This window comes from Mesorhizobium abyssinicae, assembly GCF_049887195.1.
GTDB lineage: Bacteria > Pseudomonadota > Alphaproteobacteria > Rhizobiales > Rhizobiaceae > Mesorhizobium > Mesorhizobium abyssinicae.
Window position 1 is genome coordinate 1 of sequence record NZ_JARAKC010000026.1, and the last position, 53833, is coordinate 53833.

63 protein-coding genes are annotated in these 53833 nt (G+C 64.7%); 38 read left to right on the top strand and 25 right to left on the bottom strand.

Annotation, left to right across the window (positions count from 1 at the left end; genetic code table 11):
* The first annotated feature begins 385 nt into the window (after positions 1 to 385).
* Positions 386 to 637: an excalibur calcium-binding domain-containing protein gene (locus tag PU724_RS29620; RefSeq protein WP_245478311.1), complete on the top strand. Its 252-nt coding sequence runs from the start codon at positions 386 to 388 to the stop codon at positions 635 to 637.
* A 16-nt stretch (positions 638 to 653) separates the two neighbouring features.
* On the opposite strand, the gene dinB is transcribed toward PU724_RS29620, so the two are convergent.
* A complete protein-coding gene (gene dinB, locus PU724_RS29625) occupies positions 654 to 1913 on the bottom strand; it encodes a DNA polymerase IV (protein ID WP_354425306.1) in 1260 nt (419 codons plus the stop codon).
* Between the two features lie 303 nt (positions 1914 to 2216).
* Between dinB and PU724_RS29630 the strand changes: the two genes are divergently transcribed.
* The 6 genes from PU724_RS29630 (at position 2217) to PU724_RS29655 (ending at position 6495) form a co-directional block, all read left to right on the top strand.
* Positions 2217 to 2453 (top strand): hypothetical protein, encoded by a 237-nt coding sequence (locus tag PU724_RS29630; RefSeq protein WP_127284190.1) that lies wholly within the window; start codon positions 2217 to 2219, stop codon positions 2451 to 2453.
* Positions 2454 to 2600: 147 nt separating this feature from the next.
* Complete coding sequence (locus PU724_RS29635) at positions 2601 to 3857, top strand: pilus assembly protein TadG-related protein (protein ID WP_354425303.1); 1257 nt, start codon at positions 2601 to 2603, stop codon at positions 3855 to 3857.
* 5 nt (positions 3858 to 3862) lie between these two features.
* Positions 3863 to 4303, top strand: coding sequence for a TadE/TadG family type IV pilus assembly protein (locus tag PU724_RS29640; RefSeq protein ID WP_354425301.1), 441 nt, complete (start codon positions 3863 to 3865; stop codon positions 4301 to 4303).
* Positions 4293 to 4700, top strand: a complete 408-nt coding sequence (locus tag PU724_RS29645) for a TadE/TadG family type IV pilus assembly protein (protein WP_127284192.1) — start codon at positions 4293 to 4295, stop codon at positions 4698 to 4700. The genes PU724_RS29640 and PU724_RS29645 overlap by 11 nt, the downstream gene beginning before the upstream one ends.
* Positions 4701 to 4997: 297 nt before the next feature.
* Entirely contained in the window at positions 4998 to 5870 is an 873-nt protein-coding gene (locus PU724_RS29650) for a hypothetical protein (RefSeq protein ID WP_354425299.1), read from the top strand.
* Between the two features lie 217 nt (positions 5871 to 6087).
* Positions 6088 to 6495, top strand: a complete 408-nt coding sequence (locus PU724_RS29655) for a hypothetical protein (protein WP_128275472.1) — start codon at positions 6088 to 6090, stop codon at positions 6493 to 6495.
* 211 nt (positions 6496 to 6706) lie between these two features.
* Here PU724_RS29655 and PU724_RS29660 read toward each other — a convergent pair whose 3' ends face one another.
* The 4 genes from PU724_RS29660 to PU724_RS29675 form a co-directional block, all read right to left on the bottom strand.
* Positions 6707 to 6955, bottom strand: a complete 249-nt coding sequence (locus PU724_RS29660) for an exopolysaccharide production repressor protein (RefSeq protein WP_320254380.1) — start codon at positions 6953 to 6955, stop codon at positions 6707 to 6709.
* Positions 6956 to 7253: 298 nt separating this feature from the next.
* Entirely contained in the window at positions 7254 to 7550 is a 297-nt protein-coding gene (locus PU724_RS29665; RefSeq protein ID WP_127284195.1) for a GYD domain-containing protein, read from the bottom strand.
* 229 nt (positions 7551 to 7779) lie between these two features.
* Complete coding sequence (locus tag PU724_RS29670; RefSeq protein WP_426213726.1) at positions 7780 to 8775, bottom strand: diguanylate cyclase domain-containing protein; 996 nt, start codon at positions 8773 to 8775, stop codon at positions 7780 to 7782.
* Between the two features lie 180 nt (positions 8776 to 8955).
* On the bottom strand, positions 8956 to 9639 hold the full coding sequence (locus PU724_RS29675; protein ID WP_354425293.1) for a DUF1236 domain-containing protein: 684 nt from the start codon (positions 9637 to 9639) through the stop codon (positions 8956 to 8958).
* 224 nt (positions 9640 to 9863) lie between these two features.
* Between PU724_RS29675 and PU724_RS29680 the strand changes: the two genes are divergently transcribed.
* Positions 9864 to 10163 carry a DUF1236 domain-containing protein gene (locus PU724_RS29680; protein WP_127284198.1) on the top strand — a complete coding sequence of 100 codons (300 nt, stop codon included), beginning with the start codon at positions 9864 to 9866 and terminating at the stop codon, positions 10161 to 10163.
* A 219-nt stretch (positions 10164 to 10382) separates the two neighbouring features.
* A complete protein-coding gene (locus tag PU724_RS29685) occupies positions 10383 to 10604 on the top strand; it encodes a hypothetical protein (protein WP_127284199.1) in 222 nt (73 codons plus the stop codon).
* Positions 10605 to 10708: 104 nt separating this feature from the next.
* Here the strand turns inward: PU724_RS29685 and PU724_RS29690 are convergent, their stop codons facing one another.
* Positions 10709 to 11026: a hypothetical protein gene (locus tag PU724_RS29690; RefSeq protein WP_127284200.1), complete on the bottom strand. Its 318-nt coding sequence runs from the start codon at positions 11024 to 11026 to the stop codon at positions 10709 to 10711.
* A gap of 163 nt (positions 11027 to 11189) precedes the next feature.
* Between PU724_RS29690 and PU724_RS29695 the strand changes: the two genes are divergently transcribed.
* Positions 11190 to 11510 (top strand): hypothetical protein, encoded by a 321-nt coding sequence (locus tag PU724_RS29695; protein WP_127284201.1) that lies wholly within the window; start codon positions 11190 to 11192, stop codon positions 11508 to 11510.
* Between the two features lie 17 nt (positions 11511 to 11527).
* Here the strand turns inward: PU724_RS29695 and PU724_RS29700 are convergent, their stop codons facing one another.
* Entirely contained in the window at positions 11528 to 11857 is a 330-nt protein-coding gene (locus PU724_RS29700) for a DUF982 domain-containing protein (RefSeq protein ID WP_245494515.1), read from the bottom strand.
* A gap of 203 nt (positions 11858 to 12060) precedes the next feature.
* Between PU724_RS29700 and PU724_RS29705 the strand changes: the two genes are divergently transcribed.
* The 5 genes from PU724_RS29705 to PU724_RS29725 all read left to right on the top strand — a co-directional run bounded on the left by PU724_RS29705 (position 12061) and on the right by PU724_RS29725 (position 13816).
* Positions 12061 to 12360, top strand: coding sequence for a DUF1236 domain-containing protein (locus PU724_RS29705; protein WP_127284202.1), 300 nt, complete (start codon positions 12061 to 12063; stop codon positions 12358 to 12360).
* Positions 12361 to 12449: 89 nt separating this feature from the next.
* Positions 12450 to 12659: a hypothetical protein gene (locus tag PU724_RS29710; RefSeq protein WP_127284203.1), complete on the top strand. Its 210-nt coding sequence runs from the start codon at positions 12450 to 12452 to the stop codon at positions 12657 to 12659.
* A gap of 168 nt (positions 12660 to 12827) precedes the next feature.
* Positions 12828 to 13094, top strand: coding sequence for a DUF2934 domain-containing protein (locus PU724_RS29715; protein WP_127284204.1), 267 nt, complete (start codon positions 12828 to 12830; stop codon positions 13092 to 13094).
* 57 nt (positions 13095 to 13151) lie between these two features.
* Positions 13152 to 13619 carry a hypothetical protein gene (locus tag PU724_RS29720; protein ID WP_127284205.1) on the top strand — a complete coding sequence of 156 codons (468 nt, stop codon included), beginning with the start codon at positions 13152 to 13154 and terminating at the stop codon, positions 13617 to 13619.
* A complete protein-coding gene (locus tag PU724_RS29725) occupies positions 13616 to 13816 on the top strand; it encodes a CsbD family protein (RefSeq protein ID WP_127284206.1) in 201 nt (66 codons plus the stop codon). Before PU724_RS29720 ends, PU724_RS29725 begins: the two co-directional genes overlap by 4 nt.
* 956 nt (positions 13817 to 14772) lie before the next feature.
* On the opposite strand, the gene PU724_RS29730 is transcribed toward PU724_RS29725, so the two are convergent.
* Both PU724_RS29730 and PU724_RS29735 read right to left on the bottom strand, forming a co-directional pair.
* Positions 14773 to 14976, bottom strand: coding sequence for a hypothetical protein (locus PU724_RS29730; protein ID WP_292169924.1), 204 nt, complete (start codon positions 14974 to 14976; stop codon positions 14773 to 14775).
* Positions 14977 to 15405: 429 nt separating this feature from the next.
* Entirely contained in the window at positions 15406 to 15615 is a 210-nt protein-coding gene (locus PU724_RS29735; RefSeq protein ID WP_127284209.1) for a hypothetical protein, read from the bottom strand.
* A 634-nt stretch (positions 15616 to 16249) separates the two neighbouring features.
* On the opposite strand from PU724_RS29735, the gene PU724_RS29740 reads away from it, so the two are divergent.
* Together PU724_RS29740 and PU724_RS29745 are read left to right on the top strand one after the other, a co-directional pair.
* Complete coding sequence (locus PU724_RS29740; RefSeq protein ID WP_354425288.1) at positions 16250 to 16546, top strand: hypothetical protein; 297 nt, start codon at positions 16250 to 16252, stop codon at positions 16544 to 16546.
* Positions 16547 to 16870: 324 nt separating this feature from the next.
* A complete protein-coding gene (locus PU724_RS29745) occupies positions 16871 to 17440 on the top strand; it encodes an acetylglutamate kinase (RefSeq protein ID WP_354425286.1) in 570 nt (189 codons plus the stop codon).
* A gap of 156 nt (positions 17441 to 17596) precedes the next feature.
* On the opposite strand, the gene PU724_RS29750 is transcribed toward PU724_RS29745, so the two are convergent.
* The 3 genes from PU724_RS29750 to PU724_RS29760 are packed head-to-tail and all read right to left on the bottom strand — an operon-like array spanning position 17597 to position 19857.
* A complete protein-coding gene (locus PU724_RS29750) occupies positions 17597 to 17947 on the bottom strand; it encodes a hypothetical protein (RefSeq protein WP_354425284.1) in 351 nt (116 codons plus the stop codon).
* Positions 17948 to 17981: 34 nt separating this feature from the next.
* Entirely contained in the window at positions 17982 to 19166 is a 1185-nt protein-coding gene (locus PU724_RS29755; protein WP_354425282.1) for a tetratricopeptide repeat protein, read from the bottom strand.
* Between the two features lie 58 nt (positions 19167 to 19224).
* A complete protein-coding gene (locus tag PU724_RS29760) occupies positions 19225 to 19857 on the bottom strand; it encodes a LexA family transcriptional regulator (RefSeq protein WP_127311141.1) in 633 nt (210 codons plus the stop codon).
* 80 nt (positions 19858 to 19937) lie between these two features.
* Between PU724_RS29760 and PU724_RS29765 the strand changes: the two genes are divergently transcribed.
* From PU724_RS29765 to PU724_RS29795, 7 genes are all read left to right on the top strand, one after another.
* The gene (locus PU724_RS29765; RefSeq protein ID WP_354425280.1) at positions 19938 to 20066 is read left to right on the top strand and encodes a hypothetical protein; all 129 of its coding nucleotides are present in this window, start codon (positions 19938 to 19940) and stop codon (positions 20064 to 20066) included.
* Between the two features lie 185 nt (positions 20067 to 20251).
* The gene (locus PU724_RS29770) at positions 20252 to 20377 is read left to right on the top strand and encodes a hypothetical protein (RefSeq protein WP_354425278.1); all 126 of its coding nucleotides are present in this window, start codon (positions 20252 to 20254) and stop codon (positions 20375 to 20377) included.
* Between the two features lie 84 nt (positions 20378 to 20461).
* Positions 20462 to 21253 carry a GcrA cell cycle regulator gene (locus PU724_RS29775; protein WP_354425276.1) on the top strand — a complete coding sequence of 264 codons (792 nt, stop codon included), beginning with the start codon at positions 20462 to 20464 and terminating at the stop codon, positions 21251 to 21253.
* Between the two features lie 104 nt (positions 21254 to 21357).
* Entirely contained in the window at positions 21358 to 21954 is a 597-nt protein-coding gene (locus PU724_RS29780) for a DUF6456 domain-containing protein (RefSeq protein WP_354425274.1), read from the top strand.
* Positions 21955 to 22064: 110 nt separating this feature from the next.
* Positions 22065 to 22412, top strand: coding sequence for a hypothetical protein (locus PU724_RS29785; RefSeq protein WP_354425272.1), 348 nt, complete (start codon positions 22065 to 22067; stop codon positions 22410 to 22412).
* Positions 22413 to 22563: 151 nt separating this feature from the next.
* Positions 22564 to 22854 (top strand): hypothetical protein, encoded by a 291-nt coding sequence (locus tag PU724_RS29790; protein ID WP_354425270.1) that lies wholly within the window; start codon positions 22564 to 22566, stop codon positions 22852 to 22854.
* Positions 22855 to 22976: 122 nt separating this feature from the next.
* Positions 22977 to 23267 carry a hypothetical protein gene (locus tag PU724_RS29795; protein WP_354425268.1) on the top strand — a complete coding sequence of 97 codons (291 nt, stop codon included), beginning with the start codon at positions 22977 to 22979 and terminating at the stop codon, positions 23265 to 23267.
* 149 nt (positions 23268 to 23416) lie between these two features.
* Here PU724_RS29795 and PU724_RS29800 read toward each other — a convergent pair whose 3' ends face one another.
* Positions 23417 to 23773 carry a hypothetical protein gene (locus PU724_RS29800; protein ID WP_127285041.1) on the bottom strand — a complete coding sequence of 119 codons (357 nt, stop codon included), beginning with the start codon at positions 23771 to 23773 and terminating at the stop codon, positions 23417 to 23419.
* A gap of 385 nt (positions 23774 to 24158) precedes the next feature.
* Positions 24159 to 24467 (bottom strand): hypothetical protein, encoded by a 309-nt coding sequence (locus tag PU724_RS29805; protein ID WP_354425266.1) that lies wholly within the window; start codon positions 24465 to 24467, stop codon positions 24159 to 24161.
* A gap of 331 nt (positions 24468 to 24798) precedes the next feature.
* On the opposite strand from PU724_RS29805, the gene PU724_RS29810 reads away from it, so the two are divergent.
* The 4 genes from PU724_RS29810 to PU724_RS29825 all read left to right on the top strand — a co-directional run bounded on the left by PU724_RS29810 (position 24799) and on the right by PU724_RS29825 (position 29651).
* On the top strand, positions 24799 to 25896 hold the full coding sequence (locus tag PU724_RS29810; RefSeq protein ID WP_354425264.1) for a flavodoxin family protein: 1098 nt from the start codon (positions 24799 to 24801) through the stop codon (positions 25894 to 25896).
* Positions 25897 to 26030: 134 nt separating this feature from the next.
* Positions 26031 to 26921 (top strand): transglutaminase family protein, encoded by an 891-nt coding sequence (locus PU724_RS29815; RefSeq protein WP_127285044.1) that lies wholly within the window; start codon positions 26031 to 26033, stop codon positions 26919 to 26921.
* Between the two features lie 290 nt (positions 26922 to 27211).
* The gene (locus PU724_RS29820; RefSeq protein WP_354425261.1) at positions 27212 to 27886 is read left to right on the top strand and encodes a protein-L-isoaspartate(D-aspartate) O-methyltransferase; all 675 of its coding nucleotides are present in this window, start codon (positions 27212 to 27214) and stop codon (positions 27884 to 27886) included.
* Between the two features lie 475 nt (positions 27887 to 28361).
* Entirely contained in the window at positions 28362 to 29651 is a 1290-nt protein-coding gene (locus tag PU724_RS29825) for a polysaccharide biosynthesis/export family protein (RefSeq protein ID WP_354425259.1), read from the top strand.
* 868 nt (positions 29652 to 30519) lie between these two features.
* On the opposite strand, the gene PU724_RS29830 is transcribed toward PU724_RS29825, so the two are convergent.
* Positions 30520 to 32496 carry an acyltransferase family protein gene (locus PU724_RS29830; RefSeq protein WP_354425257.1) on the bottom strand — a complete coding sequence of 659 codons (1977 nt, stop codon included), beginning with the start codon at positions 32494 to 32496 and terminating at the stop codon, positions 30520 to 30522.
* A 254-nt stretch (positions 32497 to 32750) separates the two neighbouring features.
* Here PU724_RS29830 and PU724_RS29835 point away from each other — a divergent pair, with 254 nt between their 5' ends.
* The 3 genes from PU724_RS29835 to PU724_RS29845 all read left to right on the top strand — a co-directional run bounded on the left by PU724_RS29835 (position 32751) and on the right by PU724_RS29845 (position 36152).
* Positions 32751 to 33104 carry a cupin domain-containing protein gene (locus PU724_RS29835; protein WP_354425255.1) on the top strand — a complete coding sequence of 118 codons (354 nt, stop codon included), beginning with the start codon at positions 32751 to 32753 and terminating at the stop codon, positions 33102 to 33104.
* A gap of 204 nt (positions 33105 to 33308) precedes the next feature.
* Complete coding sequence (locus PU724_RS29840; protein WP_127285050.1) at positions 33309 to 33851, top strand: hypothetical protein; 543 nt, start codon at positions 33309 to 33311, stop codon at positions 33849 to 33851.
* Positions 33852 to 34127: 276 nt separating this feature from the next.
* On the top strand, positions 34128 to 36152 hold the full coding sequence (locus tag PU724_RS29845) for an AI-2E family transporter (protein WP_354425253.1): 2025 nt from the start codon (positions 34128 to 34130) through the stop codon (positions 36150 to 36152).
* 102 nt (positions 36153 to 36254) lie between these two features.
* Here the strand turns inward: PU724_RS29845 and PU724_RS29850 are convergent, their stop codons facing one another.
* A complete protein-coding gene (locus PU724_RS29850) occupies positions 36255 to 36482 on the bottom strand; it encodes a hypothetical protein (protein WP_127284436.1) in 228 nt (75 codons plus the stop codon).
* Between the two features lie 318 nt (positions 36483 to 36800).
* Here PU724_RS29850 and PU724_RS29855 point away from each other — a divergent pair, with 318 nt between their 5' ends.
* The gene (locus PU724_RS29855) at positions 36801 to 37730 is read left to right on the top strand and encodes a hypothetical protein (protein ID WP_127284435.1); all 930 of its coding nucleotides are present in this window, start codon (positions 36801 to 36803) and stop codon (positions 37728 to 37730) included.
* A 253-nt stretch (positions 37731 to 37983) separates the two neighbouring features.
* Here the strand turns inward: PU724_RS29855 and PU724_RS29860 are convergent, their stop codons facing one another.
* The 6 genes from PU724_RS29860 to PU724_RS29885 form a co-directional block, all read right to left on the bottom strand.
* Positions 37984 to 38931, bottom strand: a complete 948-nt coding sequence (locus PU724_RS29860) for a phosphatidate cytidylyltransferase (RefSeq protein ID WP_127284434.1) — start codon at positions 38929 to 38931, stop codon at positions 37984 to 37986.
* Positions 38932 to 39011: 80 nt separating this feature from the next.
* Positions 39012 to 39680 carry a lysophospholipid acyltransferase family protein gene (locus PU724_RS29865; protein ID WP_127284433.1) on the bottom strand — a complete coding sequence of 223 codons (669 nt, stop codon included), beginning with the start codon at positions 39678 to 39680 and terminating at the stop codon, positions 39012 to 39014.
* Positions 39681 to 39687: 7 nt separating this feature from the next.
* Entirely contained in the window at positions 39688 to 40122 is a 435-nt protein-coding gene (locus PU724_RS29870; protein ID WP_127284432.1) for a hypothetical protein, read from the bottom strand.
* A complete protein-coding gene (locus tag PU724_RS29875) occupies positions 40119 to 41453 on the bottom strand; it encodes a phosphatase PAP2/dual specificity phosphatase family protein (RefSeq protein WP_426213727.1) in 1335 nt (444 codons plus the stop codon). The genes PU724_RS29870 and PU724_RS29875 overlap by 4 nt, the downstream gene beginning before the upstream one ends.
* 7 nt (positions 41454 to 41460) lie before the next feature.
* Entirely contained in the window at positions 41461 to 43248 is a 1788-nt protein-coding gene (locus PU724_RS29880) for a bifunctional alpha/beta hydrolase/class I SAM-dependent methyltransferase (RefSeq protein ID WP_354425308.1), read from the bottom strand.
* A 20-nt stretch (positions 43249 to 43268) separates the two neighbouring features.
* Positions 43269 to 43874, bottom strand: a complete 606-nt coding sequence (locus PU724_RS29885) for a CDP-alcohol phosphatidyltransferase family protein (RefSeq protein WP_354425250.1) — start codon at positions 43872 to 43874, stop codon at positions 43269 to 43271.
* A gap of 825 nt (positions 43875 to 44699) precedes the next feature.
* Here PU724_RS29885 and PU724_RS29890 point away from each other — a divergent pair.
* Together PU724_RS29890 and PU724_RS29895 are read left to right on the top strand one after the other, a co-directional pair.
* Complete coding sequence (locus PU724_RS29890; protein ID WP_354425248.1) at positions 44700 to 45437, top strand: class I SAM-dependent methyltransferase; 738 nt, start codon at positions 44700 to 44702, stop codon at positions 45435 to 45437.
* Between the two features lie 100 nt (positions 45438 to 45537).
* On the top strand, positions 45538 to 47076 hold the full coding sequence (locus PU724_RS29895; RefSeq protein ID WP_354425246.1) for a winged helix-turn-helix domain-containing tetratricopeptide repeat protein: 1539 nt from the start codon (positions 45538 to 45540) through the stop codon (positions 47074 to 47076).
* Positions 47077 to 47111: 35 nt separating this feature from the next.
* On the opposite strand, the gene PU724_RS29900 is transcribed toward PU724_RS29895, so the two are convergent.
* Both PU724_RS29900 and PU724_RS29905 read right to left on the bottom strand, forming a co-directional pair.
* A complete protein-coding gene (locus PU724_RS29900; RefSeq protein ID WP_127310322.1) occupies positions 47112 to 47420 on the bottom strand; it encodes a hypothetical protein in 309 nt (102 codons plus the stop codon).
* Positions 47421 to 47673: 253 nt separating this feature from the next.
* Positions 47674 to 48132: a hypothetical protein gene (locus tag PU724_RS29905; RefSeq protein ID WP_426213728.1), complete on the bottom strand. Its 459-nt coding sequence runs from the start codon at positions 48130 to 48132 to the stop codon at positions 47674 to 47676.
* 196 nt (positions 48133 to 48328) lie between these two features.
* Here PU724_RS29905 and PU724_RS29910 point away from each other — a divergent pair, with 196 nt between their 5' ends.
* Both PU724_RS29910 and PU724_RS29915 read left to right on the top strand, forming a co-directional pair.
* Positions 48329 to 49699: an NfeD family protein gene (locus PU724_RS29910; protein WP_354425242.1), complete on the top strand. Its 1371-nt coding sequence runs from the start codon at positions 48329 to 48331 to the stop codon at positions 49697 to 49699.
* Positions 49696 to 50454, top strand: a complete 759-nt coding sequence (locus PU724_RS29915; RefSeq protein WP_127284425.1) for a slipin family protein — start codon at positions 49696 to 49698, stop codon at positions 50452 to 50454. The genes PU724_RS29910 and PU724_RS29915 overlap by 4 nt, the downstream gene beginning before the upstream one ends.
* A gap of 29 nt (positions 50455 to 50483) precedes the next feature.
* Here PU724_RS29915 and PU724_RS29920 read toward each other — a convergent pair whose 3' ends face one another.
* Positions 50484 to 51509, bottom strand: coding sequence for an AraC family transcriptional regulator (locus PU724_RS29920; RefSeq protein WP_354425240.1), 1026 nt, complete (start codon positions 51507 to 51509; stop codon positions 50484 to 50486).
* A 270-nt stretch (positions 51510 to 51779) separates the two neighbouring features.
* Between PU724_RS29920 and PU724_RS29925 the strand changes: the two genes are divergently transcribed.
* Complete coding sequence (locus PU724_RS29925; protein ID WP_354425238.1) at positions 51780 to 52928, top strand: helix-turn-helix transcriptional regulator; 1149 nt, start codon at positions 51780 to 51782, stop codon at positions 52926 to 52928.
* A 187-nt stretch (positions 52929 to 53115) separates the two neighbouring features.
* Complete coding sequence (locus PU724_RS29930; protein WP_292350235.1) at positions 53116 to 53811, top strand: outer membrane protein; 696 nt, start codon at positions 53116 to 53118, stop codon at positions 53809 to 53811.
* Positions 53812 to 53833 lie beyond the last annotated feature (22 nt).

Sequence of the window (53833 nt, forward strand, 5' to 3'; positions counted from 1 at the left end):
AGGCACGGCGCCGAAATAGCTTTCAAGGCTCGAAATGGCAGTCTCTCCCTCGTTAAGACTGCCTGCTCACAGAATCCCTTCTCAGCCCAACTTCAAGTCCCAAAAAGCCATATGCGATTCCCCTGCCTTTGTGGGGGAGATGGTCGGTAGACCAGGGGGCGCTGTCCCGCCAGCATAGAAGGGATCGCTGCCTCCGCACACCTCGCATGGGTGGCGCCTGATTTGACATCATTGTCGCTGCGGGCGGCTTAGGTTAGGCTTTTCTGGGGCACTAACCAGGGGCGTGCCAAGAATGCTTTTGCCATTCTTGCGTTGGCCTATAACTCGTCACCATCACGGTCTGGGCAGGCTGAGATGGATAGCTCTCTTTGCACCCGTCATCCTGTTGTCCGGCTACGTCGTCTACGGCTTTGTCGGCATCCGGATCGACTCGCCGGTGACAGCCCTCAGGCACCTTGCCGCTTTCCCGAACTGTACCGCCGCTCGCTTCGTTGGTCTGGCTCCGGCGCGCCGCGGACAACCCGGCTATTGGTCGACGCACGACGCCGACCGCGACGGGATCGCCTGCGAGCCATGGCGCGGCGGAAGCGCCGGCGGTGTCAGGGTCCACCGCTACTGGAGCACCGGTCGCCGGTAGGGTGGGAATTGGCCAACTACAGCTCCTTCTCCGCCAGTTCGCGGAACTCATCCGGCACCGAGCGCGCCGCCTCCAGCGCCGCCGCGCCGTAGCCGACCGCCTCCTTGCCGAAACGCTGGCGGATCCTGTCTATCGCGCGGTCGGCGCCGAAGCGGGCGAGGCCCTTGCGGCTGCCGGGCTTCAGTCTCTCGTCGGCAAGCCCGAGCGGCAGTTCGAGCTGCAGCTCCGCACTTTCCTCCAGATGCGAGACGGAGATCGCGAGCAGGGAGATTTCCCGCTCATGCCGGTTGGCGGCGAGCACGCCGCGCACCAGCTCTTCGGCGATCTCGGCCAGCATCGCTGTTGCCTGGATCGGCTGCTCCAGCGTCACGGAGCGGGTAACGGCGCGCATGTCGGCGAAGCGCACGCGCACCGTAACCGTGCGGCCGGGCCGCGCCTTAGCGCGCAGGCGGCTCGCCACACGATCGGCGAGATGCAGCAGCGTCGGCACGAACACCCGCGCCTCCGCCGGCTTGCGGCCAAGCGCCGACTGCGCGCCGGCCGAGTGTGCCCGCCGGTGCGTCTCCAGCCGGCGCGGGTCGCGGTTCCAGGCGAGGGCGGCGAGCTTCTCGCCGGCGGCCGGGCCAAGCAGGCGTTTCAGCGCGCCGCCATGGCTGCGCGCCAATTGCCCGATGGTCTCGACGCCGATCTCGGCGAGCCGCGCCCGGGTCGCCGGGCCGACGCCCCACATCAGCGATACCGGCAGGTCGTGCAGGAAGGCGATCTCCGTGCCGGGCTCGACCACCACCAGCCCGTCGGGTTTTGCAACCTGCGAGGCGATCTTGGCCAGGTGCTTGGTGCGCGCGACGCCGATAGAGATCGGCAGGCCGAGCTCGGCCTTCACCCGCCGCCGGATGGCGCGGGCGATCTCGTCGGGCGGTCCGAACAGATGCGTGCAGCCGGCGACGTCGGCGAAGGCCTCGTCGATCGAGATGCGCTCGACCAGCGGCGTGAAATCGTCGAGCACCTTGATCGCCGCGTCGCCGAGCCGCTGGTACTCGCTGAAGCGGCCGCCGACGAAGATCAGGTGCGGGCAGAGTTCGCGCGCCTTGCGGCCGGGCATGCCGCCGCGAACGCCAAAAACCTTGGCCTCATAGGAAGCCGCAAGCACCACGCCGCCGCCGACGGCGATCGGCTTGCCCCTGAGCGACGGGTCGAGCAGCTGCTCGACCGAGGCATAGAAGGCGTCGAGATCGGCATGCAGGATGGTGGCCGATGTCGCCTGACTTTGCGTCATCCGTGGCGCCAATTCACCTTGCGGCGTTGCAGCATTAGCAACATCTGTTCGAAGGAATTGTTCTCGAACAAAAAGAGAACAAACGAGGTCTCTTGTCAAGCGGCATCGGACCGCCGACGACGGTGGGATCTGCGACCTGTCACGAGGATGCGGGATCCAGCCGGAATCTCGTTTTTTTGCCACGTCGAGCGAGCGTCGGGAGCGCACGTGCAGCATCGACCAAGGTCGATGCCGAGAGGCAGGAACATCGTCCGGCCGACGGCGTTACTGCGTGGTAGGGACGCCGTTTGCGGGAGGCCTGACATGGGCCAGTTCGAGATCACGGACCTCGTCTATATCGTCGATGCTTGCGCCACCGGAAGGGCCGCCGGGCGGCTAGTGTCGATGGCACGGGCGGTGGAGGAACTGCGTGTGCTGACCGGCGATTTCATCTCGCCGGACGAGGTGGCGGCGAACGAACTGTCGGCCGTGGCGCTCGAGCGCGGTTGCGCTGTGCTGTTCGACGAGCAGCCTGGCGCCGACATCCTCAGGGCGCCGTAAGTCCGATATACGCTGCTATATGTTGGGCGCCGCTCGGGGGTGGCGTCCATCACAACTTATTGAAAAATTGGGCTTTCAGGCCCGGCAAGCGACAAGTCGAGCGAAAATCTTAGCCATTCGTTTATGCATGCTTGCTCATATGGAAGCATGGCATCGCGCACCCGTTTTTTCGTGGGGAACTTTCGCCGCCTGCTGGGAGCCAGCGGCGCGGGCGGCAACGTCGCCGTCATCTTCGCATTCGCCTTGCCGGTCGTCGTCGGTGGCGCCGGCCTCGGTGTCGAGACCTCGCTCTGGTACTACAGCAGCCTGAAGCTGCAGGCGGTGGCCGATGCCGCGGCCTATGCCGGCGCGCTCGAGAAGATCGCGGGTTCCGACAACCCGACCATCGTCGCCGCCGCCACGCAGTCGGCGACCTCGAACAACTTTGTCGCGCCGGGCACGATAGAGGTCAACACGCCGCCATTGTCCGGCCCGAACACCGCCAAGAAGGCGGTTGAGGTCATCGTCAAGCACAACCTCGATCGCTACTTCACGGCCATTTTCAACAGCACCCCGGTTCCGCAACAGGCGAGGGCGGTGGCGCGCATCACCGACGCCTCGAAGGCCTGCGTGCTGGCGCTCAGTCCTTCGGCCGTCCAGGCTGCGCTCTTTTCCGGCAACACCAGCGTCAACCTCACCGGCTGCTCCGTCATGTCGGACTCGGTTGCTGCGGACGCCATCAGGACGCAGGGATCGGCGACGCTCAAGGCCGACTGCCTGATCACGGTCGGCGGCATGGTGCTGAACAATCCGGTGACCACGACCTGCAGTTCCAACCTCACCCAGGCCCTGCCCGCATCCGATCCTTACGCCAGCCTGCCGACGCCGGCGGCCACGAACCCGTGCAGGAATGTCAACGGCAACAAAACCTCGCAAACGCTGCAGGCCGGCACCTACTGCAGCGGCATGGACCTCAAGGGCAATGTCGCGCTTTCTTCCGGTGTCTATGTCGTGCAGGGCGGTTTCAAGATCAACGCCAACGCGGTCATCACCTGCGCCGCACCCTGCACCGGCGTGACCATTTTCATGTCCGGCAGCAACACCGTCAGCATGAATGGCAACGCCACGGTGAACCTGAGCGCGCCGACTTCCGGTACCTATTCCGGCGTGCTGTTCTACGGCGACAGGACGGGGACCGCGGCGCAGAGCACCTTCAACGGCACGGCGAACTCGCTTTTGACCGGCGCCATCTATTTCCCCAAGCAGCAGGTCAACTACCTCGGCAACTTCTCCGGCAGCGGCGGCTGCACCCAGGTCGTCGCCGACACCATCCAATGGTCAGGCAGCACGACCATCAAGCAGGACTGCACCAGTCTCGGGATGAAGGACATTCCGGCGACGCAGTCCGTTCAGCTCGTCGAGTAGCGCGCATGGTTGGGCGGACCCTGCGCATTTTCCGGGACAAGGCCGGGATAGCCGCCGTGGAATTTGCCATGGTGCTGCCCATTCTGTGCTTCGTCTGCCTCGGCATCGCCGACGGCTGGTCCTACGTGTCGAGCTACCTGCAGATGCGCGCTGGCGTCAAAACCGCGGCCAATCTGGTGATGGCCGGCGCGACCAACGACACGGGAACGCAGGCGGTCGCGCTGTCGAGCTGGAACAACAAGCCTGAAGATGCGGCGGTCGTGCTGGCTCGATCCTACATGTGCGGCGCCACGGTCGTGACCTCGACGACGATCTGCGGCGGAACCAAGCTGCCTACCGTCTTCGTCCAGATTTCGGCGACCGGCACCTGGGTGCCGCCGTTCAATTTCGGCGTCTTTCCGGATCCGCGCGTGATGACCCATCAGGAGGTCATCCGTGTCCGCTGAACGGATCGCCAGATGGCGCCGCGACCGGTCCGGCGGCGCCGGGCTGGAATTTGCGCTGATCGCGCCGTTCCTGGTGATGCTGCTGTTCGGGATCTTCGCGTTCGGCTGGTCGTTCAATGCCACTTCGACCGTCCGCTACACGCTGGAAACCTCGGCCCGTGCCTTGCAGCTCAACAACACGCTTACGCAGAGCCAGATACAAGCGATCGCCACGCAGAAACTGCTGGCGCTGGGCCTGAAGAACGTCGTCGTGACGATAGCGACCGATCCTGCCAGCGGGGGCTTCAAGATGGCGCATCTGACCGCCAGCTACGCCTTCGTCATCGAGTTCCCGTATTTCGACCAGTATCCGATCAGTTACGCAACGACAGTCACTGTACCCTTGGTTGCAAGCTGAGCATCTTGCCGCCAAAAGGTTTCACTTGATGTTCTGCAAGATGTTGCTGGCGTAACTGCGTCTCCCGATCAGTTAGGACTAAGGTCTGATCAGTATAGGGCTTCTGCGGCCCAAAGGGCTCAGCCGGCATCTGTCCGCGATAATCGTCTTTGATTTCAGTATCTTATCTGTGTCACCCGGCGCGTCGGTCGCGCATCGCTACTATATTTGTCTAAAGTTTACTTCTTCGAATTAGCAAATTTGCATACGACGGCGTTATAGCGGGTAGGCGAGGTGGCGAATCCCCGAGGAGGTACTATGACAACCCGAAAAACCCTGTTGGCGGCGGTGGCCGCGTTCGCTCTCCTGGCCACTCCCGCGTTGGCCGGCAACGGCAATGGCGGCGGCAACGGCAATGGCGGCAGCCATGGCAATAGCGGCGGCAGCCATGGCAATAGTGGCGGCGGCAATTCCGGCAAGAGCGGCACGCACGGCAATTCCGGCCAGAGCAAATCCGGCAAGAGCACGCATGGCAAGTCGGCGTCGGCGAAGTCGGGCAAGAAGTCAGCGACGGTCACCGTCGATGACGTCGAAGTCGCGGCCACGCCCAAGGAGAAGAACCTCCACGCCAAGCTCGGCCGGCTCAACTCACTGCAGCGCAACATCAACGCTTACATGAACTCCAAGAGCAAGAACTTCGCCGCAGTGCAGGCCTATGTGATGGCCTCCGCGAATGCCCAGAACGCCAAGGCCGCGGTCGAAGCCGCCAATCAGGCGGTCATCGACGCCCAGGCCGCACTCGACGACCTCAACGAGCAGCTCGCCGAGGCGAATGCGCTGACGCCGGCAACGCCCGAGGACGAGGCGGCCAAGGCCGCGCAGATCGCCGATCTGGAAGGGCAGATCGCCGATCAGGAGACTGCCGTCTCTGAGGCCGAAGCGGCAGCCGCCGCGGCCCAGACCGCGGCCGACGAAGCCGCTGCCGACGTCCCATCGCTCGACGATGCGCTTGCCGAGATGGCCAACAAGCCGGTCGACGACGAGGTCACAGAATGGGCCACGGGCGTGCTTGACGACAAGATCGACCAGGTAGCTGCCAAGCTGGCGGAGCAGGATGCCGCCGCGGCGACGACCGACGACACGACCACCGATCCCGCCGAAGAGGAAACGGAAACCGAGACGGCGGAATGAGTGAGTAGGGACTAGTGAGTAGCCAATAGGAGGGGCTGGCGGCGTGCCGCCAGCCCCGTCCTTGCACCACTTGCTACCCAATTCCCTATTCACTACCCGCTTCCGTTCATCCCGACGGGGAAAACCACCGCTAACCCCATGTTCGGCATGGCAAATCTTCGCTTCCCAATGTAATCTCCTGCGTCTAGGGGTTCAAAGGCATTGGGAGGACAAGAACATGCCACGGGTTTCGGAGCTCTTCTTCAAGACAGCCATCGTGTTTCTCATTCTGGGCGTCGCCGCCGGCCTGGAAATGGCCATATCGGGTGACCATGGCGCGTTCCCCGCGCACGCCCACATCAACCTGCTGGGCTGGGTCACCTCGGCGATATTCGGCGGCTACTACGCGCTCAATCCAGCCAAGGCGGCGCGGCGCATCGCGATGATCCACTACGGTCTCTATACGCTCGGCGTGGTGATCATGCTGCCTGCGCTCTACCTGCTGCTGCACGGCAACCCGGCACTGGAGCCGATCGTCGCCGGCGGCTCGTTGATCGTCGCCGCCGCCATCCTGCTCTTCGCCGTTGTGGTGTTCTCGCCCGAGCCGGTGCCGTCGGCCTCCGGCCTGCAGTCGGCGCCTCGCTGAGGGCGAAACTGCCGATCTCCCCCCTTGTGGGGGAGATGTTCGGCAGGAGAGAGGGGCGAACGATCACCAGCTTCGGCGTGATCCGCTCCCTGCACAATCAGCTTCAATGATCTGGACAGTTGCTGACAGGCCGGCGGGACAGCGCCCCTCTGGTCTGCCGACCATCTCCCCACGGGAGAAGAGCCTGTCTCAGGCTTTCGCCAATCGCCGGTTACAGCAGTCGCGACAGGAAGGTGTGGATGATGCCGTCGCGCTCGAACGGTCCGGGCACCTTGGCCGGCAGCGAACTGTCGGTGGTCTTGGCCGCCGACGAGGCGCGGCCGTAGATGATGAGCAGCACGGCGATGAAGTAGCCCACCTGCAGCACCAGGGCGGCGACAAATGTCCAGCCCAGCGCTTGCCACAACGATCCCGTGTCCGCGTAGGTCCAGCCAAGGACCACGAGAATTGTTGCCGACATTCCCACAAGAAACTGCGGAAAATACATTTGCCCGATCGAACGCTCCGGATCTTGTTGCGGTCCGGAATGCCCGCCCATGTCTCTACCCTATTCGAGCGTTGCACCTTTCACGCATGGTCGCAAGTTGGCACCAGTGCCGCGCTCTGTTCTGCCTTTCGGCCAGTTGTATGCGACCTATGTCTTAGGACTTAGGACCTTGAGCCGCCCTGCGCAAGAGTTGTCTTGGTTGCTGCACCGGCATTTGAGGCGCGCCGCCTTTGGCGTGCCCGGCGTGACGCATCGCCGGGCACCCTTGCGGTCAGACCGCCATCTTGCCGATGATCTTCGCCATGTCTGCGGCGTCGAAGGCTTTCAACGTCTGCGTGCGCACATTGCCAAGCGATGCCACGGAGAGGCTGAGGGCCGTAGCCGCGATGTCGTCATTGGCCTCGACGGCCGCTACCACGTCGTGCTGGCCAAGGGTCCACAGCAGCGAATTCACCTTCACTCCGCTATCGGCGGCCATCGACTTGAATGCTTCGGCCCGTTTCACCGTGTCCTTGATGGATTTGGCGCCCTGCTCGGTGAAGTTCACAAGTATGACGTAATGCGACATGATTTCCTCCCATCGCGGTCGGGGGGCGTGCGGAAGCGTCTCCGCCGCGGCCGTTGTTTCTCCCGACGAGATCGTGCCGTTCAGGCGGCACGCGAGAAGGAGTGCCGGCCGAGGCAGCTTACGGAGACTCTGCCGGCACTCCACGCGAAGATTGGGTGTTCTCCCCGCGCGGCGGCATATTAGCACCGGCGAATATTTGGGAAAGCCGTTTTCCCTGGAGTCCGCGGGTCTAGGCCTCGAAGAAATGGAATGTTCCGCGTCCGCCGGACTTGCTGCGGTAGAGTGCCATGTCCGCCTTCTGCAGCAGGTCGTCGCTCGTCACGCCATCGCCGGGCGCCAGCGCGATGCCGACGCTGAGCCCGAGGACGAACGGGGTGCCGGCGACCGTGAACGGTTCCCGGAAGCGGTCGATGATGCGCGATGCAAGAGCGGCCGCATCCGTCTTTTCAGCGATGCCTGTCTGCACGATGGCGAACTCGTCGCCGCCAAGCCGCGCCACCGTGTCGTGGTCGCGCACCGCGCCGCGTAGCCGTGCGGCGACGTCGATCAGAAGCCTGTCGCCGGCCTTGTGGCCGAAGCCGTCATTGACCGGCTTGAACTTGTCGAGGTCGAGATAGTGCACGGCCATCAGCGCGCCGCGCCTGGCGAGCGCCACCGCGCTGTGCAGCCGGTCGGAAAACAGCATGCGGTTGGGCAGGTCTGTCAGCGCGTCGTGATGTGCCATGTGGGCGATCGTCGCCTGGTCGCGGCGCTGCTCGGTAACGTCGAAATAGGTGGTGACGAAGCCGCCGCCATCGATCGGCATGCCGCGCACCTCGACGACGGTCCCGTTCGGGCGGGTCCGCTCGTAGACATGCGCCTCGCGCTGCCTGACCAGCGCCAGCCGGCGCGCGACATGCAACTCGACTTCGCCCGGCCCGTATTCACCGCGCTCGGCGTTGAAGCGAAACAGCATCTCCATCGACGGATAGCCGTTGGCGAAGAGGTCGTCCGGATAGTCGAGCAAGGTCCGCTGCCGTTGGTTGCAGATGACCATGTTGAGGTCCTGGTCGAACAGCGAGACGCCGCCAGGGAAATTCTCGATCACTGCCTCCAGCAACCGGATCCGTTCGCGCGAATGCTCGACCAGCTGCGCCATCCGGCCGATCGCTTCGGCGAGGCCCGCCGTGCCGGGCCTTGCCGGCACGCTTGCTTCCAATGCGCCCGCCGCGCCACGTGATGCCATCGCCATCGGCCGCTGACCCCCTCAGCAATCCCCGGAATATTCAGTGACGCTAATATGAAAGGATTGCCGCCGGATTAACGCGCTGCCGGTCGCGGCCCTCTTGTGCCGGTTTCCTGCATCGCGAACGAGAGAGGCCCGCCATGCCATGCGGCGCGGCGGGCCTGGTGACGCTCATGAACGTCAGGTCAGGATGATGACGATCTTCAGCGTGTCCGGATCGACGATGACGATCCTGCCGTCGGCCAGCACGAAATACTCGTAGGTCTCGTAGGCCGGAACGATCTTGACGATGCGCGGCGGCAGGCGATGCAGCCGCACCTTGTGCCGCGGCACTTCGATGCCGACGGAGATGTCGAAATCGACCCGGTCAACCGGCGTGATCTTCGTCTCGCGGATCACGTTGGTGATCTCGGTCTTCTGTTCGACCGTCACGTTGGTGATGGACGCGGTCGAGCCCTGATCTGGCTGCGTCGATGTCTTGCCCTGCGCCTGTTCGTCGGTCTTCACCGTGGCCTTGCCCTGGGCCTGCTGGTCTGTGGTGGCGCCGGCCTTGCCCTGCGCCTGCTCGTCGGTCTTCACCGTGGCCTTGCCCTGGGCTTGCTCGTCGGTGGTGGCGCCGGCCTTGCCCTGCGCCTGCTCGTCAGTCTTCGCCTTGGCCTTGCCCTGGGCCTGCTCGTCGGTCTTCATCTTGGCCTTGCCCTGGGCCTGCTCGCCTGCCTTGCCGCCCTTCTGGCAATCGGCGGTGCCGGCGGCGCAATTGTTGTCACCGCTTGGCTGGACCTCGGCCGGCGCCTGTGCCTGCGCCATCGCGGCGCCACAGCCGACACCGAGCGCGAGCATGCTGGTAATCAGAATATGTTTCATGAGAACTCTCCTCGAAGTGTCGTCCCTTCGTTGGGGTAACTTCGGCTCGGGGCCTTTGTTCCGAAGCAAATTGGGCGAGATTCCATGACCAAATCGGATCGGCCACCAAGTCAAAAAATCCAGGAACAAGCCCTGTGCGGTGGCGTTAACGACCGAGGCGGCCCGGCTGCGGACGGCATTGTGCGCGCGGTGGAGGAGGTCGCCGGTAAAGACAGGAGACGATCATGAGACTGCATCTCAAGACAGCTGCCGCAGGCCTGCTGCTGCTCGCCGGCATGGGCGCCGCGGCCGCTCAGGACGTCATCATCGAGCCGCAGCAGGAAACCATCATCCGGGAGTATGTGCACAAGCAGCCGCTGGCTTCGGTCAAGCTTCCGGGCGTGGAGCTCAATGTCGGCACCGCACTTCCCGACACCGTTGAACTCCGCGAAGTTCCCAACGTCAAATATCGCTATGTGGTCGTCGACAATCAGACCGTGCTTGTCGATCCGGGCACCCGCAAGATCGTGAAGATCATCCAGTGACCTGAAATGGCGCCCGCCGCTTGCCAGAGCGGCGGGCGGGCCAGCTCGTATTATTTCGTGACTAATATATGCCGATACATGCAGGAACCTTTCCCTCTCACCACGCGTTGCCGCGTCTGACTTCGTGTTGCCTCAATAATAGGCAGGCTGTGCGAGGCAGATCGGGCAAACGAATCGGCGGCAACCAGAAAACGGGTCGGGGAACGGAGCACAGCTACCATGTCGAAGCGCGAAATCGGAACATCCCCGGCATTGGGGATGCGTGTCGCCGACCTGCGGGCCAGGATGCGAAGTGCGAGCATCACCGAACATGAGATGAAGACCTTTCAGAAGGTCGCGGCCATCATGGGGGGCGCCGACGGCTCTCTAAGCATCGATGCCGACGACCTGATCGCCGCTTCTTTTGTCGCCGAGACGGTGGGCGACAGCGCGCCGAACTGACCGCCGCCGGCCGCGGGCCGGTCCAGCATCACCCTGTCAGCATCCAACCTATCCGTTCCGCCCTCGCGGGCGAGAGCGTGCGCTCGTGCCTGTCGGCGCGAGCCTCATACCTCGTCGAAGGGGCCGCCACGCCTTGCCGGGTCGCGCTTGATGGCGGCTTCCTCGGCATCGTCCGGCAATGCCTCGTCGCTCTCCTGGTAGGGGTTGTCGTCGTCCTCTTCCGGTAACTCGCCCTCCTTCTCGATGCCGGCGCTTTCCGGCACATCCGCTTCGGGCAGGCTTTCGTCGGGAAGGATGCTCGCGCCCTTCACCGCGTCCCAATCCTGCTGTCCTGGCGTGGGCGCCTCCACCTCGTCGTTTGGCGTCCGGTCGTCGGCCGTTGACGGTTCGACCTCGTCGTTCGGTCTCTTGCGCGGTTCCATGACTGGCCTCCTTGGCGCTGGCACCTGAAAATCTGTTCCGAAGGTTGAACTCGCCGCCTTGCCACCGGTTCCCGCGCGACCGGCTACCGGGCAAGCGCCCCGGTCCCGCCAGGGAACCAATCGGCCCCGGCGTTCTTTCCCGGACAAGGAAAGGAGCCAGACCATGAAACCTTTCGCCTTTGCGCCATGCGCGCTGCTGGTGATGGCGCTGGCCGGTCCGGCGGCCGCGCAGGACAACCCCGACCAGGCCAAAGCGTCCGCAGGCCCATGCCAGGCCGAGCCGCAGGGGCAGGGCAGCGCTGAGCAGAAACCGGCCGCCGACAGCGGCAGCGACAATGGCCTGACCGGCAAGCTCAAGCCTTGCGGCGGTGTATTGCAGCCGCCGCCGACCGGCGACCAGGGTATGGCCCAGCCGGCGCCCGAGGAAGGCAACATGCCGGTGATCAAGCCCGGGGAAGTGCCGCCGCAGCCGCCGAAGCAATAGTGATTGGGAGGCCCTGCTCAGCGCGTATGACGCTCGTGCGGCGCGCGCGCCGCGCGGATCGTCCGCACCTTGGCCCGGCGCAGCGTCGTGACCGGATCGACGCCGGTCCAGACGATGCCCGCGGCCTTGGCGAAAGCCATGAAGGCGCGTCGCGTCTGCTCGATGGTCAGGTGTCCGGCCCGCGCCGCCTCGCACGCCTTGATAGCGATCTTCTGCAGCCGTGTGTCTTCGGCAGGGGGCCATTCCTTCAGGAAGTTCTGCATCTCCGCCAGCGATGCGATATCCCGTTTGAAGCCGGCGCCAACGGCGACGGCGATCGGCGGGTCGAAAGGCAGATCCTCAATCATAGGCACCTCCGCTAGACTCTTCGCCTTCAATGCTGGAACGGCCGCCTGGTTCCGACGCCGTCGGCGGATCAATTAGTGCCGGCTCGCGGAACAAGAGCCCCGTGCCGGCGTTTGCCCCGGAGAGCCCGCCAATTCGAACTCTCGCGCTTCCGCCGGTCCGTGGAGGCGGGGCGAAGCTCGCAACCAACCAACAGGAGGCAGACATGAAAATTGCCCTTATTACTGCTGTCGCCGGGCTGGCTATGATTGCCGGCATCGGCGCCGCCGCCGCGGACCAGGTGATCGTGACGCCCGAGCAGCGCACCGTCATCCGCGAATACGTCCACAAACATCCGCTGGCCTCGATCAACCTTCTCGGCGTCGAGCTCAATGTCGGCTCGACCTTGCCGGACACGGTGGAACTGCGTGAGGTGCCCGACACCCAGTATAGATACACGGTCGTCGGCGACCATACGGTGCTGGTCGATCCCGGCACCCGCAGGGTCATTGAGGTCATAGAGTAGGGCCGGTCAACCGGCTGATGCATGACGGCCCCGCCGCTTCGCGCGAAGCGGCGGGGCGAGGGGGTTTGGGGCAGGGAAGGAGCACGTCCATGTTGCCGCATGTCGAGACCCCCAACTCCGAGAATGTGGCGGCCTGTTGCGACAAGCTGTTGGCCGAGCGGGGAACGGGATTGCTTTCCATGACGGAGGCAATCGGCGAACTGCGCCGCCGCACCGGCACCGAACGCTCGGACGCCGATCTCGCCGGGCTGATAACCAAGAAGGCAGCCCTGCTGGGCGTCGCCGTCATGGCGCACTAGGCCAGCGCCACCGCGCAGGACAAGCCTCGCAGGAGGGAGGGACGCACTGGGACTCTCGTTGGGCGTTATTGCCGCAAGTCCCCTCCGCTGCGCTCAAGACGCCGGCTCAAATTTCCGCTAGTGTTTACCGTGGACCACCGGAATGGAACCCAACCACGGAGGCAACAAGTGACGGACGACAGGCAGGAACGCATTCGCCAGCGGGCACACGCTATCTGGGAAAAGGCCGGCCGGCCCGAGGGCGCGGATATTCAGCACTGGGACCAGGCGACGGCCGAGATCGATGGCGAGGCCAAGCCGAAGAAGAAAGCTGCACCGAAGAAGCCTGCCGCGGCGAAGCCCGCCAAGACCGCCGCCACCAAGACTGTTGCCACCAAGAGCGCGACCAAGGCCGCAAAGCCCGCCGCGATCAAGTCGAAAGCCGGCAAGGCCTGAAAGGCGGAACGGCCCCGCCGTCGGAGAGATGGGCCGGGGCCGGGACGCGCGCCGGCCGTGGCCGATTTCCGGCAAATTTTGCAGCTTCCTGCCAGGGTAGGGCAGGCCGCCATGCGTGGTCGCAAGGCTGATCAGCCCCTCGCCAAGGCTGGCGCTTCAGCGCCTTCCACTGCGTCCACCTCATCGAGGCTGGCCGGAACATTCCGCTTCAAGAGTTCGGCGAGCACGGTGGCGGCCTCGAGCAGGAGCGCCGCGTTTGGCAATCCTGCCGGCAGCAAAGCGCAGGCGACATGCAAAGGAGGATCGGCAATGCCTCATCTTCACATGAAGGCGGTCGACGTGGTTGTCGATCTCCTTGACGCGGCCGAGTACGTCGACAAGCTCAGCGAGCAGGAACTGAGGGAACTCTGCCTTCAATCACATTTGATGGCGTTGCCAAGGAAGGTCCGCATGCGTGGGCCGATCGTTCGGAACATTGTCGCGCCGGGTCCATTCTCCTTTGACAACAAAGGAGACAAGCCATGAACTGGGATCAGATCAAGGGAAAGTGGATGCAGGTCAAAGGCAAGGCCAAGGAGCAGTGGGGCGACTTGACCGACGATGACCTCGACCGCATCGAAGGCAATCGCGATCAGTTCGTGGGGCGGATCCAGGAGCGCTACGGCATCGCCAAGGAAGAGGCGCAGCGGCAGCTCGACGACTGGTCGAGAAGGCTCGACTGAGCGCGGCGCCCCGCGGCGATCTCTATCGAGAGCTGGAAGGCGGCCGCAACAGGGCTCGGAGTTGGTCAGGCCGATCAAGGCCGGCCCGATGTGGCGGGGATTTCACGCTACGTCGGTGCAGCCAACTTCGGCACGTGCGGAGCAAAAGCGGGGGAAAGAGTGACAATCGGATTATGTTGCGAGCTGGCTAATACTAGTGTCGTCCTAGCCGGCTTGCCCGCCCCCGAAGCCCCCAAGCCGGTCAGGCCCGGCGGTCAGTCGAAGTTACCCCAACAGGCTGTCGGGCCGCTGTGTATCGCCAGTCACGTAAGTCAAAGACCGGCAGGCACGGCAAGAAGCCACCGAGCTTCCATAGCGCTGTCGTGACGATCATCCATTGCACGCGCGCCCTATCTCTGACTTCAAAAGGCTCCAGCGCCACGCACCTCCCGCCGTGCGCTGGAGCCTTGCCCGCGCTCAACCGCTGCCAGCGGGAGCTGCCGGTGTTGACCAACGGCGCTTGGATGGGTTCGTTCCGCGTTTAGGGCCATGGTCCGAAGCTGGATGCGACTGAAGTTGCAACGTCAGAGCATGGAAACGCAGCGGCATGGCATTCCCGGGCGAAGGCAGCAAAAAGAACCCGCCGGCTCTGCCGGCGGGAAAGGCTGGAGTAGCCAGGAATATCTGGCGCGAGAAACGATCACCAAGCCGTTTTGTTGCAAAGACCCGCCAGTCCACCGCCTGATCCTCGATGGGTGCGGCACGTTTGCGGTCGGAACCTTTAGCTGTCGCTGATGTTGTCACTCCAGCACCCATTTCGGGCGAAGGAGCGCGTCATGAACAACATCATCTGGCTGGTCGGAGCCGTGGTCATCGTCATCGCGATACTTAGCTTTCTCGGTTTGAGATAGCTCTGCGCGACTCTACAGGCCTGCGCCGGCATGCGTGGCGAGGTTGTCGCCACGCTCATCCGGAGCCTAATGCGAAGATCGTCTGCTGGCGTATTGCGCGACAGCGCACAGAAATGCCAATGCGCCCGCGTCGCACGCCGCCCTGGATGGCCCCTTGGCGAATAAAACGGCATCCGCGGCCGGAACCGTCAGGCCGTGCTTCTTGGCAAAAGCGGTGACTTCATAGGGCTGCTGGTCGTCGGATAGGTTGGTCTCGAATTCATAATTCATCGATCCACATTCCTCCCTTCGTGAATTTGCCCTTCCTTCGCCCGTCGCGAATTAAACGCTCGACGGGGCGCGCGAGTCCACCAATCATGAATTGCCGTGAAACGTTCCATCCCTGGTGTCGTGACTTGGTGGTTGCAGGAATAGAAGCCTAGCCGGCAGCGCCAGGAAGACCGCGCGCCGCATCGGCCTGGACGGGCGCCTGCCACGCCTTTCTCGAAGCGCCTGCTCATTTCAAGCCCGGTGGTCTCGCCGAGGATCTTAGCAGCCGGGAACATTAGCCGTTTCGAATGGTTGACGTCCTGTGTGTGGCGTCGCTGCTTGGCGTCCCACGCAGGCTGGTGGGCAAACATCGGCCGGCCCGCGTCATCGGTCCCTCCGTGGCGCGGGCTCTTAGCGGGCCGCCGCGACGGTACTCCGCTGGGCCACGCGCTATTTTTCTTCCTGGCGCTTTTCGATTTCGTAGGAAAGCCAGCGGCAGAGCATGCCGACAATCGATGCGGCAGCACCGCCAAGCAGGCAGGCGACCAGCAGCGGGCTTTGCGCGGCGCTCTTCCAGCTTACGATGGCGAGCAGGATCGCGCTCGCCGTCGAGACCAGGTAACCGGCGCCTTTCAGCAGATGTAGCGATGCTTTGGTCATTGCGGGAAACCTGGCCAGATTGCCGGATGGGCCAACGGCCCGACTAACATACGCGGGTGAAGAGGTTCCGTTCCCATCGGGGATGGCTTCAGCGGCAGAGCCGGGCAGGCGTCATTCCACGCCAGTCCTCGGACCGGGCGAGTGTCCCGGCTTTGAGGGGGCCAGGCCAAGGTCGAACGTTTGCGGCAGGTCAGGTCTCGGACGGGGCTTGCCGACCGAGGCCGTCGTGAATGAGCCAACCCGGGGAGGCACTGCCACCTGGCCCTGACGCTCACGCCAGAAGGGCTTTCCGAACGCCAGGAAAATGCCGCCGACAAGGCACGCCAACAGCAGGAAGGCGAACGCATCCGCTATCATGTTTCCTAAGCGCATGGCGGCTCCCCCTGGGGCGGGTGCCCGCCGACACGGGAACGATGATGGCGGGCACCCGGAGACCGCCGATGAAGGGACGTACCCGGTGGTCCCCTTACCAATGGGTTGGCAGGGCCACGGTTGCCTTGAAACAACCGGCCCGGCCCTCTGCGCCCGGCAATGAGACTTCAGTCTCATGGCTGCCGGGACTGAGGTCCCCTGTGCGGAATGTTGCCGTAACGCGCCCGTTTTCTCGACAGTGCAATCGAGAGGAGAAAAGCAAATGGCTGACGGTCCAACGGTTGTGAACTCGGGTGGAGGTGGTACGGTTGTCGCGGTCGTTCTCGCGATACTCGCGATCGTGGTTCTGCTCTTCTTCACAGGTGTCATCAACCTCAACGGCGGCGGCAGCAAAGACGTCAACGTCAAGGTCGATGCGCCCAATATCGAGGCGCCGGCGGCATCCGCGCCGTCCGCGCCTGCGCCTGCCGCGCCAGCGCCATCCGAACCGGCGCCTGCGGCCCCCGCGCCATCAGCACCTGCGCCCGCGGCTCCGGCCCCGGCTCCCAGTGGCGGCTGATGTATCGATAAAGGACGAGGCTCCGGCGTGGTGCGCCGGAGCCTTTTCTTTCTACTATCCGCCAACGACAGCCTCGTAAGGATCGCCATCTCCAAAAGTCGCTTTTTTGTCGCCGCAACGGAACTTTTTAGTCGTTGCTAATGTTCATCTTCCGATAGCGAACATTCGCCTTCGGGTGCCGACGATCGGAGCGGAAACGGCCGATCGACCCAGCTTTGCTGCCCATCTGTCGCGCGAATGTTGGCACATTCGGAGATCGGGCCATGAACAGGCGTCTAGTACTGCTTTCCTCTCTCACTGCGGTGTCTCTCGGCTGCCGGACCGTTGTCGCTCCTGCCTGCTCGCGCCGGCGAACCGCAATCGGCGAACGTTCGAGCGGCAATGCGGAAACTCTGGGAAGACCACATCACCTATACGCGGAACTACATCATCAGCGCCCTCGCGGGCCTTCAGGACACTGACGATGTCGCGAAGCGCCTGCTCCGGAACCAGGATGAAATAGGCGACGCGGTAAAGCCCTATTACGGTGATGCCGCCGGTAAGAAACTGGCGGCGCTGCTCAAAGACCATATCAAGATCGCGACGGAAGTGGTCGAGGCGGCCAAATCAGGCAGCAAGGACAAGCTCTCGGCCGCTCAGGATAAATGGTCGGCCAATGCCGACTACATTGCCGTGTTCCTTGGCAAGGCCAATCCGAACTGGCCCGAGAAGGATCTCCGCCACATGCTGCACAAGCATTTGGAACTGACGACCGGCGAAGTGGTCGGCCGGCTGAACAAGGACTGGGCGGCAGACATCAAGTCCTACGATGAAGGGCATGACCACATGCTGAAGTTCGCCGACATGCTGACGGATGGCATAGCCAAACAGTTTCCGGATAAGTTCAACGGGTGAGCCGTCTCGGCTTCGCCGGGGCAGGAGATAAGGTCGATCAGGCGGCGCCGAGCTTTCGGCGCCACCTCATGCGGGCTGCAGTTCAGCTGGTAGGGAGCCATCTGACCGTCTCGCCTTGTGGGCCTTTGTGGGGTGAGAAGGGGGAGCGCTAGCCCTTCAAGCCTCCCACGCGTCGCTGGACAGAGCGAAGCGGATACCGGCCGCGGTCATGGCGAGCTCGCATTCGGTGACTGCGCGCAGGTTGCGCAGATAGCGCGCCACGGTTTGAGGCAGCCAGCCGGCGCAGGCCTCGACATAGGCGCGGCTGTGGACGAGCGTGCCGGTCGACAGGCGCTCGTCCTTCTCGGCAATCACCTTCAGATACTGGCGGATGAAGCGGATGTCCTCGGCGATGTCCTGGCTGGCCATTCGCCAGGCGCCGGCGAGGCGTTCGCGCTGCTCGAGCGACAGTGGTGACAGCAGCGGGCGGGAGAGGTCGGCAAAGGCGGCGTGGTTCGCGGTGTTCAAGGATATCCCCTCGAAAGAAGGGAAATATCGTACTTTACGTACGAGTACGGGTCAAGTCGATTTCGTACAAATTGAACGAGGGACCGATCATAAGAATCCGGTGCAACCTACTTCCAGCCAAGGCTAGCCGCCGTCTTCCGGTCGGCCTCGGCGCGTTCGCGGTTCCCCTTCGCCTTCCAGGAGGCGCCTCGGGCGCTGTAGAAATCGGCGGATTCTGATTGAGCGCGATTGCCTGGTCGTAGTCGACGATGGCCTGGTCGTGGTCGCCCTTGTGCGCCCAGGCGAGGCCCAGCGCGTGGTAGGCATCGGCCAACTTGGGGTCGAGGTCCACGGCCTTGTCGTAGTCGGCGATGGCGCGGTCGTCGTCGCCCTTGTTGGACCAGGCTAGACCCCGGCCGTAATAGGCGTAGGCGCGTTTCGGATTGAGGCCGATAGCCACGTTGAAATCGGCGATGGCGCGGTTGTAGTCACCTTTGCCGCCCCAGCTCAGGCCACGATTTTCATAAACCCCGATGAGTGTCGGATCGAAGGCAATGGCCTGGTTGTAGTCGGCGATGGCGTGATCGAAGGCGCCCTCCGCCGCCCATGCGCCGCCCCGGTTGAGGTATGCGGATGCGTTCTTGGAATCGGCGATGATCGCCAAATTGTAATCCGCGATGGCCCGGTCATTGTCGCCCTTGTACGACCAGGCAAGGCCTCGGTTGTTGTAAGCAGCGCTGCTTTTCGGGTCGAAGGCGATCGCCTGACCGTAATCGGCAATGGCCCGGTCGTAATTGCCCTTCGCGGCCCAGTCGTAGCCTCTGTTGTAATAAGCGGATGCGTATTCAGGATGGAGCCCTATCGCCTGGTCGCTGTCGGCGATGGCGCGGTCGAGATCGCCTTCCATGGACCAGGCGTAGGCGCGCTTGAAGTAGGCTGTCGCGAGCTTGTCAGGAGCGCCGGCCTGGTTATCGATGATTTGCGTGCAGGCTTCGATCCGCCGGCTGGCGTCGGCCGCATTGCCGATGCACGCCGCATAGGTGAGATTGGCGGCGATCCCCATCGCGCCGCGGACGTCCAGCGCGACGAGGCCGGTCAGCAGCAGCAACAGCGGTGGGCGCCATTTTCGTACCAGCCATATCAGCCGGCTTTCGCCCACGCCTTCCTGGTTCACCACTTCGCCGGTTCTCCCTCGAAAACCATTGACCTCGGCCGACACCGACGGCTGCTTGCCATGCAAGCAGAAATTGCGGTGTCATGAAAGAGCAGTCAGAGGCCGACGGCGAGAGCGAGATTGCTCACATATCGATTATCGACCGTCTCACCCGCCCGATGATGGTGATCGCGCCCTCCAGCTCCGGTGGCGGGATGTCCAGATACGACGCCGGCTGGAAGGGCGGGGTGTCGTTCGGGCGGTAGCGCTTGTAGGTGGCGCGGCCGGTTTCGTCGGCGATCACGTAGCAGCCATTGGTCACCAGCCGCTTGTCGCGCAGATTGACGAAGATGATCGAATCCGGCGGCGAGATCTTGTTCATCGACGGGCCATCGACGCGCAGCGCGATCCATTCGCCTTCCTCGAGGTCGGCGGTCGGAATGGTCGGGTAGTCGGAGAGGTTGACCACGCCCTCCTGGCCGCCGAGCTCGCCGGCGCTGATCCATGACACGATCGGCACGTCGACGGTGAGCGGCGAGGCGGCAAAGCTTGCCGGTCCGGCCTCTGCGCCATCGGCATTGAACAACAGCCAGCCGGGGTCGACGTTAAACAGCCGGCCATATTTCTCCGCCGCCTTGCGCGACAGCGGCCGGTTGCCGTTCTCGTGGCTGATCAGCGTGTTCTTGTTGATGTCGCGCAAGGCCCGCGCCGCATCGCTCGGCGTGGCATAGCCCGCCGCGGTCCGCGCCTGCTGCAATCTGTGCCGTGGGTCCATCATCGTACAAAACGCCTGAAAAATATCGTCCAATACGTACGATTTCGCTTGCGACTCTTTCGTACACATCGTACGATTAGCGCATGATCGAGCATCCCGCAAGCATTTCCGCATTGCCCACGAACATTTCGGGGCTGATCGACCGTTGGCACGGCATCGGCGCCGTCGGCATCAGCTCCGACGCGATAGCACCGCAAGGGGGGGCGGCATGACCTTGCATCCTGATTTCCGCTCATCTGCTGAATTCCTATCGTCCGGGCTGTCCTCCTCCCCGGTCCGGACGAACACCGGGGTCTTCGCCCCGGGTCCGGCCGCCCCCTCGGCCGGAACGGCCGGAGCCGCTCCTCCCCCGGCTCCGGCCACCTTCCTTCGTCCGCCCGCGGCCGGCGCCGCCTCCGTGATCCGCACCGAGGATGGCACCGTCATCCTCTTTGATCGCGCAACCGGCCGGGCGGTGTCCGGCCTGACCAGGCAGGCGGCGGAGGCCGCGCTTCTGCGCCTCGAGGGCCACGGCGCCGCCTGATCCGCCCATTCCCGAACGATTTCAGCGACGGCCCTCGGGCCGAACCTGGCGCTCGCCCGCGCGCCGCAACCGATGGATCCCGATATGCCTGCCGCCTATACCGAGAAGGAACTCACTGAAATCGCGACCTGGCTCAAGGAGGGGCTTTCGGCCTCCCATATCGCCGTCCGCTTCAGCACGCTGCGCGGAAGTCCGGTCTCGCGCAACGCCATCATCGGCATCGTGCATCGCGACACCGGCCTGCGCACCATCGGCTTCGCCAATCCCAAGGGCGGCCGTTCCGGCGGCCGGCCGAGGAAGCATGCTCGGCCGGACTGGCGGAGCAGGGAGGCGGCCGGAACCATCGCGCTTTCCGAACCGTCGGCGCTTGCCAGGCAAGTCGAGAGCGCCCACGCCGAAGCTGCCAATCTCCCCCCAAGTGGGGGAGATGCCAGGCAGGGCAGAGGGGGGCGCTGTCCCGCCGACGTCTCCAGTTTTGACGTCGCCTCGCAAGCAGATCGCGTCTCCACCGTCCGCACCCCGCCCAGGCCCAAGAAGCCCAAGCCGCGAAAGCCCGCCCGCGTGCTGCCGCCGGCTTGGCTGGCACCGGGCCAGCGCGAAAAGTCTGAAGCGCAGCTGTACAAGCTGCCGGCGCCACCGCCGCCGGTAAAGCCCTGCCGCCAGCCGCATGTCGCCGCCATGCGCTTCATCGACTGCCTGTTCGGCCGCTGCCGCGCGCCGCTCGACCTCGCGCTGCAGGAGGAGCCGGAGAAGGATGCTCCAGGCGCTCGTCCCGGCCCGGAGATGCTCTGCTGCGGCCTGCGCACGCGGCCGACGCAAAGCTATTGCAGCCACCACCACGCAAGGTTTCATGGTCATCGCGGCAGCGGGATGTGAGGGGCGCGCCGCAGAAGGCCGCTCTCATAAAAGTCGACGATGCGAAAGTGGCGCCGCAGAGCGCCGATCTTATCCAGAACCCATCCCAAGCCCGAGGAACGCCTATGCCCCGCAAGACCGCCAGGAAACCGCAGCCGCCAAAACTGCCGAAGGGCGAGGCCGGTCAGGTGCGCATCCGCCGCGAGATCGGCCATGATTTCGCGCTGCGCCAGGACGCCTTCGGCCGCCAGAGGCTGAGCAATGGCACGGCCGAAGCACGCCGCGTCTACGAGGTGTCGAATGGCGGCTTCACCTCCACCGGCGGCATCGTACGCCTGCGCAATGTCGACCCGCTGGTCGGCATCACCTCGCTCTCACGCCAGCAGCGCGAGGCAGGAGGGCGCCTTCGCGACGATTTCGAGCGCACCCAGCGCGAGGGCCTGCAGCCGCAGTCCTGGAACGAGCGCGTCGACGGTACCCGGGTGAATGCCGGCATCCCCGACCGCGTGCTCTCGGCCGGCCGCGCTCATACTCATGCCGTCACCGCCCTCGGCCACTGGGAGGTGGCCGATGTGGTACGCAAGGTCTGCCTCGAAGGCCAGTCGGTGAAGGCCATCGCCGAACGCACCGGCGACGGCCGTGACGTGGTGGTGAAACTGCTGAAGGTGGGACTCGACCTGCTGGCGGTGCACTATGGCATGATGGGGAGGAAAGCAGGGTGAGTAGTCTCTCGACCAACAATGTTTCGTTTAGAATAGGATCAGAATAGTATTATCCAATCTGGCGCCTGTGGTTAGATCAGGGTCTGGTCGACCGCTATATCAGGTGAAAAATGACGCCGCCGAAGATTATCCTGGGTTCGGAATTCCGCCTCACCAGAGCGGCGGAGCGTCATATTCTCGAGTTCATCGGGCAGGTCCAGTCGCGATCGGGTTTTGAGGGATGCAAGACGGAGATTTCCTGGGCAAGCGTAGGCCTACCTGGTGAGGAGTTCATACCTGGACCGCGCATCATCGGGGTGGATGACCGACTCCTGGAAGCCAATCCGGATTTCTATCTGGTTGGAGAGCAAAAGGTCCCCATCGCGCTCGACAAGATGAGAATCCAGGAGTGCCGCGACAAGGTCCTGGACTATCGCTGTGAGCGCCTAGTGCTTGTCTATCTGGACGATGTGCTTTGATCCGAACCGGCGCGTGGTTGAGGATCAACGGGTTGGAGGTCAATGACGAGATGAAAATACTGCGCACATGCTGTTGTAGTCGGCACGAAGAGACTAGGGCTGATCCGACATTTAGGGCCGGTAGCGGGCACGCGGCTGATCGCGAGGAAAAATGAAGGCATGGAAGAAACAATTCCTGGCCCATTTCGCGATCGCCACGGTGTCGCTCACCGTGGCGCTGCTTGCGATCGGGCAAGCGATCACGCTTGCCTGGCTGTCTGCGTTTCCGGCGTGGGAGCCTGAGCTTGCGTCGCTGCAGGTCCGTTTCTGGGCGTTCCTGGCAGTCGGTTTGATCGCGCTCGTGATAGGTGCCGGTGCCGTCCTGCGCTGGGTTCGGCTGCAGAACAGTGGCTTGTTTGGCAGAGCGGCTGAGGGAGATGGGGCTGCAGGCGAGGATCTATGACGCTCTGGCGATTTCTCCTGGCCGCCACGCTGGCACCGGCAACTGGCCCTCTGATCTACTGTGTTGGTATGCTCGTCGGATCCGGGTATCCATACTCCGGCCCGGGACACATGGAGAAGCTCATGGACATCATTCTCGTGTGCATGGCGATCAGCTATCTCATAAGCATTAGCCTTGGGACGCTGATCATAGCCAGCCTCTATTTTGCGGGCAGGCTGACGTCGCGGAACTGCATAGTGTGGGCGCTGTTGGGTGGCGCGGGGGCGGGCGCGGCCTTCATCTGGCTCGCCGATCCAGGCGGATGGAACGTGGTTTCGATGTCAATCTTCATCGGCATTGCAATGATAACCGCAGGGCTGACGGCACTGACCTTCTGCCTGGTCGCCCGCATGCAGATGAAAGCCGCTAGCTAAAAGTCGCACGCTTCCCCTTCTCCAACGTGGGAGAAGGGTCGGCATTAGGGTCCATGCGGTAACTTTCGGCGATGCGGAAATTCTGATCCGCCGCATGAACGACGAGCATCACGGCAGCGATCCTCGGGTCAGCCCGCGGATGACGAAGGTTAGTAACGGCAAATCCGCACGCGTTCCAGCACCCGGCGGTGATGATGCCAGTGCCTCACCCACTTCACGTGGCAATGGCGGTAATGGTGCCGGTAGTGATAGCGGTGCGGATAGCGGACCACGTAGCCGGGATAGTAGTCACGGTAATAGCGCGGGCCGTAATAACGGCCGCCATAGTCGTAGAACGGTCCGCCGCCATAGAACGGTCCACCATAGAAAGGTCCACCGAACGGGCCGCCGTAGAACGGGCTGAGGCCGAACGGACCGAAAAATCCCAATCCGCGCGCATCCGACGGCGCGACCGAGGCTGCCGCGGAGGCAACGGCGATCACTGAAGCAAGTAGCAGTTTTTTCATGGCAACCTCCTCCTGAAGGCTGATCATCAACTAAACGCACCGCCGGCGGGCTATGTTCCCGATCGCTAATGTTCGCCGGTGTCGATCTGAGGAGGAGATTCCGCGCGCGCCGCAGACATGGATGCCGAACTCGCCCGAGAGCGGGTTCAGGCCGCTTCAGCGCGCCGATGATCGAGGTGGTGATGCCAGAGGAACGCCAGTGCAACCCCAACGGCGCCGAGGAACCGGAAGACAGCGCAAGCCGCCTGAGCAACTCGCGGCCGTAGGGGTGGATGATGGCTTGCACAACAACGCGGCCGGCTGCGTCATGCGCTCGCTCAGCCATTGCAAGCCCGCTTCTCCCTCTCCCACAAGGGAGAAGGAGAAGCCGGGATGAATGTCCCTATCACCGTTCGCAGATACGGATCTTCTCGATCACGCGGTGGTGGTGGCGCCAGTGCTTGCGGTACTCGGTCCAGCAATGGCGGTTGTGGCGCATTGCGTAGCGCGGCCTGTAGCCATTGTCGTAGACGTCATACCGGTAGTGAGGGCGATAGACGTAACGATCGCCGTAGTAGGGGCCATAGTCGCCGTAATAGTCGTCATAAGTTGGGCCGATGCCAATACCCAGCCGCAGGCTGTCGGCACTGGCCGGACCGATCATGGCCGCCGCCGACGCAATCGCGATGACGGAGGCGAGCAGGAGCTTTTTCATGACTACCTCCTTTTCCAGGTTGATCTAACAAAACCCCTGAGGCGCGGTGCTGTTCCCATAAAAATCGGTTGGCCTGACGCCAGGGCGCAAAGGGGCCACCTCCCGCCGGGCCGCAAACCCGCGAGCACCGCTTCATGGCGGCAAGGCGTGCACCTCATGAGGGGCGCTTTCCGGAACCATCGCGCTCAGCCCGGGTTCCTTCTCAGCGGGCCGCGTCAGCCGGACCTGGTGGCAGAGAGAACAGGGTGGTTTCTCCGGCTTCTTACCCTGGCCAACGAAATGGCAGTCGAGCTCTCGTCCCACCCGGCCCGCTCCGGGCAAAGGGCAATCGATGGCGAAGCGCGCAAATCCCGACACCGCCGTCCCACGCAAAGGGATGCCCAGTCCGCGCCTGAGCAAGGCCGAATTCAAGAATCGCTATCGCGGACAGTTTTATGACCCGGCATTCGCTTCGGCGGCGCAAGCGGTCGATACCCTGTGCGAGATCGCCTGGCAGGCCTACAAGGACGAGCGCAAGAGCCCGATCACCCGCAAGGCCGGCAAAGGCTATCACGATCCGGACTATGAGCTGTCGGTGGAGTGGATCGCCGCCAGCGAGGCCTTGAAGGCGGCGCAGCAGCGATACGAGGACGGGTCTTCGCCGGCGCGCATCCTGCTCATCAACGGCTCCTCGCGCAGCGAGCATACGTGTCCGGGCGAGATGTCCAAGAGCTTTCGCCTAGTCGAGATCGCGCGCCGGGCCATAGAGGGAAAGCTCGGCTTCTCGGTCGGCGTTCTCGACCTCTCGCGCATCGCCTCGGAATATGGCCGTGCGATCCACCCCTGCAAGGCATGCTTCTCGACCGCGGCGGCACTTTGCCACTGGCCATGCTCCTGCTATCCGAACCACTCGCTCGGGCAGATTCACGACTGGATGAACGACATCTATCCGCTTTGGGTCGAGGCCCACGGCATCATGATCGTCACCCCGGTCAACTGGTACCAGACGTCGTCGCCGGTGAAGCTGATGATGGATCGCCTCGTCTGCGCCGATGGCGGCAATCCCGATCCCTCGCTGACGCAGGGCAAGGACGCCGCTTTGGCGAAACGTGCCGAGCTCGCCGGGTGGGACTATCCGCGCCATCTGGCCGGGCGTCTGTTCTCGGTCGTCGTCCACGGCGATACCGAAGGTGCCGAAAACGCCCGCCGCGGACTTGCCGACTGGTTGCGCTCGATGAAGCTGGAGCCGGCTGGCGAGAAGGCAGAGCTCGATCGCTATATCGGCTACTGGCAGCCCTATGCGACCAGCCACCGTGATCTCGATGCCGACCGTGCCGTGCAGAGCGAGGTGCGCGCCGCCGCGCTCGCGCTGGCGGAGGCCGTCGCGAAACGGCGAACGGGTCTCCTGCCGTCGATCGGGATGGACCTCGTCGATCCGCGTCCGAAGTAACTCCTTGCCTCCGCCGCACCATCTTCCCTTCGACGGCTCAAGCATTTCCGGGGCAGGTTTCGAGCGGGACCATCGGCTGTATGCGCAAAACGCTATATGATTGCGCCGCAGGGTGAATTCGCCGCCGGACGCCGATGCCGATCTTTTCAGTCAAGCACACGACCGTCTATCGCTATAGCCAGCCGGTGAGTTTTGGCGAGCACCGGCTGATGTTCAGGCCGCGCGACAGTTTCGACCAGCGACTTCTCGACCACGCTTTGTCGGTCGACCCCGAGCCGAAGGAGGTACGCTGGATCCACGACGTTTTTGGCAACTGTGTTGCGGTGATCGAATTCACGGGTTCGGCCAATGAACTCCATTTCTCGACGGACATTCGGCTCGATCACACGCCCCAGCACGCGCCAGATTTCCGTATCGATGAAGCCGCGCTGAACTATCCGTTCTCTTACGATTCCGACGAGGCGGCCGACCTCGCGCAGACGATTGAGCGCCATCATCCCGACGAGGGTGACGAGGTCGGCAAATGGGCCCGCCAGTTCGTCGGCGCCGCTGGCCACACCGAAACCGGAAAGCTGTTGATGACGCTCTGCTACGCCATCCACGAGAGCTTCGTGTACTCCCGTCGCTTCGAAACCGGGACGCAACCGCCGCTCATGACGCTGCACCTGCGCAAGGGCACATGCCGGGACTTTGCGCTGTTCATGATGGAAGCGGTTCGCTCGCTCGGCTTTGCCGCCCGCTTCGTGACCGGCTACGTCTATGTGCCGGGCCGCGACAGCGCCGAAGTGCGCGGCGGCGGCTCGACGCATGCCTGGTGCCAGGTCTACCTGCCCGGGGCCGGCTGGATCGAGTTCGATCCGACCAACGGAATAGTCGGCAACCGAGATCTGATCAGGGTTGCCGTGGCCAGGCACCCCCGGCAAGCCATCCCTCTTTCGGGAAGCTATTCCGGCAGCGCTTCGAGTTTCCTCGACATGACCGTTGAGGTGAAGGTGGCGAAGGAAACCGGCGGCGACAGGAATTAGCTGCGTCTTTGCGGCGCGACCGGTCCGCGCTTGAAGCGCAGCAAAAACGACACCGCGGTCCACGATGAGCCCCGCCTTGCGGCCTGGCGATGATGCACACGCCATTTTCCCGGAACCGCTCGATCTGTTCCGGCGTTGCTGGCCGAACGAAACGCGCGTCTGCCAGTTATGCCGAGCGCCGAAAGTGGACGTTTGCGAATGACCGTTTCGCCCCACCGGAATGATGGCGAGCGTCGCTGTGCCAAGAGGAACGGGATAGCTATCAGGCTGGTCGAGGAAGGCCCACCCCTATGAAACCGATGACCGAAGAGCATCTTGCGGTTCTGCGCAGGCACATGATCGAGATGATTGCGATCCATGCCGACCTGACGAGCGAAGAACTCGGCAAGGCAACACTCGACGAGCGGGTACTGGCATCGATGGGGCAGGTACCGCGACATCTCTTCGTGCCATCATCGGTCGCGCCCTATGCCTATCAGGACATGCCGCTGCCGATCGGATTCGGCAAGACCGTCTCGCAGCCCTTCATGGTCGCGCTGATGACCGATCTGCTCGCTCCCCAGCCGCACGAGGCAGTGCTCGAGATCGGAACCGGCCTGGGCTATCAGACCGCAATCCTCGCTGAACTCGCCGGACAAGTTTGGAGCGTGGAAATCATCGAGGAGTTCGCAAGCCATGCCGAGGCTCTGCTGCAGGACCTTGGCTTCTCCAATGTCGCCATTCGTGTCGGAGACGGGTCTCGCGGCTGGCCCGAGCACGCCCCATTCGACAAGATCCTGGTTAGCGTGGCGGCTGAGCGGGCGCCGCCGGCGTTGCTGAGCCAGCTCACGCCGGCGGGTCGTCTGGTCCTGCCTTTGGAGTCAGAGGAAGGACAGTTTCTGACCGTCATCGACAAGGATGCGGCAGGGCAGATCAAGACCCGGAAACTCATCCCGGTTCGGTTCAGCCGGCTCGAAACCGTCTGAGGTCTCACAACTGGCGCGGCCAGCACACACCGGCTGAACTGATCTGGAAGAAGGACAGCCACGCACCCGTCGTCGCCAAGATCCGCTTCGGGTCAGAAACCGCCATTCGCCAATGTCCGATTCTCACCCGACAGGTGGGAAAAGTACAGGTGGCACAAGTCCGTTTCCTGTGAGGCTGTCGCGTCAATATCGATCAGTAGACATGGCGCCAATTTACTCAATTGAGTGGGGCTGACTACGCTCTATTTGGTACTCACCCTGCTGGATCGACTTTGTTAGGCTCATGTGGTGGTTGCGGTATCCGTAAGCGCGGTGCGCGGGTCGCGCGCGGCCAGTGAGGCATGGAGATCCAGCCATGGATCCTATCCAGAGGCCCAAAGCGGACCACGGTCCAGCGTTTCCCGAGGGTGACCGACAAGTCTCAACCATGGCGACCTCGTCTCATGGCTCCCGCAAAAGGTCGCGCGGCGCCGCGATGAGCCTCATCCCCCTCTGTCTCATCCTGCTATGCAGCGCCCCGGCAAGAGGTCAGTCAGGGACTGACGACAGGCTCGGCCCTCAAGACACTGTTGAGGTGAATGTTGCGGGGTGGGGCGTCTTCCGCGCGGGCGTCGCGGGCGCGGAGCTCAACGGTGCCTTTACGATCGATGCAGCCGGGACGCTGCATCTTCCGGTCATTGGGCAGGTACCGGCTGCGGGTCTGCGTGAGAATGACCTGGCAAAGCTGATTGACGATCGGTTGCAGGCCAGAAGTGGCTTCGACGTGCGTCCCGTCACGACCGTCCAGCGCCGACGATCGCGAGCAGCGGCGCCGGTCGATCTCGAAGCGGCGAAGAATCGATCGCTTCAGGAAACCAATGCACCCGCGCGAACCGGTCAAGCGGCGCAAGCCTTTGCTGGCGAGCAGCATGAGTTGGTCGCACGTGCTGACACCGGCTTGCCGGCGCGTGTGGTCGCAGACGCCCCGGTTCTTCAAGGGCGGGCCTTTGAGGAGCAGCAGAAACGAGCCGAACGGCTCGCGGGGGACCTGGAACTGGCGCAGCGCGAAGTAGAAAGCCTGCAGGAGAAAGTCGTTCTGGCGAACCGCGAAAGAGCAGCCGCACTCGGAGCGCAGCAGGCTGCGGAAGCCTCGCTGGCTGCAGCCAGGCGCGCGCTTGACGAGGAGCGGCAGAAGGTCGAGCGGTTGCAAGGCGACCTCGCCGCGGCGCATCAATCTCTCGATGCTGTGACGGCGAGGGGAAAACTGGCGGCGGCTGCGCAAGCCGTCGACATCCAGGGGCGGCAAGTTGCCGAGGCCGCTGCAAAGCGAACCGAGGAAGCGCTCGCACTGGAGCGCGAAAGAGCAGATGCTCTCGCCCTCGATCTCAGCGCTGCAAATCAGGATCGCGATGCGGCAAATCAGGATCGCGATGCGGCAAAGGAGGGAGTGGCCCGGCTTTCCGCGGCTTTGGAGCAGCAACGCGAAAGGGCCGTTGGCCTGGCTCGCAACCTCACCGCGGCGCGCAACAGGATCGACATCCTAAAAGCTCCCGATGCGCCTCGCGCCCAGCGCGTCGAGCCCGCTCCCAAAGTACGCGTCGCTGATGGAGCTGGTCCACGCCTCGCAGGGAAGCGGGCTCGTTCAGTCCGTGCGCCCGACGAGCACGAGATCCGAAAAGTGGCCGCCCGCAAGTCACGGCAACCCGTTCCGATGGCGACGATTCCGCTTCCCGCCGCGTTGCTGCCGACGCGGGCGCCGTTGCGCGCGGCGTCAGGATTATGGTGATGCGCCAGTATCTTGCTGCCACATTGGCGATCGCAGTTGCGATCGGACCTGCTTCGGCTGTTGACGTGGGCGTTGGAGGCACGGCCGGCGGTATCGGGGTCGGTGTTGGTGTGGGCGCTGGCTCGAACGGCGCCTCCGTTGGAGTTGGCACCAGCGTCGACGGGCTCGGAGGAGCAGATGTTGGAGGGTCGCTCGGCACAAGCAACGGATCGCTCGGCGCCGACGTTGGGGCGGGCGCCAACCTCGGCGGCGTAAGCAGCGGCGTTTCGGCTGGCGTCGACGCGGGAGACCAATCAGTTGATGGCCCGGCGGGCACCGCCGGAGCGAGCACTGCTTTGGGGAGTACCACAGGGACAGCGGCTGCCGTTGCCGGCAAGAAGAAGGCTGCCATTGTCGTGCCCAGGGGCGCGCGATACGCAATCGTCCTGCCACGCAGCCTTTGGCCCTCCAGAGGTGGTCGCGACACGCTCGGGCAAAGCAAAAAAGGCTATCCCGTACTGCAGCCTCTGGCGCCGCTGAAGGTGATACCCGGCACCCCGCCGGCCGTGGTTCGCGTCTGCCGCCAGGCGATCAGATCGGCTGCGGTGCCGCTTGGTGCCGTGCGCGTGCACGCAGCCAGCGCAGGTCCCTTGCGCCGGCATCGTCTCGGCGCGCTCACCGCACCGATTGAGGTGCGTATAGACTATGCAAGACAAGGTGGCATCGAGGTCCGGCAAGCGCGGGTAGGATGCCGCCTCGACCCGGCGGGCAGGGTCGTCGCGGTGAAATAGGCTTGATAGATTTGGCAGGTGGGCCAAGTCTCGATGAAGCGGACGTCTGGAGCGCCCCTGGTCCTGCCTGGGTCATTGGATGACCTTCGCCACCCGTCCTAGCTCCCGATCCCCCGTAGCACCGTCTTCTCCACCACCGGTTCGAGCGATTCCGCGAACGGCGTCGCCAGGTGATGGCGATCGCGGTAGGCGAGCTTGCCGTTGATGAAGACGTGACAGGTGGTGCTGTCGCAGAACTGACTGGTCAGGTCGACATAGGTGGCGCCGGGCACGCTGCGCACGACCTCGCGCTCCGCCGCGGCGATGTCGTCGTTCGCCGCCGTGTTCCTCGGCGTATCGCAGACCTCAGGTGCCTGCCCGCGCCACAGCGCCCGTGCCACGCATTTGTCGACATAGTTTCCATTATAGGGCACGTCCCTGATCACCGCGACCTTGATCCCGGCCCGGCTGAATGCCGCGAGCGTCCAGCGCAGGCCGGCCCTCCATTCCTCGTTCCAATCGGCGTGCCTCAGTTCCTCGGGCGATTCCTTCATCACGTTGCCGATCGAGAATTCCGAGATCACCACCATGCGCGGATGCAGCGCGATGATGTCCTTGACCGATTGCTCCCGCCACCGGTCGCATTCGGTGTAGTCGCGCTTCAGCCTCCAGTTCCAGGTCGTGACCCGTGAGGCTCGGCAGGAGGATTTGAGATAGGTGACGACGCGGTAGTTGTTCTTGCTTGCCGCCTCGATCAGCGGCGTCGACCAATGGTCGGCATGCGAGTCGCCGAACAGCACGACCGAACCCTCGGCATCCTTGGCACCGAACACGCAGGGCTTGGGCTTGACGGTCTCGAAATCGAGCACGCAGCCGCCCTTGGCGCGCGCGGTCGAAGGGCGCGCCGCGCTTTCGGCGATGACGCGCTGTTCGGGGTCGAGGTCATGCACGGCCAGCCGCGCATTGGCGTAGGCCGCCGCAACGCCGGTGCCGGTCAGGAGGACGGCCGGCACCAGCGCGCGCGCCGCATTGGCCATAAGCCAGCCATTGCGGCGTATAGGGTTCTCGATGACGTGATAGGTGAAGGCCGACAGCACCAGCGTCAGCGCCAGGCAGACAAGGCGCTGCACGGTGGAAAGTTCCGCGGTGAGCATGCCGGCATAGACGATGACCGGCCAGTGCCAGAGATAGAGCGAATAGGAAAGCTTGCCGCCCCACTGCAAGGGCGGCAGCGCGAGCACGGCGCTGGGGCCATTGCTCGCGCCGGCCGCTCCCGCCAGCAGCATGAGGACGGCGCCGGTCACCGGCACCAAAGCCAGCAGACCGGGGAAGGGGGCATCCTCGCTGAAAGAAAGGTAGGAGATCGCAATCAGCGCCAGCCCGAGCCAGGCCATTGTGGCGCTCAGGCCGCGGCGCTCGCGCCACAATGTCGCCGGGACCAGCGTGGCCAGTCCGCCGGCGGCGAACTCCCAGGCCCTAAGGGGCGAGAAATAGAAGGCCCAGGGCTGGGCGACCGTGGTCAGCCAGGCGCAGACAGCGAACGACACCAGACCGACAAACCCGATCACCAGGATCACCGCCCGCTTGCCGGGCTTCAGCCACGCGGCAAGCACCAGCAGCGCCGGCCAGGCCAGATAGAACTGCTCCTCGACCGACAGCGACCAGAAATGGATGAACGGGTTGTTGGCGGCGTCGGACGCGAAATAGTCGAACGACCAGCGGATCAGCCACAGATTGATCATGTAGGCCGACGCGAACATGGCGCCCTTGGAATAGAGCGACTGCTCCTCCGGCGACAGGATGAAGGCGCCGGCCACCAGCGTCGCGAGGATGACGAACAGCGAAGCCGGCAGCAGCCTGCGCGCGCGCCGGGCGTAGAAGCGCCAGAGGTCCAGCCGCCCGGTTTCGTTGATCTCGGTGACGAGATGACGCGTGATCAGGTAGCCCGAAATGACGAAGAAGATGTCGACGCCGGTGAAGCCGCCGGGGAGCGCGGTGAGCCCGAAATGATAAGCGATGACGCCGGCCACCGCCAGCGCGCGCAAGCCCTCGATGTCGGGCCGGAACGATGCCGAGGCCGGGAATTGTGCTGTCAAGACGACGCCTCGTGCTAGTCGTTGGCAGCCCACCCAGGGGCGAGACTCGACCCTGAGCGCGGATATCGCAATGCAACATATTTAACGCGGTGCAACATAAGTGGAGATCAGCGTCCTTCTCCCGCTCACGGGGGGATGACGCTCTCACCTCCACCTTCGCCAAATCCGACACGCGCGGTCGGCCTGCGCGTTGCCCATGCTTCGCGCATCGTCTATGCACCCCTCAGCCAATGCCGGCTGGAACGGAGCCCATCATGACCGACCAAACCATCCTCAAATTCGGCGCCATTGAGCATGCCGAGGCCGGCGACCTGCCGGGCTGGGTCGTCGTCGAGGGCAGGCCGACCATGCAGACCGCCGTGCAGCACACCACCGCCGACGGCAAGGTGATCTCGGGCACCTGGCGCGCCTCGCCAGGCACCTACCATGCCACCTACACCGACTATGAATTCGTGCACGTGATCGCCGGCCGCATCATCATCACTCCCGACGGCGGCGCACCTGTGGAGGTCGGGCCGGGCGATGCCTTCGTCGTCGAGGCCGACTTCAAAGGAACCTGGAAGATCATCGAGCCGGTGACCAAGCATTTCGTCGTTCGGGTCGGCTGATGCGGGCGCGTCGCCAGTCATGCGAGAGTGGCGGCGGGTCGGCCAGCGTCGAGCCGGCGCACAGCGCTCTGTACGTTAGGCTGCGCTAAGTAACGTTGTCCGGAAACGTGCGATCTGCTAGCATTTGACCACCGACAAACGGCCCCGAAAGTGCCGTGCGTCCGACATCATGCACAACAGATCAACTCGAACCGGAGAACGGCCATGAAACGGCTTCTGACGGTCGCTGCGCTTTTGGCAGCAGCCAGTTTGATTGAGATGCAAGGCGCAGCCGCCGATGACGCTGCGCTGATCAAGAGCGCCGAGTCAGCCGCGCCGGCTGCAGTGGCCAGCGGCGCCGCGGTCTACGCCATGGACGAGAAGGGCAACATGCGTACCCTGCGCGAGGGCAAAGGCGGCTTCTGGTGCATGCCGGACAACCCGGCCTCGCCTGGCCCGGACCCGATGTGCGGCGACGCCAACTCGATGGAATGGGCGATGGCCTGGCTGCAAAAGAAGGATCCGCCCAAGGGCAAGGTCGGCTTCATGTACATGCTGTCCGGCGGCACCGACGGCAGCAACACCGATCCCTATGCGACAGCGCCCACGGAAGGCAACAACTGGGTAGAGACCGGTCCGCATGTGATGATCGTCAACGCCATGGACATGATGGCGGGCTATCCGACGGACGCAAAGCCCGACACGTCCAAGCCCTATGTCATGTGGCCGGGCACACCCTACGCCCATCTCATGATCCCGGTTAAGTAGCTGGAACGAGAGCGCACGGGCGCTCCGTCCTCACAACAATGGCGGGTATCTCCGCCCGCCATCCGAACCGCCAACTGTAGAGGCCGTGAGCGTTGGCATCTCGGCCGCCGCCGCAACTTCGGCGCCGCCTACGGCTATTGCGACAACGCCCTGCAACATAAGCGCAATCTGCGCGTTTGCTAATCCACAGAGAGGCAGTCATCAGGGTGGCCGCGCCGTGCGTTGCACGCCGGCGAAATATCGCTGATCATGCTCGTCGTTGGGCGGAGGCATCAGGTGAATCGGCAAAACGGCACGCGCCCGTCGGGATCCGGGCTGGTTGGTCTTCTGGCTGCGTCGAGGGCGCATCCGCGGACAGCGCTGCCCACGGTCGCGACGGTGGTCACGACAGTGGCGGCGCTCTACTTCGGCCGCGAGGTGTTCCTGCCGATCGCCGTCGCCCTGCTTTTGACCTTCGCCCTGGCGCCCCTGGTCTCCGCGCTGAAGCGCGTTGGCATTCCGCGCCTTCCGGCCGTCATCGCCAGCGTGCTCGGCGCCTTCGCGGCGCTTGCCATGTTCTCCTTTGTCGTCGCCACGCAGGTCAGCGATCTCGCCCAGAACATTCCCGTCTACCAGATCAACATCCTGACCAAGATCCGCGCGCTGAAGGAAACCGGCCTCGGCGGCGGCATCATCGCCAGGCTGAGCGGAGTGATCGAGCGCGTCGGCCAGGAGATCGAGCGCCAGGAGCCGCAACTGCCCTCGGCGACCGAGACGCCCAAACGCGATCCGATCCCGGTCGAGATCGTCGCGCACGAAAAGCCGCTCGAGGTGCTGCAGAACCTGGTAGCGCCGCTGCTCAGCCCGCTCGCCTCGGCCGGCCTGGTCATCGTCGTGGTCATCTTCATGCTGATGGAGCGCGAGGATCTGCGCGACCGCTTCATCCGTCTCGTCGGCTATGGCGACCTGCACCGCACCACGCAGGCGCTGCAGGATGCCGGCAAGCGTGTCGGCCAGTATCTTTTGATGCAGCTGGTGGTCAATATCGTCTACGCCGTGCCGATCACCATCGGGCTCTGGGTGCTGGGCATCCCCAATGCGCTTTTGTGGGGCATGCTGGCGCTGGCGCTGCGCTTCGTGCCCTATATCGGCCCGATCATCGGCGCGCTCTTGCCGCTGTTCCTGGCGCTGGCCGTGGCGCCCGGCTGGGCTCTGCTCTTGTGGACGGCGGCCCTGTTCATCGTCATGGAACTGATAACCGGCAACGTGATCGAACCTTGGCTCTACGGCTCGCGCACCGGGCTGTCGCCGCTCGCCATCATCGTCGCCGCGATCTTCTGGACATGGCTCTGGGGTCCGCTCGGCCTGGTGCTGTCCACCCCGCTCACCGTCTGCCTGGTCGTGCTCGGCCGCCATGTGCCGCAATTCGAATTCCTCGACGTGCTGTTCGGCAACGAGCCGGTGCTGGAGCCGCACGCCCGGCTCTACCAGCGGCTGCTGGCCGGCGATCCGGACGAGGCGACCGACCATGCCGAGGAGTTCCTGGAGGACAAATATCTGTTCGAGTTCTACGACAAGGTCGCGATCCCCGCTTTGCTGCTCGGCGAGCATGACCGCATGCGCGGCGTTCTCGACGACGAGCAGCGGCGGCTGCTGGCCGGCAGCGCCGAGACCCTGGTGGCGAACCTCGACGACAGTGCCCAGCAGGAAGCCGAGGAGGAAGAGGACGAGCCGGAAGCCGCCGCCTCAGGCGATGACAAGGCCGGCGAACGCAAGGCGTCGGAGCGCAAGCCTGGCGAGGACAAGGAGGTCGACGAGGCCGAAGAGGTCAATCTCCCGGATGGAACCGGCATTGCGGTTCTGTGCGCCGGCGGCCGCGGCGAGCTCGATGATGCCGCCGCCGCCATGCTGGCGCAGGTGCTAGAAGTGCAGGGCGCCGAGGCGACGAAGGCGGGCTTCGCCGATCTCGAGCCCGGCGGCGTGCGCCGCCTCGAGCTCGATGCGCTCGACGCGGTCGTCATCGGCTTCCTCGACCGTGATTCCGTCAAGCATGCCCGCTTCCTGGTGCGGCGGCTGAAGCGCCGCCGGCCAAAGCTCAGGGTTGGCATCGTCTTCTGGTCGGAAACCGGCAATGGCGACCGGCAGGCCGCCAGCGCCGAGGCCCGTGACCTCAATGCCGACTTCGTCGCCTATGGCATGGTCGATGCCGTCAACGGCGCGCTGTCCGGCGAACCGCCGGTGGTCCTCAAGCTCGCCGCCAAGCGCCGCCCGCCCCGCCGTCAGCCGGCGCGCAAGAAGGCGCCGGCCGCGGTCGCCGGCTGAGGGCGCGGTTGCCTCGGGTCGGCGAAAGCGAGCCCTCGGGAGTTTGCGTCCGCAGTGGCGCGAGGATCGTTGATCCCCGCGCCACTGCCGCCCCGCCAAGGGCTAGAAATGCAGGTAGATTGCTGGCGGATAGATCGAATTGTAGCCATCCTGGTTGGTCGTCGCCGGCTTGGCGCCGGCAGGCGTGATCCCGCCTGTGGCCGTGTTGTCCAGCGGCGGCCGGGTCGCCTCGACCTTCGCGTCGTCCTTCGCCACCGGGACTTTCTTCTTGGCTTCCGCGGCCTGCGCCAGCGCAAGCACGACGAGCAGCGCTGACAGAACGAGCTTCATGTCGGTTCCTCCCTGCCTGAATGCGGAGGCGTTGGGCGGTCTGCCCGAGCCAATTCCGCTTTTCCTCGTGGCCTTCCCCTAGCGCCGGCGAGCTTAGCGCCAGGCGCCGGACCGGAAAGGGATCGCGTGCGGAACGCCGTGGAATTCTTTGGAATTCCTGGAATATTAGCTTGTGGAAAAGTACAATGGGAGGACGTGCCGGCGCATGCTATGGCTAGCAGCTGGCATGGGAGCACGATCCCGGACCAGGGCCGTGCTCGAAAAGGGGCGAGCCATTCCGGTCGACCGGGATGGAACAGGCCCAGGGACGGCGGCCGCATGGCACAGCATATCGCGCAAAAACTCCGGCTGACCTCGGCCCTGCTCGGCACCGTCACCCGCAAGGAGCTGGCGGCGGCGTTCCGGGCCGTCAATCCGAAGACCGCGTTCGATCTCGGCCGCGCCGACAAATGGCTGCAGGGCCGCGCCCAGCCGCGCGAGTACGCCGTCTATGACGACTGGGCGAAGCTGCTTCGCCTGGAGCAGCCGGGGGCCTGGATCGCCGACAGCGACCTGCCGCAGTTCGCCGCTGCCATCGCCTCCCGCCACGGCGTCGACAGAGCCGAGCTCGAACGCCGCGCCGCCGCACAGTTCGAGGCCACCGCGCATGACGAGAAAAGCGTCGGCCTGGCGCTCGCCGGAACCTATGCATGCTATTCGCGCGCGCTCTCGCCCTACTATCGCGGCCAGCTGATCAGGGGCAACCTGTCGATCGAGCCGGGGCCTGGCGCGCACAGCCTGAGCGCTGCCTATCGCGAATCCTTGCCGACGGGCCAGCTCTTGCTTGGCGGGCCGGTCACGCCGGCAAAGCGCGGCCTCTATGCGCATCTGAAGGAAAGCGGCGGCGATGCCCAGTTCTTCCTCTGCCTGTTCCCGCAGTCGCAGCCGGGCAGCGTGCTCGGCGGTTACATGTGCGGCAGCTCGATCATCGGCCCGGAGCCGCAGCCCTCGATCACCAGGATCCTCATCATCCGCCTGCGCGACCCGGCGCCCGACGCAGCGGCCTGGGGCGGCTACCTCCTGCCGGACCAGTCGATCGCGGAGGATCTGGCCGCGCTCGGCATGTCGATCGATCAGCCCGGGCTCGTCGACCGGCAGCTCGCGCAATTCCTGATCGGCGACAGTGACGTTGCCAACCAGGTCCCGCCGGCCGAGTTCCGTGCCATCCTCGATATCTTCGACCGGCATTGGCTAAGGCATTCGGGATAGGGCTCCTCGCCGGCGGCGGCGGGTGAAGGCCGGTGCCGACCCTGCCAATCCTGGGGGGATGGGGGCCATCGCGTCGCTGCCCGATGAACGATCTCTCCGAACTATAACTTATTTAATAGACCCGGCGGTCCGTCTATTGCCTGGTCGCACAGCAGCACCGGCCTCTACGGTGCTGTAATCGGGGACACCCGATCGGCCCGCGCCCCGGCTAGCCTAGGGGCGCGGGCGCGTATCGGCCGGGCTTTGCGGCTCCTCACACCGACCAGAAATACCGCACCGTGTGGAAGAACACCGGGGCGGCGAAGACCAGGCTGTCGGCGCGGTCCATCATGCCGCCATGGCCCTCGATCAGATGGCCCCAGTCCTTCACGCCCTGGTCGCGCTTGATGGCCGAGGCGACCAGGCCGCCGAGGAAGCCCATCAGGCAGGCGACGAGGGCGACGACGGCGGCCTGCAGCGGCGAGAACGGCGTCAGGAAGGACAAGAGCGCGCCGAGCAGGCTCGACGCCGCAAGCCCGCCGACCAGCCCTTCCCAGGTTTTCGAAGGCGACACCTTCGGCGACAGCAGATGTTTTCCGAACAGCTTGCCGAAGATGTATTGCAGCACGTCGCTGCCCTGCACGGTGATGATCAGGAAGGCGATGAGCAGCAGGTTGCGGCCCTCGAAGCCGGGCACGTTCAGCGTCAGCAGCGCCGGCACGTGGCTGACGAAGTAGACCGAGATCATGATCGCCCATTGCTGCGCCGAGACGCGCTCCAGGAAGCGCTCGGTGTCGCCGTTGAGCGCGGTGATGGCCGGCATCAGCAGGAAGCAGTAGACAGGGATGAAGATGGTGAAGAGCCCGTACCAGGCCGTCCACACCAGCCAGTACTGGAACGGAATGATGATGGCGAACATGCCGAGCAGCACCCAGTGGTCGCTGCGCCGGCTGTGCGTCAGCGTCACGAATTCGCGCAGTGCCGCGAACGAGATCAGCGCGAACAGGATGGTCATGCCGGCATGGCCGAAGAAGAAGGCGACCGTGATCGCCACCACCATCACCCACCAGGCGTTGATGCGCTGGGTGAGGTTGGTGAGCGTCGGCGACAGCGGCTTCGGCGCCCGCCACGACAATATGCCGGCGGTGACGCTGGCCGTCGACAGCACGGCGACCAGGCCGGCGATCAGGATCATGGTTTCATGTATCGGCGGCAGCGGCATTATTTCGGGCCTCCGGCCCTGTCTTTTTGTTTGACCATAGTCTTTTCCAAAAACCGGGAGCCACTTTTTGGGATCATGGTCTAGTCGTCCCGGTCCGGACGGGGGTCGAGGGCCAGCAGCGTCTGGCGGGCGCGTTCGAGGAAGGCGCGGCGCTCTTCGCCGGGCGCGATGGTGACAGCCGGGCCGAAGACGACGCGGCACAAAAGCGGCACCGGCAGGAACTGGCCCTTGGGCAGAACCCGAGACATGTTCTCGATCCAGCACGGGATGAGCTCGACTTCCGGCCGCGCCATCGAGAGATTGTAGAGGCCGGAGCGGAACGGCAGCAGCGGCTCGTCGGTGGTGTTGCGGGTGCCCTCGGGGAACAGGATCAGCGAATGACCCTGGTCAAGCACCGACAGCATGATGTTGATCGGGTTCTCGGCCTCGTCGGTCCACTGGCGATGGATCAATACGGAGGACAGCATGTCCTCGGCGATGTAGCGGCGCAGCCGCGACTTGCCCCAATATTCGGCCGCGGCAACCGCATGGGTGCGGGCGCGCACCTTCTCGCTGAGGCAGGCCGAGAGCAGGATGAAGTCGCCATGGCTGGCATGGTTGGCGAAATAGATGCGCTGCCGCTCCGACGGCTGGCTGCCGTTCCAGATCGGCCTGACCCCAGTCACCACCCAGGCCATCGCCGACAGGCCGACCGAGGTGATGGTCTGCAGGAGGGTGAAGGTGTTGGCGCGGATGTGGAGTTTTGTCATCGAAGTCTCAAAGCAATGCCGCCATCAGTGACGCTGCCGCGAACACCGCAAAGGCTATGCGCTGTTTTGTCAGCAGCCGGCGCGTGCCCGCTATGCGCTGGTCGAGCGATCGCGTCTGGGCCGGCGTCGGCTTCAGCCGCATGCGGGCGAGCAAATCGTCGACCGCGCCGCCGCCCGAAACCTCGCTGTCATGGCTCGCCATCAGCCGGAACAACAGCGCATCGAACAGGATAAGCGCGATGAAGGCGAGGGTAGCTAGAGCCGCCGCCGCAGCCACCAGCCACGCCGCCGCCGATAGCGGTGTCACCTGCGGCGCGGCCGCCAGCCCGATCACCGGCGCGGCGAGCAGGCAAGCAGCGACCGCCAGCAGTGGCCATGCCGCCTGCAGTATAAGTCCGGCGGCGAACGCGCCGGCTTTGTCCTGATAGGGGTTGCTGCTCATGCAGCTTCCCCGGCCTGAATGTGCACCGGTCGGCCGGAGGCGGCGAGCAGTTTGCGCGCCTGCGCTGCAGTGTGCGAGCGGCCGGTGCCGACCAGCCATGCGGCGGCGACGGTAGCGCTGCGTTGGAAGCCGAGCGCGCAGCAGATCAGCACCGTGCCCTGCCGGCGCGCCGCCTCGATCGCCTGCACCGCTTCGGAGAGTTCCTTCTCGGCTGGCGGCATCAGGTCGAGTACGGCAAGGCTGATCCATCGGCATGACGCGCGAGCCGGCCGCTCCAACTCGGCGGCAAGGTCGACCACCGTGCCGAAGCCATTAGCTTCGGCCGTCGTCGGGAAGCGGCCGAGGAAGACGCCGTCGGCGACCGGCACGCGGGGCGGCAGCGTGCGCGTCCAGGCCCAGAGATTGATTTTCGCGCCGACACGGTAGGGCCAGAGCAGCAGGCGGCTGGCGAGCGGCACACTGCCGTCGGCCGATTTCTGGAACACTTTCACCCCGGCCCCGGCATAGGCAAAGGCGACGATGGCAAGCGCCAGCGCCGGCCACAGCAGCACGAGGGCTATCGGCGACACAAGTGCGCCGCCGGCCGCGCTGGCGAGCAGCAGCGCCGCCCCCAGCCCATAGAAGAGCGCCAGCCGCCGCGCTCTCCTGTCGGCGGTCAGCCGGAAGCCGGCGAACGGCAGCTCGCCCTCGCGCGGGAAGAGCCACACAGCGAACAGGCCGAGAAGCGCGCCGGTCGGGATGTCGATGAAGTGGTGCTGCCATGTCGTCAACACCGAGGCTCCGATCAGCAAGCACCAGACATGCCAGATAATTCCCGCGATTCCGGTCAGCCTGTGCCGCCAGTGATCCCAGATTATCACCAGCAGCGCTATGTGCAGCGACGGCGCCTGGTTGAACGGTTTGTCGAAACCGCCGAGCACCGCGAACAGGAATCCCGGCAGGCCCGATGTCTCCGGCCGCACGAAGGTGGCCTTGAGCGGGAACAGGATGAAGCAGATCACCGCGACGGCCTGCGCCGTCAGATAGCGGCCGGCAAGGCGGTCGACGCCGCGCTTGCTGTCGTTGAGGAGCAGCGACAGTCCGTAGAACAGGTTGATCGACCAGTAGGGCACGATCGTCCAGGCCATGAACGGAATGTCGCGTTCCCAGCCAAAGACGATGCTGCCGACGTCGTCGCGGCGCGACGCCAGCCAGTTGGCGAAGCCGTAGGTCGAGTAGAACAGCGGCGCGAGCAGCGCCAGCCAGAGCGCCGCGCGCAGCAGGATGGCGCCGAATTTATCCTTCGGCCGCTCGGTCGCGATGGGGACTGGGGCAGGGTCGGCGGCGGGCACGGCTTCCTCAGACGCGCCGGGCGACCGAGACGGTGAAGATGCCCCACTGGTCGATGCGCTGGTCGATCTTCTCGAAGCCGGCGGCCTTCACCAGCTGGTCCATCTCTCTTTGCGTGCGCCGCCGCATCACCCAGGCCTGGCCGCCGCGATGCGAGGTCAGGCTGCGCGCGATCATCTCCAGCTGCGGGTGCCAGGGTTGGTTGGTGTAGATCAGCAGCGCGCCGGGCTGCATGGCGCCGGCCAATCCGCCGAGCGAGCGGGAAATCAGTGCATTGTCCGCGAACAGCTCATAGAGCCCGGAGACGATGGCGAGGTCCGGCGCCGGCTTCAGCCCGGCCAGCATTCCGGTATCGAAGGCGTCGGCCTGGCGGAACGTGACGCTGGTCGGCAGGTTCCGCTCGGCGATCAGCCTGGTGCCGAGCCCGACATTCAGCTGGGAATAGTCCTGCAGCCTGACACTTGCCGGGGGCACGGCGCATTTGGCGACGGCATCGAGCACGTAGCGACCATGGCCGGCGGCGATGTCGAGGATGTGCACGGGCCGGCCGGCAGCATTCAGCTGCTCCGTGGCGCTGGCGATCAGCTCTTCCAGATGAAGCTTGCGCAGGCGGATGCCGCGCCAGCCGATGGCATCGAGGAAGGTGCGGTCGACCATGCGGCCGACATGGCTGACGCCGCGCGCCTCGTTTTCATAGACATAGTCGAGCGTGGAGCCGGAATCGAAGCCGGTGGCAATCCCGGTCTTGAGCCCGGTCGAGAACCAGGAGGCCATGCGGATGAAGGCGCGGCTCATCGCCCAGTAGAGGCCCCTGGGCGACAACAGCGGCAGCGGCGAGGCAAGCTTGTCGGCCTCGTCGCGCGTGTAGCCGGCGCGGTCGGCGACAGTCAGATCGGCGGGCTTCTCGGGCGTCGTGTACTGTTTCTCGAGGAATGGCCGGATCAGGTCGAGTGCGTATTTGCGCTCGCGTTCGCCGAGCGTGTCGTGGAAGAACCCGGGCAGCACGTGCCGCTCCTTGGCCGGGCTCGCCAGATTGACGAAGAATTCGTGCTGCGGGCCGTGCCGCACCACCCAGTCGGCGCCCGAGATCAGCAGCTGTGTCGGCACGGTGATCGCGCGCGCGTCCGCAACGATGCGGGCGGCATGCGCGTAGAGCTCGACCAGTATGTTGGAGGCGATCGGGCGGGTGATCAGCGGATCGGCGTCGAAGGAGGCGATGCGCTCCGGATCATGGGTGAGGAATTTCGCCTTGACGTAGGAATTGACGAAGAAGCGGCCTTTGAGCTTCTGCCAGAGCGCGATGCCCTCCTTGGCGAAGGGCACGTAGAGCTTGACCGAGAAGGCCGGCGAGGCGAGCACCAGCGCGCGGATGTCGGGCGCGTAGTCATGCACCCAGGCAGCGGCGAGCACCGCCCCGAAGGACTGCGCGATGAGTGCCAGATCGCGCTGGCCGAAACCGTCACGCGCGATCTCGCGCACGAAGCAGTCGATGTCGCGCACAAGGGCGGCGAAGGACGGCGCGTAGCCGCGCTCGCCTGCCGAGCGCCCGTTGCCGCGCGCGTCCCAGGCATAGAAGGCGTAGCCCGGCATGGCGAGCTCGTCGACCAGATGCGCCATGCGGCCGCCATGCTCGTGGCCGCGATGGAAGAGAAGGACGGCGCCCTTGGGCTTGTCACCCACCGCCGGCCAGTAGCGATAGAAGATCTCGGAGCCGTCATGGGTCCTGAAGGTCCGCTCCTCGACCACCCGTTCGACGCTCGTGGGTGCTGCCGCGGCGATATTCTGCTGATGGATCATGGTGTTGCCCCCGAGGTCGGTCAATGCTCGACTGCTCCTCTAAGGCCGCTGCGTATCCGGTTGATGGCGGTCGCCAGCGACAGTGTTGCGAACGCCGGAAACATGAAAGGCGTGAGCGCCGCCGGCCACAGGCCGAAGGCGACGAGGAAACCGATGACCCCGAGCGCCAGCGCCCGGTCGCTCTTGCCGAAAGGCCCGGCATAGTCGCGCGCCGCCCCCGCGGCGATGCCGAGCACACCAGTGAATTCGACGATGACCGCCACGATCCCGAAGGCGATCACGCCCCAAGCCGGGAAGAGGGCGGCGAAGGCGAGGATCAGCGCCAGGTCAGAGACGACGTCGCAGAGTTCGTTGAGATACATGCCGAGTCTTGATGCTTGCCCATGCTCCCGTGCCAGCATGCCGTCGATGGCATTGAGCGCCATGCGCGCGAACAGCACCAGCGGCATCAGCAGGAACACGACGGGATGGGCGGCGAAGACGGCCGTCACCACCCCGGTCGCGACCGAAATGCCGGCGGCGAGAAGCGTGATCTGGTTGGCGGTGACGCCGGCTCCGGCGAGCCGGTCGGCCAGCGGCCGCAACCTCGCCTGGAAGGCCGGCTTCAACGCGTAAAGCGTTGGCATATGCGATCCCCCAACCGCGTCATAACCCCACGCATGACCCCCATGCGCCAAACACCCTGCCACGCCTCCGGCTGGAGACGCTGCACGCAATGAGGATGGTCAATCGGCGGCCAAGACGCAAGGGCGGAGTGCGCGCGCTTGCGACGCGGTTAAAATCTGCGTTTTGGAAGACCGGCCAGGAGCGGGCGGTACACCATGCGTGTACCAGCCCGTCCGGCGCCCCCGCCAAGCTGTTGAAACCCCGTCCGTCCCCAACAGCCCCCGGTTATGGCGTGACCAGTGGCTTCGGCATATCCAGCGGCGGCGTCGCCTGTCAACGCCGCCAGCCGGGCGCCCGAACGCCGGTTTTTGACCCTGGCGGACCGTTGCCGCAGACCCGCGCGATCGCGTCCTTGCTGTCCTTGAAGGCCAGCAAAAGCCGGTTTTTCGGGCTTTTCGACCGCCCCTGTTGCCGATGCGGCAGCCCCCGCCTATGCGCTTGAATCGGCTTGCCTTTCGCCGGCTGGACTTTTTCCGCCCAGCATTATCAACCTGACTTTTTTTGGGTGTATTTGGGCGGGCGGCGATTTTGCCGGTTCGCCTGTGTGAATTGCGTCATGGCGCGCCAGCGCAAGACGATGCACAGCAACGCAACCGAAGCCCGGGGGCGCGATGGCCGGGCGGCTTGCATCGCTTGCCGCCTCGCCTTGGGTATTGCGTATCGCCGCCGTCGCGCTTCGGCCGCCATGCAGCTTCCGTCCCGCCAATCTCAGCCGAATTTCAGCCTGCCATCACGACGGCCGGGCGGGTGCCGTGCAGACTGGGTCGAAGAGGAAAGGGTGCAACATGGCGCAGGCGCAAGGCACGGCACATTGGGACGAGAACCATTCTCGCGGCTTTCTGGACAACGGGCGTTATTTCGTGCCGGAACGCGAACGCCAGATCGGGATCATCGCGGACCTCATTCCGCAACCCGCACCGGGCAACCTGCTGGTCGAGCTGTGCCCAGGCGAGGGGCTGCTCAGCCGCGCGCTGCTGGAGCGCTTTCCCGACTGCCATGTTCTGGCGCTCGACGGCTCGGCGCAAATGCTGGAGCAGACGCGGGCCACCTGCCGCGACCAAGCTGGGCGCCTGACCACCGCCGCATTCGAGCTGGCGCAGCGCGACTGGCGGCGCTTTGCCGAGCCCCCGCATGCGGTCGTCTCCTCGCTCGCAATCCATCATCTCGACGGCCGGCAGAAGCAGGAGCTGTTTGCCGATCTGGCGGCGGCGCTCAAGCCCGGCGGCGTGCTGGTGGTGGCCGACATCGTGCGCCCGCCAACCGCAAGCGGGCTCGACATCGCCGCACGGCAATGGGACGAGGCGGTGCGCACGCGGGCGCTGGCGATCGATGGCGATCTCGCCGCCTTCGCCGAATTCAATCGCCTGGGCTGGAACTATTTCCGTAACCCGGACGGCGAGCCGATCGACAAACCGTCCTCGCTGGCCGCGCAGCTTTCCTGGCTTGCGCAAGCGGGCTTCACCGAAGTCGACTGCGCCTGGCTCTTCGCCGGCCACGCCATCTTCAGTGGGCGAAAGCCTTGATGTCGGGGGACAGGCATGATGTCTTCGAGCATGCGAGGGCTTTGATCGATCGCTAGCCGTCGCGCGGATCGAATTGGTTGACGTCTCCTCGAGGGGCGACATGACGACGTTCGAATTCTCCGGCCACAGGCTCGATCTGCACAGGGGCAGGCTGCAGAGGGGCGGGCTCGACGTCGACCTGCGCGCCAAGTCGCTTTCGCTGCTTACCTACCTGCTGGAAAATGCCGGCCGCGTCATCGGCAAGGACGAGCTGGTCAATGCGGTCTGGCCGAACGTCGCCGTTTCCGACGATTCGCTCACCCAATGCATGAAGGACATCCGCAAGGCGCTCGGCGCCGAGGCCGATGGCTTGATCCGCACCGTGCTGCGGCGCGGCTATGTGATCGACGAAGAGCGCGTGCGCCGCCTCGAGGATCGGGTCGCCACCGCGACCGGGGAGGGGACCGCCGACGACAGGCCGTCGATCGCGGTGCTGCCCTTCGAGAACCTCAGCGGCGACCCGGCGCAAGACTATTTTGCCGACGGCATGGTCGACGAGATCACCACGGCGCTGTCGCGCATGCGCTGGCTGTTCGTCATCGCCCGCAATTCGAGCTTCGCCTACAAGGGCGAGGCCGACGGCGTGAAACGGGCCGGAGCCGAACTCGGCGTGCGCTACGTCCTGACTGGCAGCGTCCGCAAGGCCGGCGATCATATCCGCCTCACCGGACAACTCATCGACTCCGGTTCCGGCAAGACGATCTGGGCCGACCGCTACGACGGCGCCATGGCCGATGTGTTCGACCTGCAGGACCGGCTTGCGGAGAGTGTCGTCGGCGCCATCCAGCCCTCCATCCTGTCGGCCGAGATCGAGCGTTCGCGGCGCAAGCGGCCGGAAAGCCTCGCCGCCTACGACTACGTGTTGCGCGCCTTTCCGCTCACCTGGTCGCTCGAGCGCGCGCAGAACGAGGGGGCCGGCACGCTGCTTGAACGTGCGATCGCGATCGAGCCGGACTATCCGCTGGCGCTTTCGCTGCTTGCCTGGTGCCATCTGCAGCGCGCCGGCTACCGCTGGACCGAAACGCCCGCCGCTTCTCGGGAAGAGGGCCTGCGCCTGGCGCAGAAGGGGGCGGCGCTCTCCGGCGACGATCCGATGGTCCTTGCCGTGCTCGGGGCGGCGCATTCGTTTGCCCGCGACTACGATGTCGCCGACATGCATCTGGCGCGGGCGCGTGCGCTCGATCCGAATTCCGCCTGGGCCTGGCTGCGCAGCGCCTGGCTGGACGTCTATCGCGAACGGCCCGAGGCGGCGATCGAGAAGTTCGAGCATTTCGAACGGCTGAGCCCGCGCGACCCGATGGGTTACATGGCCGAGATCGGCATCGGCGCCGCGCATTTCGTCGCCGCGCGCTATGACGAGGCGGTGGCGCTGACGCAGCGCGGCCTTAGCCAGCAGCCGGGCACCTGGTGGGGACTGCGCCTGCTGGTCACGGCGCTGGTTCATGCCGGTCGCAAGGACGAGGCACGGCACGCTTGCCGCAGGCTCATGGAAACCTACCCGGGCCTCACCATTGCCAGGGTTGGCGACGCCTCGCCCTTCGACGCGGGCACGACTGAACGCATCGCCGCCGGCCTGCGCGAGGCCGGCCTGCCGGAGTGATTGGATCGCCGGCGCCCGGCCCTGGAGCATCGCGCTCAGAATTCGCGGCGTTGGCGGCGGTCCTCCACGACCTTCGCAAGCACCTCGGTCGGGTCGCGGTCGACAGGCAGCGTCAGCGCGTTCTCGACGTCGAAGACGGTGAGGCCGATATCGCGGCGTTCGCATTCGCTCATGGCGGCGAGCACTGCAAGCTCGCCGCGCGTCTTCCAGAAACGCGGCAGCCACAACAGCGCCGATGTCGCGGCGCAAGCGAGTCGGTAGAGCCGGGAAGGGGAGGCCTGGCGCCGGTTCTGACGCCGGTTGTCGGCGGTGGCGCCGATGAAGAAGGAAACGATCGTGGTCATGGCCTTGATCTCCGTCTCGAACTGTCACTGTGACAGCAAGGCCGAGGATAGTTGGCGCCAGACTGGAGATCGTGATGCCCCGGCGAAACTTCAGGGAAATTGCGACGAAAACCGCAAGTCGGTTCGGGGTGCGGCGAGCGTCGATCGGTAGCGTCCGCGCTCCTTGGCGCAATCCCCCCTCACGGGCCTCGAGGGGGAGATGGCAGCTTCGCTGCCGCGCGGCCTGAGGCTTGTTCTCGGCCTCTCGCCGCCTTCAGTCCGCGTCCCCGGAAGAAGCCTTGCCGCATTCGGCCAGCACCTTGCCGATCGCCGCGCTCGATCCGTTAAGCGGAAAACTGTTCTCGCCATATTTGTCGGACGTGACAATGACCTCGCCCTTGCCGCGCAGCAAGGCGAGCAGCGGGTCGGCGCTGCCGAATTGCGCTGTGAAGTAATTGTACATCGCCTCGAGCACGAGCGTCTTCGTCGCCGTCTTGCCGCCGGCCTTGAACGCGAACGCGGCCTTGATGCCGGGCTCGAGTTGCGGACCGGCCTCGCCGAGATCGTAGCTCAGCACCGGCTTGCCGAAACAGGTCAGCATCAGATGCGCGCCGCCATTCGGCCCGCCACACACCGAGGCCGTCAGCACGCTGCCGCCTTCGTCCTCCTCCATCTTCGCGCTCCAGCCGCAGGATGCGGCATTGGTCGGCTGCGTGGCTTGCAGTGCGCCCAAGACGATGAATGCCGCCAATCCGCTTCGCATGATTTCCCCCCATCAAGACACTCGTAGCGGCAGGATCATACAGGGCAATTGATGGAGTGGCAGCACCGAGATTGGCTAAGGGCAGTGACAGCCGATCTCCCCCGCCACATGCCCTCATTGGACTTCACCAAAATACAACCCATATCTTCACCATGGAGCTTTGAGCGTGATCTTCGCGCGGGTGGTCCTTCTTGCCGCTGCTCTTTTGGCCGCGGCTGTCGTTTCTCCCTTCTCCTCGACCGGGAGCGGGAAGGTGGCGCTGAGCGTCGCCATAGACGGCGCCATCGGGCCGGCCAGCACCAGGCAGCTCGAGGAGGCGCTCGACACCGCCGCCAAGCGCGACGCCGCGGTCCTCATCCTGCAGCTGAACACGCCGGGCGGGCTGGTCACCTCGATGCGCGAGATGATCGCCGCCATCCTGGCCTCGCCGGTCCCCGTCATCGGCTATGTCGCGCCGGCCGGCGGCCACGCGGCCAGCGCCGGCACCTACATCCTCTACGCCACCCATGTCGCGGCGATGGCGCCCGGCACCAATCTCGGCGCAGCGACGCCGGTCGAACTCGGCGGGCTGCCGTCGCTTCCGGGCGGCGAGAAGGACAAGGACCAGAAGGACGCCACCGGGCGACCGGCCGGCGACGCGATGATGGCCAAGGTGACCAATGACGCGGTCGCGCTGATCCGCTCGCTCGCCGAATTGCGCGGCCGCAATGGCGACTGGGGCGAGAAGGCCGTGCGCGAGGCGGCGAGCCTTTCGGCCAGCGCCGCGCTGCAGGAACATGTCATCGACTTCGTCGCCCGCGACACCACCGAGCTCTTGCAACTGGCCGACGGGCGCACCGTCGACGTGGCCGGTAAAAAGCAGGTGCTGGCGACCGACGGCCTGCCGGTCGAGACGTTGGAGCCGGGCTGGTTCATCCGGCTGCTCGCCGTCATCACCGATCCGAACGTCGCCGTGATCCTGATGCTGGTCGGCGTCTATGGCATCATCTTCGAGTTCACCAGCCCGGGCGCGGTAGCCCCCGGCGTCATCGGCACCATCTGCCTGGTGCTCGGCCTCTATGCGCTCAACCTGTTGCCGATCAACTATGCGGGCCTGGCGCTGATGCTGCTCGGCATCGCGTTCCTTGCCATCGAGGCGTTCAATCCCACCGTGGTGCTCGGGCTGGGCGGCGTCGCCGCCTTCCTGCTGGGCTCCGCCCTGCTGCTCAAGGTCGAGGGTCCGGGCTTTGCCATGTCGTGGGCCGTCATCGGCCCCGCTGCCGCGCTGACGCTGGGGTTGGCGCTGCTCACCGGAACCTATGTCTGGGCGGCGCGCAAAAGTCCGCCGCGCGTCGGCGGCGAGGCCATGCGCGGCCTGCCCGTCGAGATCCTCGACTGGCAGGGCGGCGAGGGCCATGTGTTGGCCTTAGGCGAGCGCTGGCGGGCGAGGGCCGACGAGCCCGTCGCGCCCGGCGACAGCGTCGAGGTGACTGATGTCGGCGACCTCGTGCTGACGGTGCGCCGCCGCGACGCGAACAACAACGGAGCAATAAGATGATGGTCGGTTACGTGGCCTATCTGGTCGTTGCGGTGGCCGTGATCATGTTCCTTGCGGCCGCCATCCGCATCCTGAGGGAATATGAGCGCGGCGTGGTCTTTACGCTCGGCCGCTTCACGGCGGTCAAGGGTCCCGGCCTCATCATCCTCGTCCCCTTCATCCAGCAAATGGTGCGGGTAGACCTGCGCGTTGTGGTGCAGGACGTGCCGCCGCAGGACGTGATCTCGCGCGACAATGTCTCGGTGAAGGTCAACGCCGTGCTCTATTTCCGCATCGTCGACGCCGAGCGGGCGATCATCCAGGTCGAGGATTTCATGGCCGCCACCAACCAGTTGGCGCAGACCACGCTGCGCTCGGTGCTCGGCAAGCACGAACTCGACGAGATGCTGGCCGAGCGCGACAAGCTTAACAACGACATCCAGGAGATCCTCGACCAGCGCACCGATGCCTGGGGCATCAAGGTCTCCAATGTCGAGATCAAGCATGTCGATTTGAACGAGAGCATGGTCCGCGCCATCGCCAAGCAAGCCGAAGCCGAACGCCTGCGCCGCGCCAAGGTGATCAACGCCGACGGCGAGCAGCAGGCGGCGGCGAAACTGGTCGAAGCCGGCCGCATGCTGGCGGCCGAGCCGCAAGCCATGCAGCTGCGCTATTTCGAGGCCCTGCACGACATCGCCGGCGAGCGCTCGTCGACGGTGGTCTTCCCGCTGCCGGTTGATCTGCTCGGGCAATTTTTGAAGGGGCAGGGGAAGTGAGGGGGGGCCGTGCCGGCCGATGTCCGGATCTATCTCGCGCTCGATGGCGTGTAGCCGAAGCGGCGGCGGAAACAGCGATTGAAGTAGGACACATCGCTGAAGCCATTTATCAGCGCGATTTCGCTGACGCGCATGGCGTCGTTGTGCCGTTGCGAGAGCATCTTGTGCGCTCTCTGCAGGCGTAGTTCGAGAACACGCTCGGAGAAGCTGATGCCTGTTTCCTGGAGCAGATCCTGGACATAGCGCGCCGACAGGCCGAGCTCTTTTGCGATACCTTGCGCGGAGATTTCCGGATCGGTGAAGCCACCGCGAATTTTAGTCAGAATCGCTTGCGTCCGTACCGCACGTAGACCTCGCGCGTCCGCGTTGTCGTGCGCCGTCACCGGTGCGGCAATGGAAGCGGTGGCGGCGATCAGATCGGCAATATGATCGGCCACGAACTGCATGGTCAGTTGAGACTCGGCTTCTTTCTCATCCGCCAGAACGCCGACATAGGCACGAACAAGGGCGTTGATCATCATGGAGCTGGACACGACGGTCATCAGGCGATCCTCAAACGCTGCATATCGCTGACGCACGCGTTCGCGATCGGTCTGCACGGCGATCAGGCCGCATTGCCCGTCGCTCACTCGGATGATTGAGGGGGCGCTCTGCTCGACAAGAACGGACGCGCCTGGACTCAGATCGACGCTCCTTCCCGCCTGGTCGACGCTGAGCGGGGAGTGTCCGGCATTGAGAAGCAACACGACATTGTTGGTGCTCTGAGCAGCAATGTCTTCAGTGGTTCTCGATATCGATTTGACAGTGCCGTGGATCGTGCCCACCGAAACGTCGCTAGCTCGAACAATCCTGAGCTCCCCTTCGAACGATCTGCCGATGGCCGGATCGGCACGCAGACGGGCGTAACCGGATGTCAGCGATGAGATCCATTGCTCCTTCTGGATTTGTTCGCCGCCGATCAGGTCGCTGGAATTGTAGGTAATCCTGTGCAATCCCTCATAGGCGCCAAGATGCTCCGGCAAACCAGCCGATGAAAACACCGTCTTTCGTGACAAAGGAAGCGCCCCCGCTAAACCCGCAGTCTCAAAAAATCGAACGCGACGCTTTCCATTCCAGGAATAACCAGCAACATTGATGGCTTGGCGTTCAGCCGACTGAACCCCTTAATCGAGCCCAATCACGCTTGGCGTCACCCGAAAGTATGACGCCAGCAAAATCCTCCAGGCGGATCGGCGTCCTTGCGCCGAGCCGCCGTCAAAATGTTGCTGGTTTCATTCTTTGCCCGCCATCCATCATGGCGGGCATGCTGGGGTGCAGGAGAAACGGTGGAAAGGCTGAGCAGCGAAGTTCTGGGTTCGATTGTCGGCGATATCTACGATTGCGTGCTGAATCCGGACGGCTGGACCGGGGTCATGATCCGGATCACCGAAACCATGGATGCGGCCTACAGCACCATCGCGCTTGCCAGCACTGCCGACAATCACGGCCGCTTCGCGGCGCGGTCGCCCTGGGATGCCGAGCGGATGCGCGTGCTGCAGGAGGATTATGACTTTGACGCAATTCCCGGGCTGAAGGCGGCGGTCGTCGGCGATATCGACACGCCCGTCGCGACGCTGTCGCATATCAGCGAAGCCGAACTCCAGCAGACGCCGTTTTATCAGAATTGGGCCAAGCCGCAGGGATTGCGCGAAGGCTGCATCATCAAATTCGTTCACACACCGGACCGGATCGGCCTCATGGGTTGCACCACGCGGGCCGGCAGGGGGATCATATCCGTCGAGGAGCAGCGTTTCATGGCCTTGCTGTCGCCGCATCTGCGCCGTGCGTCCCTGATTGGCGACCTGCTCGATCAGGCCCGCGTGACTGCCAGTCTCTATCGTCAGGCGCTCGACCATCTGGCCGTGCCTGTCGTGCTTACTGGCGCCAGTGGGGCAATCCTGCATGCCAATGAGGCTGCCCAGCAGATGCTTTCGGTGGAAGGTCCCATTCGTTCGAGGAATGGCCTCCTGCAGGCGCAGAATCCGGCGGTGGCTCTTGCCCTGCAGGAAGCGATCGCCAGTGCCGCGCGCGCGGATGCCTCGCTTGGTTCGCGCGGCATCGGCCTGCCCATTTCGGCGCCGGGCCAGCCGCCCGCCGTTGCTTATGTGTTGCCGTTGACCGAAGGCACCGCGCGCGCGGCTTTCCGGCCCGCCTGTGCCGCCGTCTTCGTGTCGACGACGACGTCCGCCTCGCCATTGCCGGAAGCCGTTCTCACCACGCTGTTCGACCTGACGCCAGCGGAGGCGCGGGTCCTGCTCAGGATCGGCAGTGGTTTGTCCGCCCCCAGGAGCGCGGTTGCGCTCGGCATCGGCGAGAATACCCTGAAGACCCACCTCAACCGGATCTTTGCCAAGACCGGCACGCGGCGCCAGGCCGATCTCGTCAAACTCATTTCGGACATGGGCGCCCCTCTCGCAGGTCCCGAATCGACGTAGCCGGCCGGCTGCGGCTGATCCGCCACACTGGTCCGGAAAGTGACGGGGTGCGTTCCAGGACAATTCCAGTGCGGCCCAGCCCAAGACGCGCGCCGCCCGACAATGCAAAACCGGGACGTCGACAACAGCTGAATCCCCGCGCATTCGGCGGCGGGGAACGTAGCATTTCTGGGGCATCAGACTGACAATGAAAACCATTCTTCTCGCGGCAGCCTTCATCCTCGCGCCTGTCGGCATGGCAGGCGCGGCGGACATCAACGAAACCTCGCCCGTTGCCGCCGGCTACGATTGGTCCGGCCTCTATGCCGGCGTCGACGTCGGTTATGCAGCCGGAAAATCCAATCTCTTCATTGCCGGCGCTGGCCTTGGGGGCACCGACGTCAACGCGCCCCTCGATCCGACCGGCTTTGTTGGCGGCGTCCATATCGGCGTCAACCAGGAGATGGCGAACCGCCTCGTGCTCGGCGCCGAGGCCGACCTCGCGTACAGCAATGTAGATAGGGTGAGCACCTTCGCAGGCGCCGGTGCGCTGCTCAACACCGAACTCAAGTGGTCGGGTTCGGCGCGGCTGCGGGCTGGCTATGCTTTCGATCGGACCTTGCCCTACATCACTGCCGGCGTGGCCGCCGCCAAGTATGAAGTGAGTGTGATCACCAACGGCCCCGGCGGTACAATACCAGTCCACGACGAAACCCATCTTGGCTGGACGGTTGGAGCTGGCGTTGACCACGCCTTCACTGACAAGTGGATCGCCAGCGTCGAATATCGCTACGCCGACTTCGGTAAAAAGGATCTCTCGGTGCCGCTTTTTGGTCCTGGCACGGTTTCGAACGTCGATCTCAAGACGCACAATTTACGGGTCGGCCTCAGCTACAAGTTCTGATCTGCAGAACCGAACGGAGCCC

Bases quoted from the DNA above. Each gene is read 5' to 3' on its own strand.
- PU724_RS29810 (WP_354425264.1), top strand. From the start codon at position 24,799: ATGGCGAAGCGCGCAAATCCCGACACCGCCGTCCCACGCAAAGGGATG.
- PU724_RS29885 (WP_354425250.1), bottom strand. From the start codon at position 43,874: ATGCCAACGCTTTACGCGTTGAAGCCGGCCTTCCAGGCGAGGTTGCGG.
- PU724_RS29815 (WP_127285044.1), top strand. From the start codon at position 26,031: ATGCCGATCTTTTCAGTCAAGCACACGACCGTCTATCGCTATAGCCAG.
- PU724_RS29880 (WP_354425308.1), bottom strand. From the start codon at position 43,248: ATGATCCATCAGCAGAATATCGCCGCGGCAGCACCCACGAGCGTCGAA.
- dinB (WP_354425306.1), bottom strand. From the start codon at position 1,913: ATGACGCAAAGTCAGGCGACATCGGCCACCATCCTGCATGCCGATCTC.
- PU724_RS29665 (WP_127284195.1), bottom strand. From the start codon at position 7,550: ATGTCGCATTACGTCATACTTGTGAACTTCACCGAGCAGGGCGCCAAA.
- PU724_RS29635 (WP_354425303.1), top strand. From the start codon at position 2,601: ATGGCATCGCGCACCCGTTTTTTCGTGGGGAACTTTCGCCGCCTGCTG.
- PU724_RS29730 (WP_292169924.1), bottom strand. From the start codon at position 14,976: ATGAATTATGAATTCGAGACCAACCTATCCGACGACCAGCAGCCCTAT.
- PU724_RS29650 (WP_354425299.1), top strand. From the start codon at position 4,998: ATGACAACCCGAAAAACCCTGTTGGCGGCGGTGGCCGCGTTCGCTCTC.
- PU724_RS29775 (WP_354425276.1), top strand. From the start codon at position 20,462: ATGCCTGCCGCCTATACCGAGAAGGAACTCACTGAAATCGCGACCTGG.
- PU724_RS29785 (WP_354425272.1), top strand. From the start codon at position 22,065: ATGACGCCGCCGAAGATTATCCTGGGTTCGGAATTCCGCCTCACCAGA.
- PU724_RS29630 (WP_127284190.1), top strand. From the start codon at position 2,217: ATGGGCCAGTTCGAGATCACGGACCTCGTCTATATCGTCGATGCTTGC.
- PU724_RS29790 (WP_354425270.1), top strand. From the start codon at position 22,564: ATGAAGGCATGGAAGAAACAATTCCTGGCCCATTTCGCGATCGCCACG.
- PU724_RS29870 (WP_127284432.1), bottom strand. From the start codon at position 40,122: ATGAGCAGCAACCCCTATCAGGACAAAGCCGGCGCGTTCGCCGCCGGA.
- PU724_RS29695 (WP_127284201.1), top strand. From the start codon at position 11,190: ATGAAACCTTTCGCCTTTGCGCCATGCGCGCTGCTGGTGATGGCGCTG.
- PU724_RS29915 (WP_127284425.1), top strand. From the start codon at position 49,696: ATGATGGTCGGTTACGTGGCCTATCTGGTCGTTGCGGTGGCCGTGATC.
- PU724_RS29700 (WP_245494515.1), bottom strand. From the start codon at position 11,857: ATGATTGAGGATCTGCCTTTCGACCCGCCGATCGCCGTCGCCGTTGGC.
- PU724_RS29675 (WP_354425293.1), bottom strand. From the start codon at position 9,639: ATGAAACATATTCTGATTACCAGCATGCTCGCGCTCGGTGTCGGCTGT.
- PU724_RS29725 (WP_127284206.1), top strand. From the start codon at position 13,616: ATGAACTGGGATCAGATCAAGGGAAAGTGGATGCAGGTCAAAGGCAAG.
- PU724_RS29660 (WP_320254380.1), bottom strand. From the start codon at position 6,955: ATGTCGGCAACAATTCTCGTGGTCCTTGGCTGGACCTACGCGGACACG.
- PU724_RS29670 (WP_426213726.1), bottom strand. From the start codon at position 8,775: ATGGCATCACGTGGCGCGGCGGGCGCATTGGAAGCAAGCGTGCCGGCA.
- PU724_RS29640 (WP_354425301.1), top strand. From the start codon at position 3,863: ATGGTTGGGCGGACCCTGCGCATTTTCCGGGACAAGGCCGGGATAGCC.
- PU724_RS29780 (WP_354425274.1), top strand. From the start codon at position 21,358: ATGCCCCGCAAGACCGCCAGGAAACCGCAGCCGCCAAAACTGCCGAAG.
- PU724_RS29690 (WP_127284200.1), bottom strand. From the start codon at position 11,026: ATGGAACCGCGCAAGAGACCGAACGACGAGGTCGAACCGTCAACGGCC.
- PU724_RS29680 (WP_127284198.1), top strand. From the start codon at position 9,864: ATGAGACTGCATCTCAAGACAGCTGCCGCAGGCCTGCTGCTGCTCGCC.
- PU724_RS29865 (WP_127284433.1), bottom strand. From the start codon at position 39,680: ATGACAAAACTCCACATCCGCGCCAACACCTTCACCCTCCTGCAGACC.
- PU724_RS29835 (WP_354425255.1), top strand. From the start codon at position 32,751: ATGACCGACCAAACCATCCTCAAATTCGGCGCCATTGAGCATGCCGAG.
- PU724_RS29765 (WP_354425280.1), top strand. From the start codon at position 19,938: ATGATCGAGCATCCCGCAAGCATTTCCGCATTGCCCACGAACATTTCG.
- PU724_RS29820 (WP_354425261.1), top strand. From the start codon at position 27,212: ATGAAACCGATGACCGAAGAGCATCTTGCGGTTCTGCGCAGGCACATG.
- PU724_RS29895 (WP_354425246.1), top strand. From the start codon at position 45,538: ATGACGACGTTCGAATTCTCCGGCCACAGGCTCGATCTGCACAGGGGC.
- PU724_RS29710 (WP_127284203.1), top strand. From the start codon at position 12,450: ATGTTGCCGCATGTCGAGACCCCCAACTCCGAGAATGTGGCGGCCTGT.
- PU724_RS29800 (WP_127285041.1), bottom strand. From the start codon at position 23,773: ATGAAAAAACTGCTACTTGCTTCAGTGATCGCCGTTGCCTCCGCGGCA.
- PU724_RS29850 (WP_127284436.1), bottom strand. From the start codon at position 36,482: ATGAAGCTCGTTCTGTCAGCGCTGCTCGTCGTGCTTGCGCTGGCGCAG.
- PU724_RS29930 (WP_292350235.1), top strand. From the start codon at position 53,116: ATGAAAACCATTCTTCTCGCGGCAGCCTTCATCCTCGCGCCTGTCGGC.
- PU724_RS29840 (WP_127285050.1), top strand. From the start codon at position 33,309: ATGAAACGGCTTCTGACGGTCGCTGCGCTTTTGGCAGCAGCCAGTTTG.
- PU724_RS29900 (WP_127310322.1), bottom strand. From the start codon at position 47,420: ATGACCACGATCGTTTCCTTCTTCATCGGCGCCACCGCCGACAACCGG.
- PU724_RS29735 (WP_127284209.1), bottom strand. From the start codon at position 15,615: ATGACCAAAGCATCGCTACATCTGCTGAAAGGCGCCGGTTACCTGGTC.
- PU724_RS29825 (WP_354425259.1), top strand. From the start codon at position 28,362: ATGAGCCTCATCCCCCTCTGTCTCATCCTGCTATGCAGCGCCCCGGCA.
- PU724_RS29855 (WP_127284435.1), top strand. From the start codon at position 36,801: ATGGCACAGCATATCGCGCAAAAACTCCGGCTGACCTCGGCCCTGCTC.
- PU724_RS29805 (WP_354425266.1), bottom strand. From the start codon at position 24,467: ATGAAAAAGCTCCTGCTCGCCTCCGTCATCGCGATTGCGTCGGCGGCG.
- PU724_RS29685 (WP_127284199.1), top strand. From the start codon at position 10,383: ATGTCGAAGCGCGAAATCGGAACATCCCCGGCATTGGGGATGCGTGTC.
- PU724_RS29740 (WP_354425288.1), top strand. From the start codon at position 16,250: ATGGCTGACGGTCCAACGGTTGTGAACTCGGGTGGAGGTGGTACGGTT.
- PU724_RS29705 (WP_127284202.1), top strand. From the start codon at position 12,061: ATGAAAATTGCCCTTATTACTGCTGTCGCCGGGCTGGCTATGATTGCC.
- PU724_RS29795 (WP_354425268.1), top strand. From the start codon at position 22,977: ATGGACATCATTCTCGTGTGCATGGCGATCAGCTATCTCATAAGCATT.
- PU724_RS29860 (WP_127284434.1), bottom strand. From the start codon at position 38,931: ATGCCGCTGCCGCCGATACATGAAACCATGATCCTGATCGCCGGCCTG.
- PU724_RS29760 (WP_127311141.1), bottom strand. From the start codon at position 19,857: ATGATGGACCCACGGCACAGATTGCAGCAGGCGCGGACCGCGGCGGGC.
- PU724_RS29890 (WP_354425248.1), top strand. From the start codon at position 44,700: ATGGCGCAGGCGCAAGGCACGGCACATTGGGACGAGAACCATTCTCGC.
- PU724_RS29655 (WP_128275472.1), top strand. From the start codon at position 6,088: ATGCCACGGGTTTCGGAGCTCTTCTTCAAGACAGCCATCGTGTTTCTC.